Source organism: Vibrio sp. CyArs1, from assembly GCF_022432925.1.
Lineage (GTDB): Bacteria > Pseudomonadota > Gammaproteobacteria > Enterobacterales > Vibrionaceae > Vibrio > Vibrio mediterranei.
The window spans coordinates 1-56,794 of sequence record NZ_JAKRBO010000015.1 but is presented as its reverse complement, the minus strand read 5'-3'; the positions used below and the strand labels follow the sequence as shown (position 1 = coordinate 56,794).

Below are 56,794 nucleotides of genomic sequence, written 5' to 3'. Positions count from 1 at the left end.
TTTATTTGCAAAGAACTGAATATCATCGATAAGCAATGCATCAACGCTACGATAGTAACGTTTAAATTCTTCAATCGCATTGTTTTGTAGTGCTTTTACCATGTCTTGAACAAAACGTTCAGAGTGCATGTACACAACTTTCGCGTTCGGCTTGTTATCAACAATCGCATTGCCTACCGCATGCAACAAGTGGGTTTTACCCAGGCCAGTACCGCCGTACAAAAACAGCGGGTTGTATGCCGCACCAGGGTTATCCGCAACTTGACGTGCAGCAGCTAAGCCAAGTTGGTTCGACTTACCTTCAACGAAATTATTGAATTTATGCTTGATATTAACGTTCGAGCGATGATTGATATCTGAGACTTCTGCTTCATCGTCCCACGTTTTATGCACAGGCTGACGTGCTTGCAGCTGTGCTGGTGCTGAAGATTCTGCCGCTACATCAGCGGCCGTCTTAACAGGCTTAGGCGCTGGTGGCGCAGAAACTGGTTTACTACCCACTTCAAATCGTAAGTTAGGTACGTCATTACCGCAATACTCTTTGAGTAAACGGTTGATGCTGTTTAAGTATCTGTCACGTACCCAATCTAATACAAAGCGATTAGGCGCAAATAGAGTTAGGGTGTTGTCATTAAGTTCAGCTTGTAATGGTCTGACCCACATGCTGAATTCGGTAGCGGGTAGCTCTTCTTGTAGTCGTTGCGAACATTGCAACCAAAGCGAAGATGACACGGTGCTCTCACTCTATTTATTTGAATTGGAAAAGATTGGTAATTTTACCTGTTGATAACCAAGATCGCCAGTAAATGATCAGTGATCCAGTGAATAAGATCTAAGTTATTCACAATTTTTTCGGTTGAATTCGCTTGATCCACACAATTTGCCCTAATTTTACTCACAAATAAATGCACAAAACACAGATCTACCCACAAAAGCAGTATGTTGATCTAACTTGTGCATAGATCAACGTTCAAGCTGTCATTATCTTTTTGTTTGGTATTGATAGAGTGATGAAAAAGCCAGCATTCAACCCCGAGTTTGTTATGGTTAATAACAACTAGTTATTTAACTTATCGACATGTTTACCAGTAACATCCTCCCCATAAATATAAGGAGTAGTAAAATGAAAAACTGGATTAAAGGCCTTCTAACCGCTTTAGCGCTTTCTGCAACCGTATCTCAAGCAGCATATGCTGCGACACAACAAGAAGTGAAAGTCGGCATGTCTGGTCGCTACTTCCCATTTACGTTTGTTAAACAAGACAAGTTACAAGGGTTTGAAGTCGACCTTTGGGACGAAATTGGTCGTCGCAATGACTATAAAGTAGAGTACGTGACGGCAAACTTCTCTGGTTTGTTTGGTTTGCTTGAGACCGGTCGTATCGACACGATTTCTAACCAAATCACTATGACAGATGCTCGTAAAGCGAAGTATCTGTTCGCAGACCCATATGTTGTTGATGGTGCTCAAATTACCGTTCGAAAAGGTAATGACAGCATTCAAGGTATTGATGATTTAGCAGGTAAAACAGTCGCAGTGAACCTTGGTTCAAACTTCGAACAACTGCTACGTAGCTACGATAAAGATGGCAAAATCACCATCAAAACTTACGATACAGGTATTGAACATGACGTCGCACTAGGCCGTGCTGATGCTTTTGTTATGGATCGCCTTTCTGCACTTGAATTAATCAAGAAAACAGGCCTGCCACTGCAACTTGCAGGTCAACCTTTTGAAACCATCGAGAATGCTTGGCCATTCGTAAACAACGAAAAAGGTCAAAAGCTGCAACAAGAAGTAAATAGCGCACTAGCAGACATGCGAGCTGATGGTACGCTAGCAAAAATCTCTGAGAAGTGGTTTGGTGCTGATATCACTAAAAAGTAAGTGATTACTATTGATACGCCCACTACTCTTGGTAGTGGGCGTTTGTTTTTCTAAGAGTTTGGTACTGTTATGGGATTTGATTTTCAATACATGCTTGAGTTGATGCCGATACTGTTGAAGTATCTTGGTACAACCATGGAAATGGCGGTATGGGGACTGCTGTTCTCATTGATTCTATCGGTTATTTTAGCCAACATTCGCGTGTTTAAGATCCCGGTATTGGATCAGCTCAGTCAGCTCTATATAAGCTTTTTCCGTGGTACTCCATTGTTGGTTCAGCTGTTTCTGCTTTATTATGGCTTACCACAAATTTTTCCTTGGATGGTTGGGCTCAACGCCTTCAGTGCCGCAGTAATAGGCCTAACTCTGCACTTTGCCGCTTATATGGCAGAGAGTATTCGTGCCGCCATTATCGGCATTGACCGCAGTCAGATGGAAGCAAGTCTTTCTGTAGGTATGACAACTAGCCAAGCCATGCGTCGTATCATTTTGCCGCAAGCAACTCGCGTAGCCCTACCATCATTGATGAACTACTTCATTGATATGATTAAGTCGACGTCGTTAGCGTTCACACTTGGTGTGGCAGAGATTATGGCGAAAGCCCAAATGGAAGCATCATCCAGCTTCCGATTTTTTGAAGCATTTCTTGCCGTCGCGCTCATATACTGGGGTGTTGTGTTAGTACTTACTCGCGTACAAATTGTCGCAGAGCAAAAACTGAATAAGGCTTATCAACGATGATTACATTAAAAAATATCCACAAGCGATTCGGTGACACCGAAGTGCTCAAAGGCATCGATATTGATATCAAACAAGGCGAAATTATCGTCATTATTGGTTCTAGTGGTACCGGTAAGTCTACCTTATTACGTTGCGTCAATTTCCTGGAACAAGCAGATGAAGGCCAAATCTCTATTGACGATGTCTCGGTCAACTGCCAAAGCCATACTAAAGCAGAAGTATTGGCACTAAGACGCAAGACTGGCTTTGTGTTTCAGAACTACGCTCTATTCGCGCACATGACTGCGCGTCAGAATATTGCGGAAGGTTTGATCACAGTAAAGGGCTGGAAAAAAGAGCAAGCTCTTGAGAAAGCACAACAAATTCTCGATGACATCGGTCTAGGAGACAAAGGGGATCAATACCCAGCTTCCCTTTCCGGTGGTCAACAGCAGCGTGTCGGTATTGGCCGAGCGATGGCATTACAACCTGAGCTACTGTTATTCGATGAACCAACTTCAGCACTCGATCCTGAGTGGGTAGGTGAAGTACTTAACCTTATGAAAAAGCTCGCAACACAGCATCAAACCATGCTTGTTGTGACCCACGAAATGCAGTTTGCCAAAGAAGTCGCCGACAGAGTGATCTTCATGGCTGATGGCCATATAGTGGAACAAGGTACACCAGAGCAAATTTTTAACGATCCACAAGATATCCAACTGAAGAAATTTCTAAATCAAGTTGGGATCGAATAGGATCCTTGCGCTCTGGCTCACAAAAAGTATAATTCGCCAACCGGAATTGAAGTTGAACTGATTATTGACTCTTGACGAGTCAGTGATTACAATTCCGCCTCTTTGTTGAGAGGCGTCGGATTTCCTCTCTATATATAGAGTAGGGAAATATGTCCCACGCCGGGTTCAACGAGAACCTAAAACTACTGATCAGTAAAGGTAATAACCATGTCTAAACGCACTTTTCAACCTTCAGTTCTAAAGCGCAAGCGTACTCACGGTTTCCGTGCTCGCATGGCGACTAAGAACGGTCGTAAAGTAATCAATGCACGTCGTGCTAAAGGCCGTGCACGCCTATCAAAATAATTTTCTATTTTGAATAAGCACGCCTTTATTCGGGAGTTACGTTTGTTAACTCCCGAGCATTATCAAAACGTATTTAAGCAAGCTCATCGAGCTGGCTCCCCTCATTTCACCATCATTGCTCGTAAAAACTCTCTCTCACACCCTCGTCTTGGTCTTGCGGTTCCTAAAAAACAGATAAAAACAGCTGTTGCTAGAAATCACTTCAAGCGTCTGGTACGTGAAAGTTTTCGTAACAAACAACATGAACTTCCAAGCAAAGATTTTGTTGTAATTGCAAAGAAGAGTGCGCAAACTCTAAGCAATGAAGAAATGTTCAAACTTCTAGATAAGTTATGGCATCGCCTGTCTCGCCCTTCGCGTGGTTAGCTATCGGACTCGTCTACCTATATAGGTGGATTATCAGTCCTCTTATCGGACCTCGTTGTCGGTTCACCCCAACCTGTTCTCTTTACGCTATAGAAGCCTTGAAAGCTCACGGTTTTGTAAAAGGATGTTGGTTATCAGGCAAACGTCTATTAAAATGCCATCCTTTGAATGAAGGGGGATTTGACCCCGTTCCACCAGTCCAAAAACAAGACAGAGATAAATAACGATGGATTCTCAACGTAATATTCTGTTAATCGGTTTGGCTTTAGTTTCTTTTTTGCTGTTCCAACAATGGCAATCGTATAAGAATCCAGCGCCAGTTCCGACCCAACAGACGCAAAGCAGTACTCTACCTGCGCCATCTTTCGCTGATGAGCATGATCCTGCACCAGGTCAAAGCCAAACTGCTGCAGAAAAAATCATCACAGTGAAAACTGACGTACTAACGCTAGGTATTAATACCGTTGGCGGTGATGTAGTAACAGCAAAATTAAACGAGTACGCAACTGAGTTAGAATCTAGCGAACCGTTTGAACTTCTAAAAGACGATCAAGGTCACCAGTTTATCGCTCAAAGTGGTCTGGTAGGTCCTCAGGGTATTGACCTAAGCAGCACAAGCCGTCCAGCTTATACCGTGTCAGCAGACAGCTTTACCATTGCTGACGGTCAAGATGAACTGCGTGTTCCAATGACATTCGAAGCGAATGGCATCTCTTACACCAAAACCTTCATTCTAAAACGTGGCAACTACGCAATTGATGTTGAATACGATGTAGACAACAACTCTGGCCAAAATGCAACGTTCGGCATGTACGCTCACCTTCGTCAAAATCTACAAGACAAAGGCGGCAGCATCACAATGCCAACATACAATGGCGGCGCATACTCAACTCAAGACGTCCGCTATAAAAAATACAGCTTCGAAGATATGCAAGATCGCAACCTGTCTCTTAACCTGACAGACGGTCAAGGTTGGGCAGCGATGATCCAACACTACTTCGCAGCAGCATGGATTCCTCGTGAAGCACCAGGTACTAACCTTTACACTCGTGTAATCGGTAACCTAGGTGATATCGGTGTTCGTATGCCAAACGCAACAATTGCAGATGGCCAATCAGCAACACTGAAAGCTACACTTTGGGCTGGTCCTAAACTTCAGAAGCAAATGGCTGAAACTGCGCCAAACCTAGATCTAGTAGTAGACTACGGCTGGTTATGGTTCATTGCAAAACCACTTCACACGCTACTATCGTTCATTCAAGGTATCGTTGTTAACTGGGGTCTAGCTATCATCTGTTTGACCTTCATTGTTCGTGGTGCCATGTACCCACTAACAAAAGCGCAATACACCTCGATGGCGAAAATGCGTATGCTTCAGCCTAAGCTGCAAGCAATGCGTGAGCGTATCGGCGATGACCGCCAACGCATGAGCCAAGAAATGATGGAACTGTACAAGAAAGAGAAAGTAAATCCTCTAGGTGGCTGTCTACCAATCTTGCTACAGATGCCAATCTTCATTGCACTTTACTGGGCACTAATGGAGTCGGTTGAGCTGCGTCATTCACCATTCTTTGGTTGGATTCATGACCTTTCAGCTCAAGACCCATACTACATTCTGCCTCTACTAATGGGTGCAAGTATGTTCTTGATCCAGAAGATGAGCCCGACAACAGTAACCGATCCAATGCAGCAGAAGATCATGACCTTTATGCCGGTTATGTTTACCTTCTTCTTCCTATGGTTCCCATCAGGTCTAGTTCTTTACTGGTTGGTATCGAACATCGTTACTCTGATTCAGCAAACCTTGATTTATCGAGCGCTGGAGAAGAAAGGATTACACTCTAAGTAGTCCTGCTGATTGGTTAACAATACGCGAATAGAATAAAAGGCGGCCTAAATGGTCGCCTTTTTCATTTACCATGATTACAATTTGGCTAAAGTACTGCGATTAGGCAACACAATGACAACAGACACTATTGTGGCACAAGCCACAGCCCCAGGCCGCGGTGGCGTGGGCATTATACGAGTATCAGGCCCTCTCGCTGCTGAGGTTGCCTTACAAGTGACAGGGAAAACGCTTAAACCGCGCTACGCCGATTATCTGCCATTTAAAGCACAAGATGGCAGCGAGCTTGATCAAGGGATCGCTCTATACTTCCCTAACCCACATTCGTTTACTGGTGAGGACGTTCTTGAACTACAAGGACACGGCGGCCCTGTTGTTATGGACATGCTGATTAAGCGCATCCTGCTCATTCCGGGCGTTCGTCCAGCAAGACCTGGCGAATTTAGTGAGCGCGCATTCCTCAACGATAAAATGGACTTAACCCAAGCAGAAGCCATTGCCGATTTAATTGATGCCAGTTCAGAAGAGGCTGCTAAATCGGCATTGCAATCTCTTCAAGGGCAATTCTCTAAACGCATTCAGGTGCTGGTGGAATCGCTAATCCATTTACGTATTTATGTAGAAGCGGCTATCGACTTCCCAGAAGAAGAAATCGATTTTCTAGCGGATGGCAAAGTCGCTGGTGACCTGCAACATATCATTGATAACTTAGAGTCCGTTCGTAAGGAAGCCAACCAAGGTGCCATTATGCGCGAAGGGATGAAAGTGGTTATTGCTGGTCGCCCAAATGCAGGTAAATCTAGCCTACTCAACGCTCTATCAGGGAAAGAGTCGGCTATCGTTACCGATATCGCAGGCACAACTCGAGATGTACTGAGAGAGCACATCCATATAGACGGAATGCCACTGCATATCATTGATACCGCAGGTCTACGTGACGCTTCAGATGAGGTAGAACGTATTGGTATCGAGCGAGCTTGGGAAGAGATTGAGCAGGCCGATCGCGTTCTCTTCATGGTAGATGGCACCACAACAGATGCTACGGATCCAAAAGAAATCTGGCCCGACTTTATCGATCGCCTACCAAGTTCGATCGGCATTACCGTGATCCGCAATAAAGTTGACGAAACAGGCGAAATGCTAGGGATCTGCCATGTTAATGATCCAACCCTAATTCGACTTTCTGCACGCACTGGTGAGGGTGTGCCAGCTTTACGAGAACACCTAAAAGCCATTATGGGCTTCTCTGGTGCCAATGAAGGTGGCTTTATGGCAAGACGTCGACACCTTGATGCGTTAGAGCGAGCTGCTGAGCATCTCGATATCGGACAGCAGCAACTAGAAGGTTATATGGCGGGCGAAATTCTGGCTGAAGAACTTCGTATTGCTCAGCAACATCTGAATGAGATTACTGGAGAGTTTAGCTCCGACGATCTGCTTGGTCGTATCTTCTCTTCATTCTGTATTGGTAAATAAGGAACATTAATGATTCATATCATCACAGGTAGCACACTTGGCGGTGCGGAATATGTCGGTGACCACTTGAGTGACCTACTTATAGAACAAGGGCTAGAAACCACAATCCACAATCAGCCTGAGTTGAGTGACATTGAGGCCGAAGGGATTTGGCTTTTAATCACCTCAACGCATGGAGCTGGAGATTACCCAGATAATATCCAGCCTTTCATCTCAGCTCTGCAAGATACACCACCTCGCATGTCGAACGTGAAATACGCTGTCGTTGGCATAGGTGACTCTAGCTATGATACGTTTTGTGCAGCCGGTAAACACGCTTACGAGTTACTTGAAGACATCGGCGCGACACCACTGACAGACTGCCTGCAAATCGATGTTCTCAATGATCCCGTGCCAGAAGATGCTGCGGAAGTTTGGCTCAATGAACACATGAGCAAGTTTCGCTAGAAGCAAACACTTAATAATAAGCGGCTTCGGCCGCTTTTTTTATACCTGTGAGTAACTCTTCAACTTCAATTCACTCATAACGAGTAATTTCTGACCAATCAATCTGTGGATAAAATATGATCTTTTCGGTGAAAAACCTATATTTATCCAAAGAACAACTTTCAAGCTCTCCTTTCCCTGTGTATAACTAGCCTTTTTGATCCCAGCTAATACAGTGCCAGATCAACACTAGATCACAACAAGCGATCACGAAAAGATCCATGGATTTGTTGATCATTTTCGACTTATCCACAGAGATCGAGGATCCTAATAATAGATCTAATAAAAGATCATATATATAGATCTTATCTTTATATTACTTATTTCTTGGATCCAAAAAATGTGAAAACCGTTTTTCTCACTTCAAGAAAAGCGGTAGAATACTGCTCCTTTTGGTTTGTCTAAATTTCTCGATTGAATACTGAGGTCGGTTCATGCTTTATCACGAAACATTTGATGTCATCGTAGTTGGTGGCGGACATGCAGGAACGGAAGCCGCACTCGCATCTGCTCGTACAGGGCAAAAGACACTACTGCTAACTCATAATATTGATACGTTAGGTCAAATGTCATGTAATCCTGCCATTGGTGGTATTGGTAAAGGACATTTGGTTAAAGAAGTGGATGCTATGGGTGGTTTGATGGCAGAGGCCATTGATCATGCAGGTATTCAATTTCGTACGCTGAATGCGTCAAAGGGTCCAGCAGTTCGTGCCACACGTGCTCAAGCAGATCGTGCATTATACAAGGCTTATGTGCGTAACGCCCTAGAAAACACACCAAACTTAACACTATTCCAACAGTCGGTGGATGACTTGATCGTGGAACAAGATCAAGTACGCGGTGTAGTAACTGAAATGGGATTGAAATTCCATTCGAGATCCGTTGTATTAACGGTTGGTACTTTCTTAGGTGGTAAGATCCATATCGGTATGGAGAGCTCTTCTGGCGGTCGTATGGGCGATCAACCATCCATTGCACTCGCGGCTCGTTTGCGAGAGTTACCATTTCGCGTAGATCGTTTAAAAACAGGTACACCTCCACGTATTGATGCTCGAAGCGTCGACTTTTCTGCACTAGAAGTGCAGCATGGTGATAACCCTACGCCTGTTTTTTCTTTCATGGGTAACCGCAACCAACATCCAACGCAGATTCCGTGTTTCATTACGCACACGAATGAGTCCACGCATGAGGTGATTCGCAATAACCTCGATCGAAGCCCAATGTATGCCGGCGTGATCGAAGGTATTGGACCGCGCTATTGCCCTTCTATTGAAGATAAGGTCATGCGTTTTGCGGACAAAAATAGCCATCAGATCTTTATCGAACCTGAAGGTTTAACCACGCATGAGCTGTATCCAAACGGTATCTCAACCAGTTTACCATTTGATGTACAGGTACAAATCGTTCGTTCAATGAAAGGTTTTGAGAACGCGCATATTGTTCGCCCTGGTTATGCTATCGAATACGATTTCTTTGACCCTCGTGATCTAAAACAGACTTACGAAACCAAGTTTATTTCTGGTTTGTTCTTTGCTGGCCAGATTAATGGCACCACCGGTTACGAAGAAGCGGCGGCACAAGGTCTAATGGCAGGTCTAAACGCTAGCCTCTACTCGCAAGGCAAAGAAGGCTGGAGCCCACGTCGTGATCAGGCTTATATGGGCGTACTGATTGACGATTTATCAACCATGGGTACCAAAGAGCCTTATCGCATGTTTACATCTCGTGCGGAATATCGTCTATTGCTGCGTGAAGACAATGCGGATATTCGTTTGACTGAACATGCGCATAATCTCGGTTTAATTGACGAGAAACGCTGGTCGCGATTCAACGAAAAACTGAATAACATGGCGACTGAGCGTCAGCGCCTAAAAGAAACATGGGTTAATCCAAAATCCGAGGGTATCGAAGCACTTAATGTGCTACTGAAGAGCCCTATTTCTCGCGAAGCAAGCGGTGAAGATCTACTACGTCGTCCTGAATTGAACTATTCACAATTGACGTCATTAGACGCATTCGCACCCGCGATGGAAGATCAACAAGCCAGTGAGCAAGTTGAGATCCAGGTGAAATATGAAGGTTATATTCAGCGCCAACAAGATGAGATAGCTAAGTCGCTTCGTCATGAAAACACCAAGATCCCAGCCGATCTTGATTACAGCGATGTGAAAGGGCTGTCTAACGAGGTCGTTGCCAAGCTGACAGAAGCAAAACCTGAAACGGTTGGAATTGCTTCCCGTATTTCTGGTATTACACCTGCAGCGATTTCCATCCTGTTGGTTTACTTGAAGAAACAAGGAATGCTTAAAAAAGGTGAAGCCGCGTGAGCAACAACTTAACCGTAAAACTTGAACAATTATTATCAGAGACCTCATTAGAGGTCTCTGAACTTCAAAAGCAGCAACTTGTAGGCTATGTCCAATTACTTGATAAATGGAATAAGGCTTACAACTTGACTTCGGTGCGTCGACCTGAAGATATGTTAGTGAAACATATCCTTGATAGCATCATTGTTGGTGAGCACCTCGAAGGTGAGCGTTTTATTGATGTTGGAACGGGACCGGGACTGCCAGGGATTCCTTTGGCGATCATGCATCCAAACCGTTCATTCACTTTGCTTGATAGCTTAGGTAAGCGTATTCGTTTTATCAAACAGGTGGTTCACGAGCTTAAACTGTCTAATGTGACTGCGGTTCAATCTCGAGTCGAAGAGTTTGATCCTGAAGGTGGCTTTGATGGTGTTCTGAGCCGAGCCTTTGCCTCTATGACCGATATGGTGAATTGGTGTGAACATTTACCAAAATCACAGAGTGGTCGCTTCTATGCATTAAAAGGTCAACTTCATGAACAGGAAGTCTCAGAGCTACCGGAGTGGTGTTCTGTGATCGATATCAAACCTTTGCAAGTTCCTGAGTTGGAAGGTGACCGTCATCTTGTAATCTTATCCAAGAAGGGATAGTGGAGAAGTTGTCGTGGGAAAAATTGTCGCTATTGCGAACCAAAAAGGTGGCGTTGGTAAAACTACCACGTGTGTAAATTTAGCGGCATCAATGGCTGCCACTAAACGTAAGGTATTAGTGATAGATCTTGATCCGCAGGGAAATGCGACGATGGCCAGTGGCGTCGATAAGTATCAAGTTGAAACAACTGCTTACGATTTGCTGGTTGATGAGCTTCCTTTTGAACAGGTAGTTTGTCAGGACACTTCTGGTCAGTTTGACCTCATCGCTGCTAATGGAGATGTTACGGCAGCTGAAATTAAACTCATGGAAGTGTTTGCTAGAGAAGTGCGTTTAAAACATGCACTTGCGCCAATCCGCGATAACTATGATTTCATCTTTATCGATTGTCCTCCCTCTTTGAACCTACTTACAATAAACGCAATGGCTGCTGCTGACTCTGTGTTAGTGCCAATGCAATGTGAATACTTTGCCTTAGAGGGACTGACGGCATTGATGGATACCATCAGTAAGTTGGCAGCGGTAGTCAATGAAAACCTGAAGATCGAAGGGCTACTACGTACCATGTACGACCCTCGAAATCGTCTTGCTAACGAAGTGTCTGAACAATTGAAAAAACACTTCGGAGACAAGGTTTATCGAACCGTTATCCCTAGGAATGTACGCCTCGCAGAAGCGCCAAGTCATGGTAAACCAGCGATGTACTACGACAAGTATTCCGCCGGTGCCAAAGCTTATCTTGCCCTTGCTGGTGAGATGCTACGACGCGAAGAAGTATTGGCTTAACGCTCTTAAGGAAAATAGATTCAATGTCTAAACGTGGTTTAGGCAAAGGGCTCGACGCGCTTTTGTCGACGAGTTCTATTGCCAGAGAAAAACAACAAGTCGCAACGCAAAGCCAAAGCCTATCTACCGATGGTGATCTGGCTGAACTTTCAATCAATAGTCTGCGCCCTGGTATTTACCAGCCGCGTAAAGATATGGCTCCTGAAGCACTCGAAGAGCTCGCAGCTTCCATTCAATCGCAAGGTATTATTCAACCTATTGTGGTCAGAAGTGTTGGCCATGAGCAATTTGAAATTATTGCTGGTGAAAGACGCTGGCGAGCGGCAAGACAAGCTGGCCTGAAAATGGTGCCTTGTCTGGTGAAGAACGTTCAGGATCGTGCTGCAGTTGCGATGGCACTGATTGAGAACATTCAACGTGAAGACCTAAACGCCATTGAAGAAGCTCAGGCTCTGGAAAGGCTACAAGACGAATTTGAATTGACCCACCAGCAAGTGGCCGATGTGATTGGTAAATCACGTACTGCGGTTAGTAACTTGCTGCGTTTGAATCAACTAGAGCCATCTGTGAAGAAGCTAGTTGAAGCGAAACAGATAGATATGGGTCACGCTCGCGCACTACTAGCATTGGAAGGTGAAGTTCAATGTGAGGTTGCGGACACTGTTGCTAAGAAACAGCTGACGGTTCGTCAAACCGAAGATTTAGTGAAAAAGTGCTTAAAACCGAACTCTTCAGAGAAAAAACAGTCAGAAGACCGTGATGCTAAAGAAATTTCACATCGTTTAAGTGAAATTCTGGGTGCAAAAGTGTCTCTTGTACGAAATGCAAGCGGAAAAGCAAAAGTAACGATAAGTCTTGATGAACCTCACAAATTGGAGCAACTTATTGCCAAGCTTGAGAGCTAAATGAGATAATTGATGTAGGTCAATTATTTATAAATTGAAATTTTGTGCGAAAGTTATGGTTTTGTGAACGAAATAGCACCTTTTTGGTGCTGTTTGATTGCAATAACTTTGTCGGAAAGTATAATTTTCGCGAATCTCCCAGCACAGTAGTAATTTAGGTGCATTGTGGAAAAAACTATAGGTAAGAATACATGGTAGCTGTGCTAGCTAGACCAGGACGAGAGCTTGCAAAGCGATTGTTACTGATTCAAGCCAGTGCGGTTACATTGGTAGCTGTTGGAATGGCAGTAGCTGTAAATGCTGAGTGGGGAATTTCAGCGCTCATTGGTGGTGGCAGTTTTGTTATCGCTAATGCGGTTTTTGCATTGTGTGCATTTTTGTTTAGTGGGGCTCGAGCAGCGAAAAAGGTTGCCGCGTCTTTCTACGCAGGAGTGACTCTGAAAATCCTCATTACGGTTGCTCTATTCTCGATTGCTTACATGTATATTCAGGTGGAAGTGATTCCCTTGAATCTCACTTTTTTACTGGCCGTCTTAATTAACCTTATGGCACCAGTAATATTCGTCAACAACAAAAAATAGGATGAGTTATGGCTGCGCCAGGTGAAGCGCTAACATCGGCCGGATATATCACTCACCACTTGACCAACCTTTCTTTAGGAAGTCTCGGTCTAGTGGAGGAGACGAGTTTCTGGAACGTACATATCGATAGCCTGTTTTTTTCTGTGTTTACTGGTCTGATATTCCTAGGAGTGTTTCGTTCAGTAGCTAAGAAAGCAACAGCTGGTGTGCCGGGCAAGCTGCAGTGTTTTGTTGAAATGATCGTGGAATTCGTTGACGACAACGTCAAAGAAACGTTTCATGGACGCAACGCGCTAATCGCGCCTTTAGCACTAACTATCTTCTGTTGGGTATTTTTAATGAACGTCATGGACCTTGTTCCAATTGACTTCTTACCTTACCCTGCAGAGCAGATGGGCATCCCTTATCTCAAAGTGGTTCCTTCTGCTGATGTCAATATCACCATGGCTATGGCGCTAGGTGTTTTTGCTCTGATGATTTACTACAGCATCAAAGTAAAAGGTCTAGTTGGCTTTACAAAAGAATTGACGCTACACCCATTTAACAATCCAATCATGATTCCTTTCAACATGCTGATCGAAGTCGTGTCTTTGCTTTCAAAGCCACTGTCTCTCGGTATGCGTCTGTTCGGTAACATGTTTGCGGGTGAGGTGGTCTTCATTCTTTGTGCTGCAATGCTACCATGGTATTTACAATGGATGGGCTCACTACCATGGGCGATATTCCATATTCTGGTTATTACGATTCAAGCCTTCGTGTTTATGATGCTAACGATTGTTTATCTATCAATGGCACACGAAGACAGCGATCACTAACTTTATTAACGCTTTTTATTTGGGCAAATTTAAGCCAACAACTATAAATTGGAGATAGTAATGGAAACTTTACTGAGCTTTTCTGCAATCGCCGTAGGTATCATTATCGGTATGGCAGCATTTGGTACGGCGATCGGTTTTGGTCTTCTAGGTGGTAAATTCCTTGAAGGCGCGGCTCGTCAACCTGAAATGGCTCCGATGCTTCAAGTTAAGATGTTCATCATCGCAGGTCTACTTGATGCGGTTCCTATGATCGGTGTTGTTATCGCACTGCTATTCACATTCGCGAACCCATTCGTTGGTCAGCTAGGTTAATCAGCTTTTTCTCAGACAAGTTTCGGACTTGTCACCTGATTAAACTTTAGCTCGTCAATGAACCATTAGAGGGGTAGCTGTTGTGAATATGAACGCAACTCTGCTAGGTCAAGCAATCTCATTCGCACTATTTGTGTGGTTCTGCATGAAGTATGTATGGCCACCGATCATGAATGCGATTGAAGAACGTCAGAAAAAAATTGCTGACGGTCTAGTAGCCGCTGAGCGCGCTGCTAAAGACTTGGATCTAGCACAAGCCAACGCTTCTGACCAAATGAAGGAAGCGAAGCGCACTGCAACAGAGGTCATTGAACAGGCAAACAAGCGTAAAGCACAAATTGTTGATGAAGCTCGTGAAGAAGCTTTGGCAGAACGCCAAAAGATTCTTGCTCAAGCTGAAGCAGAAATTGAAGCTGAACGTAACCGTGCCCGTGATGAGCTGCGCAAACAAGTTGCAACTCTGGCTGTAGCTGGTGCTGAGAAGATTCTTGAGCGTAGTATCGATAAGGATGCGCAAAAAGATATTCTCGACAATATTACTGCGAAACTTTAAGGCGAGGGGCGCATATGTCTGAATTGACTACAATCGCACGCCCCTATGCTAAAGCAGCATTTGACTTTGCGGTAGAAAAGCAAGCATTAGACCAATGGGTTGAAATGTTAACTTTTGCCGCTGAAATTACCAAGAATGAAGACATTGCAGACCTGTTATCAGGTTCTGTAACGGCGAAAAAAGTCGCTGATATCTTCATTGCCGTTGGTGGTGAACAGTTTGATGAATTCGGTCAAAACTTGATTAAAGTTATGGCTGAAAATGGTCGACTAGCAGCCTTGCCGTATGTGTTAGAAGAGTTTGTAGCTTTCAAAAAAGAGCTAGAAAAACAAATTGATGTTGAAGTGATTTCAGCGTCAGCTCTAAACGACGAGCAACTTGCAGCGATCAGCGACAAACTTGAGAAGCGTCTAGAACGCAAAGTTAAGCTGAATTGCAGTGTAGATGAGACCCTACTTGGTGGGGTTATTATTCGAGCCGGAGATCTTGTAATTGACAACTCAGCACGTGGTCGTTTGAACCGCCTGAGTGAAGCAATGCAGTCTTGATGGGGATTGGAGCATGCAACTTAATTCCACAGAAATTAGCGACCTAATCAAGCAGCGTATCGAATCTTTCGATGTTGTGAGTGAAGCTCGTAATGAAGGTACTATCGTATCGGTAAGCGATGGTATCATTCGCATTCACGGCCTAGCGGACGTGATGCAAGGTGAAATGATTGAATTACCGGGTGGCCGTTATGCACTAGCACTTAACCTTGAGCGTGACTCGGTTGGTGCAGTAGTAATGGGCCCATATGCTGACCTTAAGGAAGGCATGAAAGTAACAGGTACTGGTCGTATTCTTGAAGTACCAGTTGGTCCAGAATTGCTTGGTCGTGTTGTAAACACGCTAGGTGAGCCAATTGATGGTAAAGGTCCAATTGAAGCTAAACTTACGTCACCAGTTGAAGTGATTGCACCGGGTGTAATCGACCGTAAATCGGTTGATCAGCCAGTACAAACTGGTTATAAGTCAGTTGACTCAATGATCCCAATCGGTCGTGGTCAGCGTGAGCTTATCATCGGTGACCGTCAGATCGGTAAAACCGCTATGGCGATCGATGCAATCATCAACCAGAAAGACTCTGGTATCTTCTCTATCTACGTAGCGATTGGCCAGAAGGCATCTACAATTGCAAACGTTGTGCGTAAACTGGAAGAGCACGGTGCACTACAAAACACTATCGTTGTTGTCGCATCTGCATCTGAATCTGCTGCACTGCAATATCTTGCGCCATACTCTGGTTGTGCAATGGGTGAGTACTTCCGTGACCGCGGTGAAGACGCTCTGATTGTTTATGATGATCTATCTAAGCAAGCGGTAGCTTACCGTCAGATCTCTCTACTACTTAAACGTCCACCAGGCCGTGAGGCATTCCCAGGTGACGTATTCTACCTCCACTCACGTCTACTAGAGCGTGCAGCTCGTGTAAATGAAGAGTACGTAGAGCGTTTCACTAACGGTGAAGTGAAAGGTAAGACTGGTTCTTTGACTGCTCTTCCTATCATTGAAACTCAAGCAGGTGACGTTTCGGCATTCGTACCGACAAACGTAATCTCGATTACCGATGGTCAGATCTTCCTACAAACTGAAGCCTTCAACGCGGGTGTTCGCCCAGCGGTTGACCCAGGTATCTCAGTATCTCGTGTAGGTGGTTCAGCACAGACTAAGATTATTAAGAAGCTATCTGGCGGTATCCGTACTGCACTAGCTGCTTATCGTGAACTAGCGGCATTCGCACAGTTCTCATCTGATCTAGATGAAGCAACTAAGCGTCAGCTAAGCCACGGTCAAAAAGTTACAGAACTAATGAAGCAGAAGCAATATGCTCCAATGTCTGTATTTGACCAAGCACTAGTTATCTTTGCTGTTGAGCGCGGCTACCTAGATGATGTTGAAATCAACAAGATTCTAGACTTCGAAGCAGCGCTTCTATCGTATGCTCACAGTCAATATGCTGATCTTGCAAAAGAGATCAACACTACGGGTGCTTACAACGATGATATCGAAGCTCAGCTTAAGAAACTGACTGACGATTTCAAAGCAACTCAGACTTGGTAATTGGTGGGTGACCTTTTGGTCACCACTTATGGAGAGTAACGATGGCCGGCGCAAAAGAGATACGTAATAAAATCGGTAGTGTTAAAAGCACTCAGAAAATTACGAAAGCGATGGAAATGGTAGCAGCTTCAAAAATGCGTCGTTCGCAAGATGCGCGTGAAGCTTCTCGTCCATACGCTGAAACTATGCGTAAAGTGATCGGTCATTTGGCAAACGCAAACCTAGAGTACCAACATCCGTACCTAGAAGAGCGTGAAGCCAAGCGTGTTGGTTATGTCATTATTTCTACTGACCGTGGTCTTTGTGGTGGCTTGAACATTAACTTGTTTAAAAAAGCCATTGTAGAGATGCAAGGTTGGAAAGATAAAGGTGCTGAAATCGAGTTAGCTATTATTGGCTCAAAGGCGACAGCATTCTTTAACAACAGCGGCGCAAAAGTAGCGGCACAGGTATCTGGTCTGGGTGATGAGCCAAGTCTAGAAGACCTAATCGGTACGGTAGGCGTTATGCTGAAGAAGTATGACGAAGGCGAATTGGATCGCCTGTACGTAGTGTATAACCACTTTGTGAACACTATGATTCAGGAACCAACGATCGATCAATTGCTACCTCTGCCTAAATCTGACAGTGAAGAGATGCAGCGCGAACATTCATGGGGCTACATTTATGAGCCTGAGCCAAAACCACTACTAGACGCACTATTGCTTCGTTATATCGAATCTCAAGTGTATCAAGGTGTGGTAGAGAACCTTGCTTGTGAGCAAGCGGCTCGAATGATTGCAATGAAAGCTGCAACGGACAATGCGACCAACTTGATTGATGATCTAGAGCTTGTGTACAACAAGGCGCGTCAAGCGGCTATCACACAAGAACTATCAGAAATCGTTGGCGGCGCAGCTGCGGTTTAAGCTTAGGTAAAACGAAATAGATTAGAGGATTAACGATGGCTACAGGTAAGATCGTACAGATCATCGGTGCGGTAGTCGACGTAGAGTTCCCACAGAGTGACGTACCAAGTGTATACGACGCTCTAAACGTAACGGACTCTAAAGAGCGTCTTGTTCTTGAAGTTCAACAACAGCTAGGCGGTGGCGTAGTTCGTTGTATCGTAATGGGTAGCTCTGATGGTTTACGTCGTGGCGTAACAGTAGAGAACACAGGCGCGCCAATCTCAGTACCAGTAGGTACTAAGACTCTTGGTCGTATCATGAACGTACTTGGTGATGCGATTGACGAGTGTGGTGAGATCGGTGCAGAAGAAAGCTATGCGATTCACCGTGAAGCGCCAAGCTACGAAGAGCAATCTAACGAAGTTGCTCTTCTAGAAACGGGTGTTAAAGTAATCGATTTGGTTTGTCCATTCGCTAAGGGTGGTAAAATCGGTCTATTCGGTGGTGCAGGTGTAGGTAAGACCGTTAACATGATGGAGCTTATCAACAACATCGCACTACAACACTCAGGCCTATCCGTATTTGCGGGTGTAGGTGAGCGTACTCGTGAAGGTAACGACTTCTACTTTGAGATGCAGGAAGCGGGCGTTGTAAACGTTGAGAAGCCTGAAGAATCAAAAGTAGCAATGGTTTACGGTCAGATGAACGAGCCTCCAGGTAACCGTCTACGTGTTGCTCTGACTGGTCTAACAATGGCAGAGAAGTTCCGTGACGAAGGTCGTGACGTACTGCTGTTCGTTGATAACATCTACCGTTACACACTAGCGGGTACAGAGGTATCGGCACTTCTAGGTCGTATGCCATCTGCGGTAGGTTACCAGCCAACTCTTGCAGAAGAGATGGGTGTACTACAGGAGCGTATCACGTCAACAAAAACTGGTTCTATCACGTCTGTACAGGCGGTATACGTACCAGCGGATGACTTGACTGACCCGTCTCCAGCAACGACGTTCGCGCACTTGGATGCAACGGTTGTACTTAACCGTAACATCGCTGCTATGGGTCTATACCCAGCGATTGACCCACTAGATTCAACATCTCGTATGCTTGATCCACTAGTCGTTGGTCAAGAGCACTACGAGGTAGCTCGTGGTGTGCAGCAAACACTGCAGCGTTATAAAGAGCTGAAAGACATCATCGCGATCCTAGGTATGGACGAGCTATCTGAAGAAGATAAGCAAGTTGTATCTCGTGCTCGTAAGATTGAGCGTTTCCTAACTCAGCCTTACCACGTAGCGGAAGTATTTACTGGCGACCCAGGCATCTACGTACCTCTTAAAGAGACTCTACGTGGCTTCAAAGGTCTACTAGCTGGTGACTACGATGACATTCCAGAGCAAGCGTTCATGTACTGCGGTACTATCGACGATGCTATCGAGAATGCTAAGAAGCTATAAGGCTAAATAGGAGGCGATATGGCAGCAATAACCTTTCACCTAGACGTAGTAAGCGCTGAGAAAAAGCTTTTCTCTGGTCGCGTAGAAACGTTCCAGGTGTCCGGTAGCGAAGGTGAACTTGGTATTTTCCATGGTCACACACCGCTGCTGACCGCTATCAAGCCTGGTATGGTGCGTATCGTTAAACAGCACGGCCATGAAGAGTTCATTTATGTCTCTGGTGGTATTGTTGAAGTTCAGCCAGGCACAGCGACTGTGTTGGCTGATACAGCAATTCGTGGTGAAGAACTAGACGCAGCGAAGGCGGAAGAAGCCAAGCGCAAAGCTGAGGAACATATCCAGAATCAGCATGGCGACATGGACTTCGCGCAAGCGGCCAGTGAACTGGCTAAAGCCATTGCTCAGCTTCGAGTAATCGAGTTGACAAAAAAACGTCGTTAATTCAGTTAAACTGAACTAACCGCGATGAAAAAGGCGACCTATGGGTCGCCTTTTTGCTTAATTTTTATTAGAAATTTACCCAATCCATTTAACACTATTGTCATTCATAGCTAGAATGACGTTAGCTTAATTAACGTCAATGGTTTGATAATAATGAAATTCAGTGCAGTTGTTCTTGCTGCGGGGAAAGGAACCCGCATGTATTCCAATAAGCCTAAAGTGTTGCATACACTTGCTGGCAAACCAATGGTAAAACATGTCATCGATACTTGTGAAAGCTTAGGTTCTCAGAATATCCACCTTGTTTATGGTCATGGCGGTGAAATGATGCAATCGGCTTTGCAACAAGAAAAAGTAAACTGGGTTCTACAAGCCGATCAGTTAGGGACAGGTCATGCTGTTGATCAGGCATCTCCTTATTTGGCGGATGATGAAAAAGTGCTGGTCCTCTACGGTGATGTACCTCTTATCTCCGAAGAGACTATTGAAAACCTATTAGATGCTCAGCCTACAGGTGGTATCGCTTTGCTTACTGTCGTTCTTGATAACCCTATGGGTTATGGTCGTATCGTGCGTAAGAATGGTCCTGTTGTTGCGATCGTTGAGCAAAAAGACGCCACAGAAGAACAAAAGCTGATTAAAGAGATCAATACGGGTGTGATGGTGGCAACCGGTGGAGACCTTAAACGTTGGTTGTCCGGCTTAAGCAATGATAACGCGCAAGGTGAGTATTACCTGACAGACGTGATTGCAGCTGCTCATAATGAAGGTCGTGCAGTAGAAGCCGTTCACCCGGTAAACCCTATTGAAGTTGAAGGTGTGAACGACCGTGCTCAGCTTGCTCGTCTAGAGCGTGCATTCCAATCTATGCAGGCGCAGAAATTATTAGAGCAGGGGGTTATGCTACGTGACCCTGCACGTTTTGACCTTCGTGGTCAGTTACAGTGTGGCATGGACGTAGAAATCGATACCAATGTCATCATCGAGGGTAGTGTAACTCTTGGCGATAATGTAGTTATTGGTGCAGGTTGCGTACTGAAAGACTGTGAAATCGATGATAACACACTTGTACGCCCCTATAGCGTAATCGAAGGTGCGACAGTTGGCGAGGAGTGTACTGTTGGCCCATTTACACGTTTACGCCCTGGAGCTGATTTACGTAATGATTCGCACGTTGGCAATTTCGTTGAAGTGAAGAATGCGCGTCTAGGTGAAGGTTCGAAAGCTAATCACTTAACTTACCTGGGTGATGCCGAAATTGGCCAGCGCACTAACGTTGGTGCTGGTGTTATTACTTGCAACTACGACGGTGCAAATAAGTTTAAGACAGTTATCGGCAATGACGTGTTTGTCGGTTCTGACAGTCAACTGATTGCTCCTGTGATTATCGCTGATGGGGCAACGATTGGTGCGGGCACCACATTAACCAAAGATGTAGCTGAAGGTGAGTTAGTGATTACTCGCGCAAAAGAGCGCAAAATTACAGGATGGCAGCGTCCAACCAAACAGAAGTAAACTCTTCCATTAGAAAGGGCCTCATTGAGGCCCTTTTTTGTCTCTTGATACTTATGGTTAGTGGCTTGGAATAGCAATACGCTTTTCCAGCCAGCGTACAGCTTGTGAGACCAATAGTATTAATATTAAGTACTCGAGTACCAAAAACGTATAGATTTCTAAAGGTAAGTACTCATTTACAACCAGCTCATTGGCGCGTCTAGTTAGGTCACTTAGCCCGATAACGCTTACTAATGATGACATTTTGAGGATATAGACAAACTGGTTACCGAGTGGTGGCAGTATCTGACGAAAGGCTTGCGGTAAGATAACCAGTCGCATCTTCTGCCAATAATTGAGGCCGAGTGACTCAGCAGCTTCATGCTGACCACGAGTCACTGCCTGAATACCGCCACGGAACACTTCTGCCATAAAGGCACTTTCCGCGATAGTAAGTGCTATCACTCCTGCCCAAAAATGGTTGAGGGAAATGTCTAATAACGTGGGCATGCCGTAGTACACCCACAGTAACAAAACTAGAACGGGTATGGAGCGAATAACTTCGACATAGACTCGATTAATGGCGCGCAGCCAGGGCTTATCTGACAAGGCTGGAAAGGCAACAAGCAGACCTATAAGCATGGCAAACACCATACTTAGTAAGGAGACATAGATAGTGTCTTTAAAGCCCGCCAATAGAAAGCCGAGGTTAGTTTTTCCTTGTTCAGTTGAGGGATCAAGTACATACCAACCCCACTCATAGTCAGAACAGCCACTTAGAAGTGGTAGGCACAAAACAACAGTAAGTAATCGATAGCTCACAATCGTCCCTAATTATTCCTGAAAAATCCATCTGTTACTGCTATGTTATCAAGGATGTACCACTAATGTTTAATAATTTTAGGGACTATTCAATGAAGAAGTGGATTCTGGGTTTTATTATTACTTTTCTTTCTATCGGTCAGGTAGCGGCTGAAACCAGTCGTCTGCAGAAGATCTTGGATTCAGGTGTATTGCGTGTAGGCACTACGGGTGACTGGAACCCGATGACCATGAAAGATCCTGCGACCAATTCGTATCGTGGTTTCGATATTGACGTGACGACAGAACTTGCCAAAGATCTTGGTGTTAAAGTGGAGTACGTGGCAACGGATTGGAAAACGTTAGTAAACGGTATTACTGCTAACAAATACGATATGACGGGCAGTGCGTCGCTTAATATGTCTCGCGCTAAAGTGGCGGGATATAGCCAGCCCTATTTTTATCTGGCATTTGTCCCCGTGGTTCAAAAGAAAGACCTGGAGAAATTTTCTGATTGGGCCGATTTTAACAAACCTGATGTCAAAGTGGCTGCCACGCTCGGTACCGTGCAAGAGAAAATGGTGAAAGACTTTTTCCCAGATGCTGAGCACATTGTTATTGAAGCACCAGCTCGTGATTTCCAAGAATTACTCGCGCGTCGTGCCGATGTGTCAGTGACGTCAAATGTGGAAGCGGCAACGTTAGTAACCAAGTTCAAGCAACTTGCCATTGTACCTGTTAAGAAGCCTCGCAAGCCGACACCGATTTCGATGCTGTTACCACAAAGTGACCAAGTTTGGATTAACTATGTGAATCATTGGGTAGAGCTGAAAAAAACGCAGGGTTTCTTTGAAGAAACTGCGAAAAAGTGGGGGCTGAAAAGTCTATAATAATAGAAAAATGGGTGACTTGGTCACCCATTTTTGATTACTCGTCGCTCACGACTCGTGAGTTATCCGGTATTGTCAGTTCTTCGGTTAGTGCTGGTGTTGCGATCAGGTAACCGACCCACATTAATGCTAAACAACCAAGAATCACATAGCCTACCGCTGATTGAGCGACAACGGCAAATGCTGCAACTAGCGCACTGGCTAGACTACTAATACCAATCTGTAAGCTATTTTGCAGACCTGCCGCAGTTGCTGAACAATGTGGTGCGCTTGATAGTGCACGGTTAACCACAATTGGATACAGTGCCCCATTAGCGACTGCAAGTAAGCAGAATGGCGCTAGAATTGGCCATACGCTGGTTAGCTCCCACTGACACGCAGCAAATACTAACAGTATAGCGACCGTCTCTAGTCCTAGTAGCTGTTTCAGTACCGCGTCATCACCTAATTTAGCCACCAATTTCTTGCCCATATAGCCACCGAGCATAAATGCGATGGTTTGTGGAATGAAGCTCAAACCAATGTCTTTTGCCGAATAGCCCAGTTGGCTCATAATCTCTGGCATACCAGTTAGGTAGGCGAAGAACGCTGCAGAAGCGACTGAGAACAACATCACGTTGCCCACATACTCACGTGACCCCAATAGACTCTTAAGATCAGCACCAACAGATGATTGTTTATGCTCTGCTTTTTTATGATCTTTCATCGATAAGGTGATCATGGCTAGTAGAGCGCCAGTGATCGCCAGTACGACAAAGATACTATGCCATCCCCATAATTCAGTTAATAACACGCCAAGTTGAGGTGCTAGTGCCGGAGACAGGGCGACGAGAGGCATAATAGTGGCAAATATCTGTTGGCTGGCTCTTTTATCGAACTTGTCGATCACCATAGATTGCCAAATTACAGCCGGTGCACAGACTCCAATAGCTTGCAGCATACGCAGAGCTAGCAGTTGCCATACTTCTTGGCTCCAAGCTAAGCCTACCGAGGCAATCGTAAAGATAACGAGTCCTGCAAATAGGGTTTTACGGTGTCCGAAACGGTCACTGGCTAGTCCCCATAGGAACTGACCCAGCCCCATGCCGACTAAAAAGACCGTCAATGACAGAGCAATCTGCTCTGGTCCAGTCGCAAAATCTTGCTCAATGAGTTTAAACGCAGGCAAATACATGTCGGTAGCTATGAAGCCCAACATGGATAAGGTCGCAAGATAGATGAGTTGTAGTTTAGTTATTTTCATTGTTATTCCTTGAAATATTTTCACAGGAATGAATTGGCGCCAGCCCATACTGCTGATGGTGTGTATTCTATTTTTGGATCTTAGAAAAATAAAACGCTATATTTTGTAGCTATCTATCAAAAAATTTGAAAGCTAAAGTATGTATTCTCGCTCATCATTAGAAATGCTAGACGTGGTTGCTCGATTAGGAAGCTTTAGCGCTGCTGCTGAGGTGTTGCATAAAGTACCCTCAGCGATTAGCTACAGTGTGCGACAAATTGAACAAGAACTCGGGGTAAAACTGTTTACTCGGCTACCAAGAAAGGTTGAGTTAACCTCGGCCGGTGAAGTCTTCATGGTGGAAGCTCGGCAAATGCTGCGCAAAATGGATGAACTTACTCACCAGACACGACGTACAGCTCTGGGGTGGCAAAGTAGCTTAAAGCTGACCTTAGATAATGTGGTTAGAGTAGATAAGCTGTCTGATCTGATTGAAGATTTCTATCAAGAGTTTGAGTTTGCTGAGCTGCAGATCAATATGGAGGTCTATAACGGCTCTTGGGAAGCTATTTCCCAGCAACGAGCGGACATTGTGATTGGCGCGACGAGTGCGATTCCTGTCAGTGGTGAATATGGCGTTAAGAAAATAGGCAGCCTAGACTGGGCTTTGGTTATGTCGCCCTCGCATCCATGTGCTCATCAGGCGCAACTGGATGAAGATTTTGTCAGTCAATTTACCGCCATTTGCATTGATGACACGTCGCGAGTATTACCTAAGCGTCACAATGAGCACTACCCGCAACAGCGGCGCTTATTGCTACCCAATTGGTTTACTGCCATCGAGTGTTTGAAAAAGAACGTAGGCATTGGTTACATGCCTAGGCACATTGCTCAGCCACTTATCGACTACGGCATGCTGGTGGAGCGAACTCTCGAAGATGCTCAAGCACCAAGTGAGTGTTGCTTGGTGTGGAGAAAGCACGATAATCATAATCTATTGGATTGGATGGTAGAGTACTTAGGGGATGAAGCTCAGCTGTATCGCGATTGGTTAAAATAAAAATGGGAAGCAGCCACTTCCCATTTTCTGATTAAGATAAAAAGAACTTATAAGATGGATTATCGGTCTCGTCTTTGCACTGGTAGCCCAGTTCTCTCAGATGAGCCGAGAACTCATTCAAATCACTGTCTTCTAATTCAAAACCACATAAAACTCGACCGTAATCTGCGCCTTGGTTACGATAATTGAATAAGCTGATATTCCAATGTGTCCCTAACGTGCTTAAGAACTTAAGTAGCGCTCCTGGATACTCTGGGAATTCAAAACTATATAGGCGTTCTTTAAGCTGTTTTGACGGTCTGCCACCAATCATATAGCGAATGTGCAGTTTTGCCATTTCATCATCAGAGAGGTCAACCACAGGGTAGCCACTTGCTCTGAGATCACTAATGATGCCATCCAATTCTTCTTGACCACCTACGAGACGCACACCGACGAAAATGTTGGCTAATTTGTCATCGTTGTATCGGTAGTTAAACTCAGTAACCGCTCGGCCACCAATAATATTGCAGAACTCGAAGAAGGCGCCTTGGCGCTCTGGAATGGTCACCGCTAGTATACCTTCACGTTTTTCACCGAGTTCACAACGTTCAGAGACATAACGTAAGCCGTGGAAATTGGTATTAGCACCCGAAAGCACTGTGCCTAGCTGCTTACCTTGCAAGTGATTTTGCTCAGCAAACTTTTTCAGACCAGCAAGTGCCAGTGCACCTGATGGCTCGGCAATAGCGCGAGTATCTTCAAAGATGTCTTTCACTGCGGCACAGATTTCATCGCTAGAAACCGAAATGTGGCCATCAATATATTTCTGGCACAGTCGGAAGGTTTCATTACCAATGATTTTAACCGCAACACCGTCTGCAAACATACTGACCTGATCGAGTACTACAGGCTCTCCAGCATCCATCGCAGCTTTAAGACAGGCAGAATCTTCCGGTTCAACAGCAATGACTTTTATTTCAGGCATCAGTTGTTTGACCAAGACCGCAACACCCGCAGCTAGACCACCACCGCCAACAGGAACGAAAATATAGTCGAGGTGACCATTTTGCTGCAGCATTTCCATACCAATGGTGCCTTGCCCTGCAATCACCAATGGATGATCGAAAGGCGGCACAAAGGTGTAGCCATGTTCTTCTGACAGACGCTGTGCTTCGGCTTTAGCTTCATCAAAATTGCTACCATGCAGAACGACGTTACCACCAAAGCCACGAACCGCTTCAACCTTGATATCAGGGGTGGTTTTAGGCATCACAATGGTGGTATTGATGCCCAGTTTCGTGCCAGATAGTGCCATGCCTTGAGCATGGTTACCCGCTGAGGCGGCAATCACACCTGCACGTTTTTGCTCGTCAGTTAGATTGGCCACCATGTTGTAGGCGCCGCGCAACTTGAACGAGTGTACAGGCTGGCGATCTTCACGCTTGATTTGAACCTGGTTGCCGATGCGTGCTGCCAATCTTGGCATTTCTTGAAGTGGCGTTACGGTCGCCACTTCATAAACCGGTGCTCTGAGTATCTGGCGCAGATAATCTGCGCCAGACTCAGGATGATTATCTGCTGCACTCATTGTTGTTAGCCCTCTAGTTTAGACTTATCGCGCACCGCACCTTTGTCTGCACTGGTTGCAAGGTTAGCGTAAGCTTTAAGTGCTAAAGAGACCGTACGTTCGCGAGTAGCAGGTTTCCAGCCCAACTTGTCTTGCTCTGCGCGTCGAGTAGCAAGCTCAGATTCAGCGACATCCAATGTGATGCTGCGTGACGGGATATCAATGCTAATAGTGTCGCCGTCTTTGACAAGGCCAATAGTACCGCCATTTGCCGCTTCCGGAGAGGCGTGACCGATAGATAGGCCAGAAGTACCGCCAGAGAATCGACCATCAGTAAGAAGTGCACACTCTTTACCTAGGCCCATCGATTTTAGGTATGTGGTTGGGTACAACATTTCTTGCATACCCGGGCCGCCTTTTGGCCCTTCGTAGCGAATAACTACAACGTCGCCTGCTTTTACTTTGCCACCCAAAATGCCATCAACCGCATCTTCTTGGCTTTCAAAAACAACAGCAGGGCCTTGGAATACCAGGCTGCCTTCATCTACACCTGCTGTTTTAACAATACAGCCATCTAGAGCAATATTACCTTTCAGCACTGCGAGACCACCATCTTGGCTATAGGCGTTGTCTTTTGTGCGAATACAGCCATTCTCACGATCATCATCTAAGGTATCCCAGCGACAATCTTGAGAGAATGCTTGAGTGGTGCGAATACCAGCAGGACCTGCGCGGTAGAACGACTTAATTTCCTCGGAATCCGTCAACATGATGTCGTATTGATTGAGTTGTTCTTCCATCGTAAGGCCAAGAACAGTCTTAGTTTGGCTATTAAGCAAGCCTGCACGATTTAGTTCACCCAGAATACCGATAACCCCACCAGCACGGTGTACATCTTCCATGTGATACTTAGGTGTGGAAGGTGCCACTTTACACAGGTTAGGGACGCGGCGAGACATTTGGTCGATATCTTCCATATCGAAATCCACTTCACCTTCTTGAGCGGCTGCTAATAGGTGAAGCACTGTATTGGTTGAGCCCCCCATAGCGATATCAAGCGCCATCGCGTTCTCAAAAGCATCTTTGGTGGCGATGTTGCGTGGAAGGGCTGTCGCGTCATCTTGTTCGTAGTAGCGCTTAGTTAGGTCAACGATACGTTTACCAGCATTTTTGAATAGCACCTCACGGTCTGCGTGAGTCGCAAGTAGTGAACCATTACCTGGTTGAGAAAGACCTAAAGCTTCTGTTAAACAGTTCATCGAGTTAGCAGTGAACATGCCCGAGCAAGAACCACAAGTTGGACATGCTGAACGTTCAACTTGCTCGCTTTGTTCGTCAGAAACCGTAGGATCGGCACCTTGGATCATGGCATCAACCAGATCGAGTTTGATGATCTGATCAGAAAGTTTGGTTTTACCAGCCTCCATTGGGCCACCAGAAACGAAGATCACTGGAATATTTAGGCGCATTGAAGCCATCAGCATTCCCGGAGTGATCTTATCGCAGTTGGAGATACACACCATGGCGTCTGCACAGTGAGCGTTGACCATATACTCTACAGAGTCGGCAATGAGCTCACGTGAAGGCAGTGAGTACAACATACCGCCGTGACCCATTGCGATGCCATCATCAACAGCAATGGTATTGAATTCTTTGGCAATACCGCCCGCTTCTTCAATTTCTTTGGCGACTAGTTGGCCAAGGTCTTTAAGGTGAACGTGTCCCGGTACAAATTGAGTAAACGAGTTTACAACAGCAATAATTGGCTTACCGAAATCTTCTTCTTTGACTCCAGTTGCACGCCAAAGTGCACGAGCACCAGCCATGTTGCGACCATGAGTTGTGGTGGCTGATCTGTATTTAGGCATTGTACTTCTTCCTTATTTTGCTGATGCTGGTTTCTGTTCTGGGTATACGTAATCTAGCCAGCCCCACTTATCTTCAGTGGTGCCATTGAATAGGCCAAAATACGCATCTTGCATAACTTTGGTAATTGGACCGCGTTTACCTGTACCAACATCGATTTTATCAATGCTGCGTACCGGAACGATTTCAGCAGCGGTACCGGTCATAAATACTTCGTCTGCTAGGTAAAGTGCTTCACGAGCAATGTTAGCTTCACGAACGTCGTAGCCCATATCTTTCGCAATCGTCATTATTGAGTCGCGAGTGATACCTGGTAGGATCGCGCTGGTTGCTGGTGGTGTCGTGATGACGCCATCTTTGACTACGAAAATGTTCTCACCAGCGCCTTCTGATAGATAACCATCGACACTGAGAGCAATACCTTCGTCATAACCGTGACGACGTGCTTCACCGCCAACAAGCAATGAAGAAAGATAGTTACCACCAGCTTTTGCTGCAGTTGGAATGGTATTTGGCGCGGCGCGGTTCCAACTTGATATCATTGCGTCTACACCGTTTGCTAGTGCTTCTTCACCTAGGTAAGAACCCCAAGGGAAAGCAGCAATGATGAGCTCCATTTGCGTGCCTTCTGGAGGGCAAACACCTAGACCAACGTTACCGACAAAACCTAATGGACGAATATAAGCGGATTCAAGCTTATTTTGGCGTAGTGTCTCACGGGTTGCTTCCATGATTTCTTCCTCTGTGTAAGGAATTGGGAAGCGATAAATCTTAGCGGAATCTTTAAGGCGCTTGGCGTGCTCAGGGTGACGGAAAACCACAGGGCCGTTAGGTGTGTTATAACAACGAACCCCTTCAAAAACAGAAGTACCATAATGCATTGCGTGAGTTAAGACGTGAACGTTCGCTTCAGCCCATGGAACCATCTCACCATTAAACCAAATAAAATCTGCTGTACTTTTAGCCATTTAGCATTCCTTCCTTATGCACTTTGTTCTTGTAGGTTGTGATTGGTCAGTTCGTTGTGTTTAAGCTCTGTCACCTCGATGGTACGAATATCCCAAAGCTTCTCAATCTGATTGATCAAGGTCGTGATAGGGCGATCGCTATCAACAATGATCTCAACACTGGCAATCTTACTTTCATGGTTTTGTGTTGCAGCCACTTGTTTAATGATAAAGCCACGGTGGCGAATAACGCGTAATACGCGCTCTAGCAAGACAGGTTTGTCATCGGCTTTGATGTCTAATAAGTATCTGTCCATTAGGTATTCTCCAACATGTCACTATTCGAGGCGCCTGGCGGAACCAAAGGCCATACATTTTCTTCTTCATCTATCAACACGTGAAGCATGTACGAGGTCTTGCTCTCTAGCATTTCTTTGAGAGCAGGCTCAACTTCTTCTTTACGAGTAATGGTTTTACCTGGGATATCGAATGCTTTAGCAAGCATGACAAAGTCAGGGTTATCATCCAAAATCGTTTCGCTGTGTCGACCATCAAAAAACAGTGATTGCCACTGTCTAACCATACCAAGACGTTGGTTATTTAACAGCACAATTTTGACGGGTATTTGACGGCGCTTCAGTGTGCCTAGTTCTTGAACATTCATCATGAATGAACCGTCACCAGTAATAAGAATCGATTGGTCGTCAGGGCGACCGACTGCTGCTCCCATTGCTGCTGGTAGACCAAAGCCCATAGTGCCGAGACCAGCCGAAGTAATAAAGTTCTCAGGCAATCTAGGCTGGATATGTTGTGCTGCCCACATTTGGTGTTGACCAACGTCCGTTGAGATAATCGAAGACTCAGGCATCATGTCTGATAGCTGTTTAAGGAGCAGTGGAGCAAAAATTAAATTTCCTGGATGGTCATAGCGCCATTTAAAACCACTGCGTAAGCTTTCGCTGTGATGTACCCAAGGAGCAATATCTTTTGACAGTTCAAGCTGTGGCAAGATGACGTTTATGTCACCACGTAATGCAGCATGAGCTTGTCTGAGCTTGTTAAATTCCGCAGCATCAATATCGATATGAATCACTTTTGCATGAGGAGCAAAGGTATCCAGTTTTCCGGTCACGCGGTCATCAAAACGAGCACCAACCACGATTAAAAGGTCACATTCTTGAACGACTAAGTTTGCGGCCTTGGTACCGTGCATGCCCAACATTCCCAAGTAGTGTGGGTCATGTCTCTCAATAGTACCCAAGCCTTTTAGTGTGCTGACACTTGGCATAGGGTTGAGGCGTAAAAACTCACGTACAGATTCTGTGGCATCGGCAAGTTGCACACCACCACCTACATACAAAACTGGGCGAGAGCTTTGATCAAGCAGTTGCTGTGCTAACTGGACTTGCTCTGACGAAGCAACAGGGATCGCTGGTGGCGTAAACGGGGGAAGGACATCAACCGGAGCATTAGCAAGTTGGACATCTTTAGCAATATCGACAATAACAGGGCCAGGTCTGCCTGTTTTAGCAACTTCAAATGCCTCGGCAAGAATTGGAGCTAACTCTTCAATATCCGTGACCAGATAGCTATGTTTCGTGCATGAGAGAGACATACCAATCACATCCATTTCTTGGAATGCATCAGTACCGATATGGGAGCTGGCAACTTGACCAGTGATAGCTACGAGAGGGATCGAATCGAGAAAAGCGTCGGCGAGGCCGGTTACGAGATTGGTGGCGCCGGGGCCGGAGGTGGCCATACAAACAGCAACGTCTTTGGTGGCTCTTGCCAGTCCGATGGCTGCCATTGCAGCGCCTTGTTCGTGTCGGCAGAGGATATGTTCTACACCACCATCATACAGAGCATCGTAGATTGGCATGATGGCTCCACCAGGATAGCCAAATACTGTTTCAATGCCTTGCTGTCTCAATGCGGCTACAACTAATTCAGCACCTGTCATTATAGCCTCCTTGGGTGTCACGCTTGCTGTCGTGACTGTTTGTCGTTCGATTGCACATTGTGTGCTCCATTTCTTCCTGTCATATCCACCGAGAGGGTTTCTATGAGTGATCACTATCAAATTTATATTTTGAGTTTGTAAAAAAACCCCCGGACTTTTCAGTGCGGGGGTTTTTTGAATCTCGTGGTTATTTTCCGCCCACATGCCCCCGTGCGGTACCAATCAGGACCACAATAATCAGGCTAATCAGAGTGTGAGAGTGAGCGTTAAAAGTCATTATCTTGTTTCTAAATCGTTGTGTTGTTTCTAACGAAAATGTTTGCGTCACTAGTGGTATCACAAATTTCTGTTACCTGACAAGCAAAAAATCATACTTTTTTCACATTTACTCAGCATTAAATATGGCTGTATAACATGGGGTATATATAAAACTCTGACTTTTAACCATCTAAGTGAGAGAAATTGGAAGGAAAAAGGGATTTCATGGGATTATCGATTATTTATAGTCGAGCGAGCGTTGGTGTTGAAGCACCTTTGGTTACGGTTGAAGTCCACATCAGTAATGGTATGCCCGGTTTTACACTGGTAGGACTTCCAGAGACGACAGTTAAGGAATCTAAAGATCGAGTACGTAGTGCCATCATCAATTCACGATTTGAGTTTCCGGCGAAGAGAATCACGGTGAATCTCGCTCCTGCGGATCTGCCTAAAGAGGGGGGGCGATTTGATCTTCCTATTGCGTTAGGTATTTTGGCGGCGTCTGATCAGTTACCTCACGATAAGCTACTCTCACATGAATTTGTTGGCGAGCTAGCGCTTTCTGGAGAGCTAAGAGTCGTCAAAGGTGTTTTACCTGCTGCACTCGCCGCTAACAAAAGCCGTCGATGCTTAGTGGTGCCAGAAGGCAATGGTAATCAGGCGGCGTTGGTTGGCCGAGAGCACCATAAATCAGCATCAGGTCTACTCGATGTCTGTGCGTATTTGATGGGCCAACAAGCTTTATCCCTATATACCGACACTAAACAGATAAAGATGGTGCCGAAAACACGCGATTTACAGGATATCATCGGCCAACAACAGGGAAAGCGAGCTTTAGAGATTGCCGCAGCCGGAAATCACAACCTACTCTTTCTCGGTCCTCCTGGAACCGGAAAAACCATGTTGGCCTCACGGCTTTGCGACCTATTACCTGAAATGAGCGAACAAGAAGCGATGGAAACTGCCTCGGTCGCGTCGTTGACGCAGCAAGAAATCAATGAAGACAATTGGAAAACGCGGCCTTTTCGTGCCCCTCATCATTCGAGTTCTATGGCTGCATTAGTTGGCGGAGGTTCGATACCAAGACCAGGAGAAATTTCTCTGGCACATAATGGATTACTATTCCTCGACGAAATGCCCGAATTTGAAAGAAAAGTCTTGGACTCACTTCGAGAGCCGCTTGAGTCAGGCGAAATTATTATCTCCCGAGCTCAGGGGAAAACCCGCTTTCCAGCTCGATTCCAACTCGTCGGCGCATTGAACCCGAGTCCTACTGGGTACTATGAAGGCAATCAGTCACGTACCAATCCTCAGCTAATTCTACGCTACCTTAGTCGATTGTCAGGGCCTTTGCTCGACCGATTTGATATGTCGATTGAAATACCTTCATTGCCCAAAGGCACATTGTCTGAAGGGGGAGAGCGAGGGGAGTCAACTCAAGTCGTGCGTCAGCGTGTTCATCGAGCGCGTGATGTGATGTTAAGTCGCAATGGTAAGGTGAATGCACTCCTTCACTGCGGTGAAATCGAGGACCATTGTCGCTTAAAGAAAACAGATGCAGAGTTTCTTGAGAATGCTCTACACCGTTTAGGGCTCTCTGTTCGCGCCTATCATCGAATTATCAAAGTAGCACGTACTATAGCTGATCTTGGAGGTGAGAATGATATTCAAAGAGAACATTTAGCTGAAGCGTTAGGATATCGCGCTATGGATAGGCTGCTAAAACAATTGACCGCGCAAGCGGTTTAGAAGGCGAAGTTCATACCGACGGAGGTTATCCAATCGGCGGACTCATAAAAGGCGATGGAAGAATCTGTCGCGTTGTATCCTGATAGGGATATTAAAGATAATGCATCAACATTCCATAAAGAGAGGTATTCATAAGCCAGAAATGCACTGTATTTTTCATCGATACGATGATTCTGATCGAAAATGACATTCTCGCCACGATATTCATGATTCATATAACTCATGGTCGCGGCAATGCTGTGTTGCTGGTAGGTGAATAGGGCAGTAAGTTCACTGCCAGCCCCTTGGTTTCTGACGGCTTGACCTTTAGCATCATCAACCACATAAATCACCGATGGAAACAACAGCCAGTGATTATTAACCGCTAACGTGTAGGAGCCTTTCGCATAGTAGAGATGGCTATTCCTATCATAATCTGAGTCAAGATTAAGGTTTTTTGCCGAAAGCTCTTCATCAACAACTCGGGCACCGTATGCCAAATCTAGGGTAAACAGTGAGCCTGCGATGTTCTCCATTTGAAAACGATAAGCATCGCCTGTTGCTTCCGCTGCTTGCAGTTGTTCGGCGCCGACGTATGGATTGTTCCAAATCGGTTCTCCGAGGACGGTCGGTAAGTAAGAAATACTCCATATAGAACCATCGTTTTGTTGTTGTCTATAACCGCCTTCTAATACAAAGGTTCCGACGGCAATATCGTTACGGGAAGTTCCAATGAACCATTGTTTATTGCGTTGCGATCCAAAAGTGTAATTGACTACACCTAATGGCATCCAAAACTCATCGTATGCTTCTTGAGAGGCACTGATTTTAGGATCGGTACTGGCCACCAAATTGGATTTTTCTCCTACCAGTGTATTGCTGATTGATATTTCACCACTAAAGCCTTTACTCTGAGCTAGTGAAGCGAGAGATAGAGAGCTGTAGGTCGCAGTAAATGCTATAAGCGAAAGCAAGAAGTATCGAATAGCCATGACATATCCATAAATCAGTAGGTTGTGTGTAAAGAGGTTATTTCCTTATAAACTTGGCGGGTACTGTAGCGATAAAAAATGGCTTAGCAAAATGCTTCGCTAAGCCACCTATAACGGAAGGTAATGGGTGTGCCTATGACCTATTAGAATTTCCAGTTTAGGCCAACTGCGGTGATCCAGTCTTTTTCATCGTAGAAGTCGATGTTGGAATCGCTATTAGTCGCACCGGCAAAGGCAACAAGCGATAAGTTATCGGAGTAGAAAATTCCCGGATACTCATACGCTAGGAAAGCCTTCCATTCATCATCGCCACGAGTTTTGTCATAGATTGGATTTGCTGCATCATAATCACGTTTTAAATAGCCTAACGTCAGTGCTAATTTGTGATTTCCAAACGACATGAAAGAGGATAACTCTGCACCATAAGTATTGTGTTTCATCGCATTGCCATCCGCATCCTGCTGGGTGTAAATCAGAGCGGGATAGAGTAATACTTGTTGGCTCACAGGTAGCATCATTTTGAACTTACCATAGAGGATATCAGCGTTACGACTTAGGAGTTGTGCTTCCTGTGGAGATAAGGCAGGTACTCCTGTACCAGAGCGCTCCTCATCCAGTTCACGTTTGCCATAGGCAAGGTCCAAGCTGAATAACGATCCGGCAATATTGTCTAGTTGTAGACGATACGCGTTGCCTTTTTCTTTGGTAGTATTGCGAGTATCTGTCGTATAGGGATCTTGCCAGACTTCACCCTCTAGAATGGTTGGCAAGAAAGAAACACTCACTTTGGTTTTATCGCGAAATAGGTATTTGTAACCCGCCTCAAGTGCTACCGTACCAACGGCAATATCGGCTCGTGATGTACCTAAAAACAATTGATGGTTTGATTGCGCTCCAAAGGTATATTGAAGACTACCGAGGGGAAGTAATAATGCGCCGCTGTCTTCTTGTTGACTACCAGTGTAGTTGCGAAATTCATCGTCGGTATTAGTAAGATTCGATGTTTTGCTTGCGTAAGCCGCGTTTAATGCAATTTCACCGCTAAAACCATTGCTTTCTCCCAACTTAGCCACTGCTACCTGCGAGACAAGACCAAGGGACACTGCCAAGACACTCCATGCCTGTTTCATAACTGATCCTTATCATGTTCTGATTATTTTGGTAACGATTGTAATTATATGTTTATGCTATGTTATTAGTTCAGAATAAGCTCGTTTTTTTTGAGTTACAACACAAATCAGACCAATGATAAAATCATTGCACAAGGCAGTACGCCTTGTACAATTAACCGCCATAAAATTGTCACAAACGAATCATAGATAGTTGGTTATGCTTGGATACCTACTTTTTATTATTAGTGCCTCTCTGGTCATCATTAATACGGCATTTTGTTCGATTCCTATACTTGGGTTTGGATTGATCAAATTTCTAATTCCGATCAAGTCTCTACAGCGATTGTGTACGTCTTTAGCTAATCGCTTTATGTGGTTATGGGCGACGGTGAATCACGGTATTCTTCATTTGGTCAATCCCAAGGTGGTATGGGACATTGAAGGGCTAGAATCACTGCGAAAAGATGGTTGGTATTTGATGATCAGTAACCACCTAAGCTGGACTGACATTGTTGTGCTCTGCAGCGTGTTTAAAGATCGCATTCCAATGCCTAAGTTTTTTCTGAAACAACAGCTTTTGTATGTCCCTTTTGTCGGCATGGCTTGTTGGGCGCTAGATATGCCGTTTATGAAGCGTTATTCACGTGAGTATTTGCTTCGTCACCCAGAAAAGCGAGGACAAGATCTCGCGACGACTCGCCGTTCATGTGCAAAGTTTAAAGATACCCCAACGACAGTGGTGAATTATGTAGAAGGAACGCGCTTTACTGCCGATAAGCAGAAGAAAAGTAGCGCGGGTTACAACTATCTATTACAACCTAAATCCGGTGGCATTGCTTATACATTGGCTGCGATGGGTGACCAGTTTGAGAATATTATTGATGTCACTCTGGCGTATCCGGAAAATACGGATGAGCCTTTTAAAGCTGTATTAAAGGGTGATATGAAAAAAATCGTTGTAAAGGTTCGTATTTTGCCTGTAGATGAGAAAATTCTGGGTGATTACTTCAACGATAAGCCTTACAAGCGAGAGTTCCAAAAGTGGTTAGGTGAGGTTTGGAAGGACAAGGACCAAGTACTCGATGATATCCACACCAAATAAAAAAACCGAGCTCATATGGGCTCGGTTTTTACATTTTAGAGCGGCTTATTTCTTCAATAGGAAGTTTACCAGCTCAAAGTACTCATCCAATGACTGAATGCCACCAGCTTCGACTAGGTACTTGTTATTGACGATGACAGCAGGGACACCAGAAAGTCCGCTGTCTTTAAACTGCTTATCAAAACGACGCACCATAGAGTCAACAGCAAAGCCGTTAAATGCGGCATCAAATTTCTTCGCGTCCACACCTTCATCTAAGAAGATTTGACGTAGTTCTTCGTCATTGCGAGGCGGTTTGTTCATGTTATGGATACGGTTAAACATCACAGGAACCATCTTGTCTTCAATCTTTAACGCCACCATAGTCGCGTAGGCTTTGCTCATTGAAAGGCCCATGTTGCCACCCATAAAAGAAACGTGGTTCTTCTGGAACTTAGCGTCTGCTGGAATCTTTTTCTTAAGCTGCGCAATGATAGGCTCGAAACTGTTGCAGTGTGGGCAGTAGAACGAGAAGAACTCTGTTACTACAGGCTTAGAAGATTTTTCTAAGTCTAGAACTTTATAGTGAGTACCTTCTTGAAATTGTGCTGCACTTACTCCCAGGCTGACTAGAAGCGTCGCAAATAATGCGATGATTTTTTTCATTATTTTCTCCATGTGTAAAACCAAATCCTTATCAGGAATGGGGATAGTTTGTCACCACTGCGGTTGTAATGAAAGTGGCTTTTCATTCAGCGCGGCAATCTGTTCTTTAAAACCGAGCACTTGTCCTTCCCAGTATTTGGCATCATTGAACCAAGGAAAGGCTTGTGGGAATGCAGGATCATGCCAGCGTTTTGCCAACCAGGCCATGTAGTGCACCATACGTAGACCACGTAAAGGCTCAATTAGTTTCAATTGATCGTTAGGCAAGTCACTAAATTCTTGATATCCCTCCAACAGAACATCAAGTTGCATCATCTTGTCTTGTCGATCGCCATTGAGCAGCATCCATAAATCCTGAATAGCAGGCCCATTACGAGCGTCGTCTAGGTCCACAAACATCGGACCGTCACGCCAAAGAATGTTGCCCGGGTGGCAGTCGCCATGCAGACGAATGGTTTCACTCGGTTGCCAATGCGCTTCAATTTGCGAGATCAGTAAATCTAAGTCACTAAAAAACGCATTCTCTAAATGTGCAGGGATGAATGTAGACGATTGAAGCAGCTTTCTTGGCTGATATACGTACTCTTCCAGACCAATTGTCGGACGATGGATGAAGTTCTTTTGAGCTCCTACCTGATGGATACGGCCCATAAATCGACCGACCCATTCTAGTTGCTCTAGATTATCAACCTCGAACTGGCGACCACCTTCACTATTAAACAGAGTGAACAGATAACCTTGATACTCATGAATAGTCTCTCCGTTAATCGATAGAGGCGCTGCAATAGGTACTTCGTTTTCCACCAATTCACTGGAAAAGTCGTGCTCTTCTTGGATTTGCTCACGGCTCCAACGTTGCGGTCTATAGAACTTGACCACAAAGCGTTTTCTATCTTCATCAGTAAATTGATAGACGCGGTTTTCGTAACTGTTAAGAGCAAGCAAGCCGGATTCTGCTCGAACACCGATGCTTTCTAAGGCATACCACATGAAATCAGGAGTGAGGGCATCAAAGTTAAAGGCTTTATCTGTCATGTATAAAATAAAAGGGCTCATTGCTGAGCCCTTTTCCTATAATAGGTAGCTAACACGTCGGTTAGAGCTTCTTAATAAATCGACTTTCTACTTCTGTTGAGAAGTCATTACTGTCGCTCAGTATAAACTGAATTGTCGATACAGGTGAACTGAGTTGCTCTGGATCAGCACCTAAACTGATCGGCAAGTTATAGACTTCACCTGGTTCAACGGAAATGGTTTGTCGTCCATACCAAGTTGCATTTTCTAGTCCAGAAACACTGAGCGTATATTGTTGCTCTTGTTGTGTTTTATTGATGACCTTCAAGGTGTAGGTATTCTCCACCAGACCATCACTGTTAACTCGGAACAGTTGGTTACGATCCCTAAGAACACTCAGCCCCGCGGGGTCGACGGCCGAAATCTGCACAAAGAACAGGGCAATCATCACTAGTAATACCGAGCCATAACCTAGCAGCTTTGGTCGCATGACTTTGGTGTGTTTACCTGAGAGGCGGTGCTCCGTGGTGTAGCTGATGAGACCTTTCTCATAGCCCATTCTGTCCATAGTCTTGTCACACGCATCAATACAAGCGCCGCAGTTGATGCATTCGTACTGCAAGCCATCTCGGATATCAATGCCTGTCGGGCATACTTGTACACAAAGGTCACAGTCAATGCAGTCACCTAAGCCCAGTTTTTTCGGGTCTGCTTTACGAGAGCGAGGGCCGCGAGTTTCACCTCGTTGACTGTTGTAACCAACAATAAAGGTGTCCTTATCAAACATGGCTGACTGGAAGCGAGCGTAAGGGCACATATGGATACACATGATGGAGCGCATCCACCCTGCATTTGCGTATGTACAACCGGCAAAAAACAACACCCAGAATACGGGCCAGAAACTGGCATTAAAGGTGAAAAAATCACTAACGAGCGCGCCAATTGGCACAAAATAACCGGTAAAGGTAAAGCCAGTCGCTAACGCGATAGCTAACCAAGCGACATGTTTGAGACCTTTACGCATAATGAGGTTTGGACTGAGTTTTCCACTGTCTTGCTTGCGTCGTTTGTTGGCGCTGCCTTCTAGTTTTTCTTCAAACCAAATGTACATAAAGGTCCAGACGGTTTGTGGGCATAAGTAGCCACACCATACTCGACCTAAAAACGTGGTGATAAAAAACAGGCCAAATGCGGCCACCATAAATAGTAACGCGAGTAGGGTGAGATCTTGCGGATAAAGTGTGGTGCCAAAAAAGTTAAATTGCTGATTACCAATATCAAGCAATACCGCTTGTCTCTCGCCATAAGGTATCCAAGGTACCAGTGCGAACAATAGGAGTAAAAACCAGCCGCCGTAGCGTCTAAGCTTTTGAAAGGTTCCTTTACTTTCACGAACGTAGATGCGATTGCTTGGGTTAAATCGATCTCCGTTGCCTTTGTGGGTTTTGGGGTTGAACGTTTTGGGTGTTACATCCTTTACGTCAATTTTATCCTGACTCATGCTGAGGCTGTCCTTCTTGGGCTGACGGTGCGTTTTGACGCACTCTATCTATTCCGACATTGCTGCGACTGGTAAGTCACTTACTAATCAGTACGCAGTATTAAAACCCAGCGATTATAACCTTGATAACAATTTCATTTCTTTAAGGCTATCAACCTTTAACAACAAAATTAGCGTCGGCTCATATAAAAAACGACCCTTAGAGGGTCGTTTTTATAACATTTGGTTATTTGATGATGCCGCGAGCCTTTAAGAGTGCGGTTTTGAAGTCATCCTCTTGGTCTTTCGCCAATCCTGGAATCATTTCGTCTTTCTGGCTATTACGCATTTTTAGATGGTAGATAAGAACATCATCAGTGAGATCTTCAAGCTTACCTTCGTATCCAGCTTCATTGGACAGTTTTATAATAAATTCCAGTAAGTTAAGGTCAGGTTCTTTCTGCCATTCTGGATGTATCAACTCAATGAGTTCGTTAACGCGGTGACACTTCATAACTTTCTCCACAATTTTTATAAGTATTTTTGAGTAAAAGTACCAAAAATCGAGGCTAATACCAATAAGTGAAGGAATTGGACACAAAAAAAAGCGCAGGATAACTGCGCTTTTTATTATGCCGCTTTAACAACTCTGGTTGGAGCTGGTGCCATACGAACACTTTGTTCAACGAGCGTCATTGAAGGAGCGACTTTTTTTGCGACAGGCGCAGAAACGAAACCACTGCGACGACGCGACGCACCACGATTTGAGTACGAAAACCTGACGGGTGTTGGGCGCATTGTTTTACCTAACAAGTCAGGCAATTCCATTGCCAATCTAATGGCCTGATTACTTATGAGAACACCGAAATAACTCTCAATGTCACTCTTTTTTGACTTATGCCACTCCAAATAAGTAATCAGGAATAATGATATGCATGCATATCACGCATAGAATACCACCAAGTTTGTGTGGATACGATAGTTTGCAGTGAATTGTTGGTTATTTTTTCCACAATGAATTTGTGTGTTGGATATTTGTTTTCTCTATCATTTTGCGATAAAACGGTAACACTATCTTGGGATATAAATGGATGTGCGTATGTCTTTTTTTAAGAAAACCTTAGCAAGTTTTGGTATCGGCGCCGCGCGAGTGGATTCTGTTCTTCACCAAGAATATCTCTATCCTGGCGAGACAGCGAAAGTTACGATTCACGTCTACGGTGGTAACACTGCCCAGACGGTGGATAACATCAATATGAGGCTTTGTTGTCGCTATATTGATGAGGTAGCACGTAGTAACCACGACAATAGCAATCAACCGGGTGCACCGAAAAAAAGAGTATCGAAAACCTTTGAGCTGCAAACATGGAAGCTGCCTTACGCATTTACCATTGAGCCAGGAGAAACACGAGACTTTGAGGTTGAGCTTGACGTGCCTTGGAATACTCCAGTGACAATTGGTGATTCTAAAGTATGGTTGGAAACTGGATTGGATATCGCGCTAGCAGCTGATCCAACAGATAAAGATATGCTGACAGTGAGGCCAGACCCATTAGTGGACGGCATATTCTCTGCTTTGGAAGAGCAAGGGTTACGTATTCGTCAGGTTGAGTGCGAAGCGGCAAAGGGCTTTGTTATGCCGTTTGTTCAAGAGTTTGAGTTTGTTCCAACCACAGGGCCTTACCATGGTCGCTGGCGTGAGCTTGAGATCATTGCTTACCGTAGTGAAGATGAACTCAAGTTATGGTTTGAAATCGATAGAAATAAAGAGGGTGTAAAAGGCATGCTCTCAAGTCTCATTGGTTTAGGGCAACTGAAACGAGAAATGCAGATCCCAAGTTCACTGTCTGGTGAAGAAGCGGGTCAGCAAGTTCTGGCTTACTTAGAGCAAATAACCTAATTTCAGCTAACGCATGTTAGCTGAATATGGCATACTCTTTAATCACTATCCTTTTAGAGTATGCCTTAATGTCCTCAGCAACTACTTCCAATTACAGCGCTCGTGAAGAGTGGGCGAACAGCATCTCTCATGGTATTGGAGTGCTGCTGTCCATTGTAGGCTTGATACTACTGCTGCAAAAAGCGCTTGGTGCGAATGCCGATGTTCTCACGATTACTAGTATGAGTCTTTATGGCGCTAGCATGATCACGCTATTTCTGGCCTCAACCTTGTATCACTCTATTGCTAACCCTAACAGTAAACGCTGGCTGAAAACTTTCGACCATTGCGCTATTTTCTTGTTAATAGCGGGTAGCTATACACCGTTTATGCTGGTGAGTCTGAGAACACCACTAGCAATTGGCTTAATGGTTGTTATTTGGGCGCTGGCTGTTATTGGCATCATTATGAAGTTGTTCTTCGTTTATCGCTTTAAACGTGCTTCATTGATTACCTATCTTGTCATGGGGTGGTTATCGGTGATAGTCATCTATCAATTGGCTAAGCATTTAGAGCCTTCAGGCTTAATACTATTGGCATTGGGTGGTGCGATTTACACCTTGGGTGTTGTGTTCTATGCCAATAAGCGGATACCCTATAACCATGCTATTTGGCATCTTTTTGTGCTTGCAGGAGCAGCTTGTCACTTTTTTGCCGTGTACTGGTATGTAGCGCCGGTTTAGCGGCGCCAAAATGCAGGGAAGAAGAGTACTAACAGGGTCAGGATTTCCAAACGGCCCATTAACATACCAAAGCTAAGCAGCCACTTAGCGGCGTCGGGAAGTGGCGCAAAGTTACCTGTTGGGCCAATGATATCGCCCATCCCAGGCCCTACGTTCGCGACAGCGGTGATAGAGCCGGAGATACTGGTAACGGGGTCCAACCCCATAGCACTCAATCCTGCGGCGATAACGATAATAGTCACGAAGAACATCAATACAAATGCGACAACTGAGCGCACGATATCGTCATTGACTGGACGGTTATTGTAGCGTTGAACAAAAACGCCTGACGGATGAATAAGCTTCATCATTTGCTTATTAAGCAAGGTAACAGCTATCTGAAAGCGGAATATTTTGATGCCGCCCGAGGTTGAACCTGAACACGCTCCTACCATCATCATAAACGCAAAAATAACCGAAGGTAGCGGCCCCCAAGCCGTAAAGTCTTCCAGTCCAAAGCCCGTTGTTGTTACAACAGATACGATGTTGAACATGGATACTCGGAATGCATCATTTAGTGCATAGCCATCTTCCCAAAATAGCCACAACGCCACAACGGTGCTCGATACTAAAAACAGATACCCAAAGCCTCGAACCTGAGCATCCCTAAGCAATATTCTCGGATCGCGTTTTGTTAACGCAGCAACAAACAATAGGAAAGGTAGCCCGCCTAAGAACATAAAGATGGTACCGACCCAGTGTGCGCCTTCCGAGAAATGGTTCATAGAGCCATCGGAAGTGGAATAGCCGCCCGTTGAAAGTGTAGTGAATGAGTGATTAATTGCATCGAACAGATCCATTCCTGTCACTGTATAGCCCAGTAGACAAAGCCCAGTTAATACTAGATAAACCAGTACAATGTTTTTGGCGACCGTTTTGGCTCTCGGGCTGCTTTTATCTGACCAATCTGAAGATTCAGTCTGGAATAGACGCATACCACCGACATTAAGCATTGGCAGAACGGCAACCGCCATAACAATAAATCCGATACCACCTAACCATTGCAAAATAGAACGCCACAGTAAAATACTGGGAGCCATGTTGTCTAATCCGCTAAGTACCGTCGACCCTGTTGTCGTAATGCCAGACATGGTCTCGAAGTAAGCATCGGTGAAGCTGATATGGTTGATAAAAACAAAAGGGAGCGCGGCAAAGGCACTGGCAATAGTCCAAACCAAGCTAGTGATTAGGAACATATCACGCACACTGAGTTTGAAGTTTTTTGTGCGTCCAAGTGAGAGGCAAACAAAGGCGGCAAAATGGGTAATGACAACCGCTAAGCCAAAATCAAGGAAACCATCGGTACCAGTAAAGAAAGCAACCAATGTTGGGACGTACATAAATAGGGCTAGTTTAGAGAGCACTAACCCTATAACAAAAGAAACAGGACGGGCGTTAACCATTGGAGTGCCTTACAGGAAGAATGCACTTGGTTGGAACAATGCCTCAACGTCAGGCACGTATTTTTTGTCCACGAGGAACATCACTACGTGATCATCTTGCTCAATAACGGTGCGATCATGGGCAATAAGTACTTCTTCACCACGTACAATAGCGCCAATTGTGGTACCTGGTGGTAGTTTTATGTCACCAATGGCTTTGCCAACCACTTTAGATGTGGTTTCGTCACCATGAGCAACTGCTTCGATCGCCTCTGCGGCTCCGCGGCGCAGTGATGAGACGTTTACAATATCGGCACGACGAACGTGGGTAAGTAGAGCGGAAATAGTCGCTTGCTGAGGTGAAATCGCCACGTCTATGGTGCCACCCTGCACAAGATCAACATAAGCCCCACGCTGAATCAGTACCATGACCTTTTTTGCGCCCATTTTCTTCGCCAGCATCGCTGACATGATGTTGGTTTCATCTTCATTGGTGAGTGCAATAAATACGTCTACTTGGTCGATGTTCTCTTCGGTTAACAGCTCTTGATCCGCAGCATCACCACAAAAGACGATGGTGTTCTCTAGCTCTTCCGACAGCTTTTCGGCGCGCTTATAACTGCGCTCGATAAGCTTCACGCTGTAAGTTTGCTCTAGACGCTTAGCAAGACTAGCACCGATGTTACCACCACCAACAATCATGATGCGGCGGTATGGTTTTTCGAGTCGTTGCAATTCACTCATTACAGAGCGAATGTGATTACTTGCTGCTACGAAGAAGACTTCGTCGTCCGCTTCGATAATAGTGGTACCTTGTGGTCGAATCGGACGCCCTTGACGGAAAATAGCCGCTACTCGAGTATCAATGTGAGGCATATGCTCACGCAGAGTCGACAGTGCATTCCCTACGAGCGGACCACCATAATAGGCTTTGACCGCGACTAAACTTACGCGTTCATCCGCAAAGCTGACGACTTGCAATGCCCCAGGGTATTGGATCAATCGTTCGATATAACTGGTCACCAACTCTTCTGGAGCGATCAGGTGGTCAACAGGGATGGCACCTGAGTTGAACAGACTTTCTTTTTCAATCAGGTATTCACGAGAACGAATTCGAGCGACACGGTTTGGTGTGTTGAATAAAGAGAACGCAACTTGGCATGCAGCCATGTTGGTTTCGTCCATATTGGTCACCGCCACTAGCATGTCTGCATCTTGTGCGCCAGCTTCGCGCAATACATCGGGATGGCTAGCGTAGCCATTGACGACTCGCAAATCGTATTTATCTTGCAGCTCCCTTAGACGGTCACCGTTGCGATCGACGATGGTGATATCGTTGTTTTCACCCACAAGGTTCTCTGCGAGTGTGCCACCAACTTGACCTGCTCCAAGAATGATGATTTTCATAACATTGCGCTCTTTTGATAAATTCGACTTAACGAGTCACTAGCATAGCTATCAATAAGTTAGCATTCTACGCCTTTTTTAGCACAGCGTAATAGAAACCATCCATATCTTCTTCTCCAGGAAGAATCTGACGTCCTGGGTTATCGATATCTGAATCAATAAGCTGTGCGTTATCTGTGCGAGCAAGGAATGCTTTTACCTGCTCTTTGTTTTCTTGTGGTGTGATTGAACAAGTGGCGTACACCAGTGTTCCACCTACTTTTAATTGCTGCCACATAGCGTCGAAGATCTCACGTTGTAGCTCTGCGAGTGCTTCAATGTCATCGGCGCGGCGCAACCATTTGATATCAGGGTGTCTACGAATCACCCCGGTTGCAGAACATGGCGCATCTAATAGAATGCGGTCAAATTGTTCACCTTGCCACCACTCACTTGGTGTTCTTGCATCGCCACATACTACTTTAGCCTGTAGCTTTAGGCGCTTAAGGTTGTCATGAACACGCTTCAATCTGGTTTCATCACAATCAATAGCTACCACTTGGCTGTCTTTAGTACGCTCCAGGATATGTGCAGTCTTGCCTCCGGGAGCGGCGCAACAATCCAAAATCAACTCACCATCTTTAGGCTCTAAGTAGTTGATAGAAAGTTGTGCTGCGGCATCTTGTACCGATACCCAACCTTTATCGAAACCGGGAAGGTTGTTGACATCGCAAGGGGCGGCCAATTTTAGAGCATCCAAGGCTTCAGAGTGAGCGGTGGAATCTATGCCTTCATTTTTGAGTAGTGCTTGATAATCGTCACGATTGAGGTGCTGGTGGTTCACGCGCAGCCACATAGGTGCTTTGGTGTTATTAGCCTCTACAATCATTTCCCATTGTTGTGGGTAGCTTTCTTGCAGTAGCTTCAGTAACCAACTAGGGTGGCCGTATTTTCCAGCATTGTGGCTGACGGAAATCTCATCTAGCTGCTCTTGGTTGCGTTGGTAGTTGCGTAGTACTGCATTGATAAGGCCGCGTAGTCTCGGGCCTTTCAGCGTTTTAGTTGCTTCTACGGTCTCGCCCACCGCCGCATGAGCAGGAATTCGCATGTGGCCAATTTGATAGATGCCGACCAAAATCAGGTGATGAAATACACGTTGTTTGCCTTTTAATGGCTTATCCATTAGCTCGGATGCAACGGACTCCAAACGAGGCAATATGCGCAGCGCACCAAAGCAAATCTCTTGTAATAAGGCTTGATCTCTAGGTTTTACTTGTTGCTGGCCTAATGGAAGGGCGCTCGATAGAGATTGACCTTTATCAACCACTTGGAAAAGGATATTGGCCGCAGCAGCGCGAACATTCATGTTGGTTACCTAAATTTTTATCGACATTAAAAATAAAATAAGGCCCGCACTCAACGTGCTGGCCCTAACTATCATTGAGCATTTGCGTCTTTAGCTCAGAACGCTACTCACTTCAAACCAGCTGGCTTTAGAATTCAATACATCGCTCACTGGCATGGCTTTTTTGCCCGGTATTTGAATTTGTTCTAACACCAAAGTACCTTGACCGGTTGCGACGTAAATTCCTGTTTTATCAGCCTTAAGAATAGTCCCAGCTACTGATTCTGTCGCATTGTCTTCTACCCGCGATTGCCAAACTTTGATGTTGTTCTCTTCTACAGAGAAGAAGCTCATAGGCCATGGGTTGAAAGCACGCACGCAGCGTTCAATGAATTCTGCTGGCTGATTCCAATCGATCTTCGCTTCATCTTTGCTTAGCTTGCTGGCGTAGTTTGCTTCATCGTCATTTTGCTTTTCTGGCGCAGCATTGCCTGAGGCAATATCAGCAAGACATTCGACTAAAGCTTGTGGGCCAAGCTCTGCCAGCTTATCGTACATGGTCGCACTGGTATCTGTTGCTTCAATAGGTAGTGTGGCAATTTTCAGCATATCACCGGTATCTAGGCCAATATCCATCTGCATAATTGTCACACCGGTTTGTGCATCCCCAGCCCAAATAGAGCGTTGAATAGGTGCAGCACCACGCCAGCGAGGCAGGATTGAACCATGAACATTGATACAACCTAGCTTTGGTGTATCAAGAACGGCTTGTGGCAACAACAGGCCATAAGCGACAACCACCATGATATCGGCATTGAGGTCTTTGAGCTCTTGCTTAGCTTCGTCAGACTTGAAATTGACGGGTTGATAAACCGGAATATCATGCTCAAGGGCAATATTTTTGACCGGACTAGCCGTTAGCTTTTTGCCTCGGCCTGCTGGTCTGTCAGGCTGGGTGTAAACAGCGATAACCTCGTGCTCCGAAGACAATAACGCCGCCAAGTGACGGGCGGCGAAGTCTGGAGTACCGGCAAACACAATACGTAATGATTGGCTCACGGAAACCTCACTTAATATTATTGTTTAGCGTTGAAGCGCTTAATTTTCTCGAGTTTGTCTTTGATGCGTTTACGCTTTAGAGGAGAAAGATAATCAACAAACAGTTTACCCTCTAAGTGGTCAAGCTCATGCTGTACACAGATAGCCAATAGGTCATCTGCATCAAACGTAAACTCTTCACCATCGCGGTTCAGCGCTTTGACACTCACTTCAGCGGCGCGTGGCACTAGTGCGCGAGCACCAGGGACCGAAAGGCAGCCTTCTTCAATACCATCTTCACCGCGCTTTTCGGTAATTTCTGGGTTGATAAGTACCATCGGTTGGTCGCGAGTATCTGAAATATCAATCACAACAATTCGCTGATGAAAGTCAACTTGCGTTGCTGCAAGGCCAATTCCTTCTTCGTCGTACATGGTTTCAATCATGTCATCGACGACTTTTTGGATTTCCGGCGTTACGGCTTCAACGGGCTTAGCTACCGTTCTTAGGCGATCATCCGGGAAAGTTAATACTTGTAATACAGACATATACACTCAAAATGTTGAACTGTGCCGAATAGGCATGGACTTCGTTGGTTCAATTCTAGACATTTTCGCACCTAAATGACAGCATCCCTTGAAACAAAGCGAAGGATTGCGGTGTATGAAACAGGGAATATGTCTGTTATTGACTCTTTCATCTCTTTTTTCTATCACCTTATGGGCGTTTCAATCTCACGCTAGCGTAAGCGACTTCCTCAAACCAGATGCGCCTCGACATTATGTTGTTAAGTCTGGTGATACTTTATGGGCAGTTTCAGGGCGATACTTATCCTCTCCTTGGCGCTGGCCAGAGCTTTGGCGACATAACTCTCATATAGCTAATCCTCATAAAATTTACCCGGGAGATACGCTGTTATTAGTCTGGGTAGCAGGGCAACCGCAATTGATAAAGAAAGCGCTAAGGCGCCTTTCTCCAGTGATGGACGTTACGCTAAAACAGCCGTCAAGTTGGTTAAATCCTCGTGCCATTGCTCGTTATAGAGAACAAGAGAGATTGATACTTGCAAGTGAGTTAGCCACTTATCCTAAGATAGTAGGCTCTAGTCGTGGCTTGGATTACATTTCCAATCAAGATGAGGTTTACATTGATTATCAAGGCCATGAGCAAAACTGGGTCATTTATCGAGTGGGGAAGCTTTATCGCAACGATGATGAGCACTTTACTATGAGAGAAATTAAACGACTGGCGACAGCCCGTTTGATGAAACAGGTAAATGATATTGCCGTTTTGCAGTTGACGGATTTTAATCATGAGCTCAAGCGAGGAGACATTGCTATTCCTATCTCCGAGCTAGCTCGGGATGAATCATCAACGCTTATTGAGCCCAAAGCAGGGCCTAATGTAGAAGATCTTCGTATCGTAGGAATGCTCAATTCTCTGCATTTTGCGGTTCAAGGACATACGGTAGTGTTGAATGCAGGGCAAGACGCTTCTGTTGTTGAAGGCAGCAGCTACATACTAAAAAGGCCCAGTGAAACATTTGTTTATTCCGATGGTCAGCATGGCTTAAGTGGTCGTGACGAGTCTCATGTAGCTATGTCTCAGTTTCCATTAATAGACATAGGGCGCTTGATGGTGATTCACAGTTATCAACGTTTCAGTGTCGCACTGGTTACTGAGTCTCCAGAGCCCATCACCAAGCAAACCATTATTGTGCCACCAAGCAGCGATAGGGCGTATCGTGAGTGACGCTCGCACTCTAGCTTGGTTGCGGCTTTCTCTGTGCCCCGGCATCGGTGCTGTCACGTTCGAAAAGTTACGAGCAATAGATAGTCCGCTCAACATTGTTAGCTATACACCACAGGAACTGGCCTCTATTGGTTTGAAGCCGCATCAAGTGGCGTTTATCCATCATCAATCGATAGCGCTTGCTGAACAGGCCCTCGCTTGGGCGTCGGGAGAGCGTCGCTACATTGTGATTAGTGGCGATAAGGCGTATCCGCCGCTATTGAGCGAAACCAAGGGAGCGCCGCCGGTTTTATTTGTTGAGGGGCAGTTATCCTTACTTACGGCACCTCAAATTGCCATGGTGGGAAGTCGCAATGCTACTTTGGAAGGGCTAGAGATTGCTCGTAGCTATGCCTGTGAATTTGCAAAGCATGATTACTGCGTGACGAGTGGCTTAGCTTTGGGCATTGACGGTCATGCTCATCAAGGAGCGCTGGATGCAAAAGGCCCTACTATTGCCGTATTGGGTTCTGGTTTATCGCAAATCTATCCGGCACGTCATAAGTCCTTGGCCTCTCGAATTGCAGAGCATGGTGCGTTAGTCAGTGAACATTTACCTTCGGTAAAACCTAGGGCTGAGCACTTCCCGCGTCGTAACCGAATCGTAAGTGGACTGTCTTTAGCTGTGTTGGTGGTTGAAGCGACAGAGAAAAGTGGTTCGTTGATTACTGCTAAATACGCGGCTGAGCAAGGGCGAGATGTTTTTGCCATTCCTGGTTCAATTCGCCACCCTTTCCATAGTGGTTGTCACTCGCTGATCAAATTGGGAGCTTGTTTGGTGCAGTCTCCTAATGATCTTCTTAGTGAAATAGAATCTCTCACCAACTGGTCTAAAAAAGTACAACCGACACTTTTTGACCAAGTTATTGATAAAGAAGAATTGCCATTTCCCGATCTGTTGGCTAACGTAGGAATAGAGGCAACACCAGTTGATATTTTAGCGCAAAAGACCCATATTCCTGTGCAAGAGGTCATGCAACAGCTACTAGAGCTCGAGTTATTAGGGCATGTTGTTGCAGTTAACGGTGGTTATATTCTTAAGGGGAGAGGCTAGCTATGATGATGGACATACTGATGTACCTGTTCGAAACCTACGTGCATAGTGATGCAGATCTGCAGGTAGACCAAGACGAACTTGAGGATGAACTGCTGCGAGCAGGCTTTAAGCAAAAAGATATTTATAAAGCGTTAGAATGGCTAGAGGATTTAGCCGAACTGCAAAATGCGGATAATCAATCGGCTATTGCTACCAGCGCCGCGACATCGACACGTATTTATACGGCGCAAGAAATGTCACGCATGGATGTGAAAAGCCGTGGCTTGCTGTTGTTCTTGGAGCAGATTGGTGTTTTGACAGCTGAAACTCGTGAAATGGTCATTGATCGTGTTATGGGACTGGAAACCAATGATTTTGAATTGGACGACCTAAAATGGATCATTTTGATGGTTTTGTTCAATGTTCCTGGCAACGAAAACGCGTACACTCTCATGGAAGAACTGATCTACACCGCAGAGAGGGGTGTAGTCCACTAAGCTAAGCCAAATTTGGCGATAAGTTAAGAGACACCCATGAGTGGTAAAATCGATAACCAACTTTTCTCGGCTCATGAACATGCGTTGGATCATGAGCCCTGTCCACAGTGTCATTCAGGCAAGTTGCTACTTAAGAATGGCAAACACGGTCCGTTTCTAGGCTGCGACCAATATCCAAGCTGCGATTATATTAAACCTCTGCATCAAAATGATGGGCATATTATCAAAGAGCTTGGTGTTGCTTGTCCCGATTGCGGTTCAGAATTGCTGTTACGTCAAGGACGCTTCGGTATGTTTATTGGGTGTAGCAATTACCCAGACTGCCATTTCATTCAGTCGCCAAATAAACAAGATGAGCCAGAGCAAGAAGCAAAAGACTCCGTTAGCTGTCCAGAGTGCAGCAAAGGGGCGCTAAAAGAGCGTAAATCACGTTTTGGAAAAGTGTTTTTTGCGTGCGATAGTTATCCTAAGTGCAAGTTTGCCGTGAATCATGTTCCGGTTCCCGGAGTGTGTCAGTATTGTGGCTACACGTTGCTGGTTGAGAAAAAACGCGCAGCAGGAACGGTGTTGGAATGTGCATCGAGACGATGCCAGAAAGTACAAGAATAAAAAACGGCTCCTAATTGGAGCCGTTTTTTTGTATTTAGGCTAGCTAATACTTACAGCGCAAGCGCTGCGGGTTTGAGAGCAGGGTAGGCTGACTCATCCAGTAAGTCTGCAAGCTGAACGAGTGTTGCTTTTAGCTCGCGTTGACTCGTTGCTGACACATTAATATGCCCCATTTTGCGTCCAGCACGTTTTTCTTTGCCATACCAATGAACATGACATCCAGCTAGAGCGTAAACAGCATCTGGAACGGAGTCTTCACCAAGGATATTAACCATAGAGGTGGCTCTAACGGCTTCCGTGGAACCAAGAGGCATGTCGCAAACTGCACGTAGGTGGTTTTCGAACTGACACGTATCGGCACCTTGCTGAGTCCAGTGTCCTGAGTTGTGTACGCGCGGCGCAATTTCATTGACGAGAAGTTGGCCGTTTACATCGAAAAACTCCAGTGCCAATACACCGACATATTCGAGAGACTCGGCGACAGCGGTAAACATTTGCACAGCTTGTGCCTGTAGCTCAGGCTCATTGATAGCAGTAGACAGAGTAAGTACTCCGTCAGTGTGTACATTTTCTGCCAGTGGATAAATCGCAATATCACCGTGTTGGTTGCGAGCACCCACAAGCGATACTTCACGTTGGAACGGCACAAATTCTTCAGCCACGATGGCTTGATTATCTGAATCCGCAATGCACTGAGCCATTTCAGTCCAGATTTGCTCTATATTTTCTAATGTTTTGAGTCGCCATTGTCCTTTGCCGTCATAGCCGCCTAGTGCACTCTTAAGTACCATAGGCAAACCTACGGTGGCGATAGCGGTATCAAGATCGCTACGTTCGGTAATAACCGCATAGGTCGCGTTCTTAACCCCAGCATTATCAAGCAGCGCTTTTTCAATTCGTCTATCACCACCGGCTTTAATCGCTTCTGTCGATGGCAAAAACTTCCCACTTGCTTCACAGGTAGCTAGGACATCGAGGGGAATATGTTCAAATTCTGCAGTAATAACGTCAGCTTGCGATATGGCTTGCTGTAGACCTTGCCCAAGCACTTCCAGAGTTAAGGGGTGCACAATGTTTTCGCTGCGCACATCAAAGGCAGAGATCTTGATATTGAGAGGGGCGCCAGCCAGCGACATCATTCGTGCTAACTGACCTGCACCAAGTACCAATACGTGTTTCATTATTAGTCCTCAGACGGATCTGGGTTAGCAAGAACGGTTTCGGTCTGTTGGCTGCGGAATGCTTCGACTTTCTCCATCACGGCATCATTATGAACACCAATGATTTGCGCTGCTAAGATTCCCGCATTTGCTGCGCCGGCTTCACCAATAGCGAGTGTGCCAACAGCAATGCCTTTTGGCATTTGCACAATAGACAGCAAAGAATCCATGCCTTTTAGTGCTCGGCTCTGTACAGGAACTCCGAGGACAGGAACACTGGTAAATGCTGCCGCCATGCCCGGAAGGTGCGCCGCACCGCCTGCTCCCGCAATAATAACTTTGATGCCACGCTCTTTTGCAGTCGTTGCATAGTCTGCTAATAGTTGAGGCGTGCGGTGCGCAGAAACAACCTTGGTTTCATAATCTACACCAAACTGATCAAGCATCTCTGCTGCTAGTTTCATGGTTGGCCAATCTGATTTTGAACCCATAATAATGCCGACTTTCATCCGAAGCTCCTTCAAGGCGTGTGCAAATGGACTAATTTGCGCGCATTATACGAGGATTTTTTTCTAAGGAAAACGTTTGCGTGAGTGATTTTTGTGTTTTTTTCTGGATTCTCATGTCGCTTTTCCGCATAGTGCCGTTGAAATGTAAATTAATTGTTTAGGTTTTAATAAAAGGAAGGCTCGGTGGATAATTTTCAAAGTACAGTTGCCGCACTTAAATCTGGTGAAGTGATTGCTTATCCGACTGAAGGAGTATTTGGTGTCGGTTGTGATCCTGATGATGTCAGTGCCATTGAAAAACTACTGGCAGTGAAACAACGTCCAGTAGAGAAAGGACTGATCCTAATCGCTGCCAACTATGAACAGCTTCGACCTTATGTTGACGAGACTAAGTTGACAGCGACGCAGCTCGAAAGTGTACAAAATACTTGGCCAGGACCTTATACCTGGATTATGCCAGCGAGTGACAGAGTCTCATCATGGCTTAGTGGTGCATTCGATACGATTGCGGTTCGAGTTACCGATCACGAGTTAGTGCAGCAACTTTGCCTTTCTTATGGTAAGCCGATTACCTCGACCAGTGCCAACTTGTCAGGAATGCCTTCCTGCATGACAACCGAAGAAGTCAAATCGCAGCTAGGTGATCGATTGGCGGAAATTCTTGATGGTGAAACTGGTGGTCGTAATAAACCGAGTGAAATTCGAGATGCAAGAACGTTAAAAGTATTGAGACAAGGCTGAGGGTAACTAGATGCAACAAGTGGATAAACATCAGGTCAAAGCTTTTTTATTACAGCTCCAGGATGATATTTGCCAAAAGCTTGAACATGAAGATGGTGGTGCAACATTTCAGCAGGATGAATGGCTGCGTGAGCAAGGTGGCGGTGGTCGTAGTCGAGTATTAAAAGATGGTGTGGTCTTCGAGCAAGGTGGTGTTAACTTTTCTCATGTCTTTGGAGACAAAATGCCAGCTTCCGCGACAGCTCACCGACCTGAATTAGCGGGTCGAAAATTTGAAGCAATGGGCGTGTCTTTAGTTATTCATCCTAAAAACCCTTACATTCCAACATCCCATGCCAACGTACGTTTCTTTATTGCTGAAAAAGAGGGCGAAGCACCTATCTGGTGGTTTGGTGGTGGCTTTGACCTTACGCCGTTTTATCCATTTGAAGAAGATTGTCAACACTGGCACCAAGTGGCCAAGGATATTTGTGCGCCATTTGGAGAGCAGGTCTATAACGAACATAAGAAATGGTGTGACGAGTACTTCTTCCTTCCTCATCGTAACGAAACTCGTGGTGTGGGTGGTTTGTTTTTTGACGACCTCAACCAATGGGGTTTCGAGCGCAGCTTTGCCTATATGAAAGCCGTTGGTTCTAGTTATACCGATGCGTATTTACCGATAGTACAGAAACGAAAGCATACAGAATTCGGAGAGAGAGAGCGTCAGTTCCAACTTTATCGACGTGGTCGCTATGTCGAATTTAACTTGGTCTTTGACCGAGGTACATTGTTTGGTTTGCAAAGTGGTGGTCGCACGGAGTCTATTTTAATGTCGATGCCACCACTAGCTCGCTGGGAATATAGTTATCAACCAGAAGAAGGCTCACCAGAAAACGAGCTTTACGCGCACTACCTTCAGCCGCGAGACTGGTAAAGCGACAGGCATAGCTTGGCGAATGAGTGTCGAAGTGATAGTGTCGAACTATTCACTTTGGCACGCAGCAGGCAAGGACATGAGCAAGCCCGATCAGTACGTCGTTTTTGGAAACCCCATTTCACAAAGCAAGTCTCCTTACATACATACACTCTTCGCACGTCAAACTTCTCAACATATTGAATATGGGCGCTTGCAGCCAGAGGAGGGAGAGTTCACTCAAGCTGCTAGTCAGTTTTTTGCTGATGGTGGTCGAGGCTGCAATATTACAGCGCCATTTAAAGAAGATGCCTTCCAGTTCGCTAGTCGATTAACCGAGCGTGCTGAACTAGCCGGAGCGGTCAACACACTCAAGAAGCTGGATGATGGTGAAATCATTGGTGATAACACTGACGGAGAAGGGTTGGTTCAAGACTTGTTGCAGCATCAAGTGCAATTAGCGGGCGCTTCAATTTTAGTTATAGGGGCTGGCGGCGCAGCTCGAGGTGTACTTAAGCCGTTACTCGATCAACAGCCAAGCTCTATAACCATTACTAATCGTACCTATGAAAAAGCTCAACAACTGGCCGAATTGTTCTCGCCTTTTGGAACTATACAAGCAGCGGAAATAAACAATGTTGGCTGTGCCTATGATGTGGTAATCAATTCGACATCTGCTAGTTTATATAAGCAAGTACCAGATATTAGTGATTCGATCTTCGGTGCCAATACTGTCAGCTATGATATGGCTTATGGTCAGGGACTGACGACATTTAACCAGTGGGCCAAAACGTCCGGTGCTCGATGTGTTTATGATGGATTAGGTATGTTGGTGGGACAGGCTGCAGAAAGCTTTTTGTTGTGGCGTGGACTAAGACCTGGGACGAAACAAATTCTTAGAGAGCTAAGAAAGAACCTCGAGGCTTAAGTAATGAATCAATCTATTCTATTCTCCGACCAAGTGACGTGGGATGAAGCAACTGGAATGGTTGAGTTTCATGCACACCGGTCGGGTATGCTTATTGTTTGTTTGGTGAGTTTAGAAAAGCTAGCTCAACTCGCCTACCAGAAAGAGGTCTCTAAACAAGAGGCTATACCAATGTTTGACTCTGTTCGCTTTGATATAGAAGAAATAGCAGAAGCTCTCATAGAAGATGAGAGCTTTGATGAGCAAGGTAAGATAGTCATTCGTTAACGAATGGAATGCACCTTGTGCATATAGTCGTTCTTATTCTTAACATAGTTATCAGCTGATTTCTGTAAAAAAGCACGTTCCTTATCCGTAAGAGGTCGTGCTTGTTTTACCGGGCTCCCTACATATAGATAACCACTTTCGAGTCTCTTATTTGGTGGTACCAAACTTCCGGCACCAATCATTACCTCAGACTCAACGATTGCACCATCGAGAATAATGGACCCCATACCGACCAAAACTCGATCTTCAATAATACAGCCATGAAGCATTACTTTATGACCAATGGTTACATCATTACCTATAAGTAACGGATAACCCTCTGGGTTATCGCTGTTCTTGTGAGTAACATGAAGAACACTGTTATCTTGGATATTGGTGCGCTCGCCAATAACGATATGATTCACATCACCCCTAGCAGAAACTAAAGGCCAGATACTGGCGTCTTTTCCTAAGCGTACATCTCCAACAATCACGCTCGTCTTATCTATATAGACCGAGTCATCAAGTTGAGGAGAGATGCCTTTATAGCTGCGTATTGAAGTCATAGTGTTCCCTAAGTCGATATTTGTTAGTTAGTTTGGCGCTAATTTAAGGCTATTTATAGGGCTAAAGAGCAAAATATAATCATCCAAACAAAAAAACAGAAAAAAATGCATTTTGGGTATTGCCAAGAAGATTTCGATCTCTATAATGCCCCCTCGCTGACACGGGAACGCAGACGAAAGTTCGCATCCA

General features: G+C 45.2%; 60 protein-coding genes (1 of these 60 cut by a window edge). 37 read left to right on the top strand and 23 right to left on the bottom strand.

Annotated elements, in window-relative coordinates:
• A protein-coding gene (gene dnaA, locus MMA19_RS24965) for a chromosomal replication initiator protein DnaA (protein WP_038224178.1) crosses the window boundary here: on the bottom strand, nucleotides 1-732 show its 5' portion. Its footprint begins 675 nt before the window's first position; only the first 732 of its 1,407 coding nucleotides appear in the window; its start codon is at nucleotides 730-732; its stop codon lies off the left edge, out of view.
• 391 nt (nucleotides 733-1,123) lie between these two features.
• Between dnaA and MMA19_RS24960 the strand changes: the two genes are divergently transcribed.
• The 23 genes from MMA19_RS24960 to glmU all read left to right on the top strand — a co-directional run bounded on the left by MMA19_RS24960 (nucleotide 1,124) and on the right by glmU (nucleotide 21,206).
• On the top strand, nucleotides 1,124-1,888 hold the full coding sequence (locus tag MMA19_RS24960; protein WP_031493906.1) for an amino acid ABC transporter substrate-binding protein: 765 nt from the start codon (nucleotides 1,124-1,126) through the stop codon (nucleotides 1,886-1,888).
• 69 nt (nucleotides 1,889-1,957) lie between these two features.
• Nucleotides 1,958-2,629 carry an amino acid ABC transporter permease gene (locus tag MMA19_RS24955; protein ID WP_038224176.1) on the top strand — a complete coding sequence of 224 codons (672 nt, stop codon included), beginning with the start codon at nucleotides 1,958-1,960 and terminating at the stop codon, nucleotides 2,627-2,629.
• Entirely contained in the window at nucleotides 2,626-3,363 is a 738-nt protein-coding gene (locus tag MMA19_RS24950; protein ID WP_062463369.1) for an amino acid ABC transporter ATP-binding protein, read from the top strand. Before MMA19_RS24955 ends, MMA19_RS24950 begins: the two co-directional genes overlap by 4 nt.
• 207 nt (nucleotides 3,364-3,570) lie before the next feature.
• Nucleotides 3,571-3,708 (top strand): 50S ribosomal protein L34, encoded by a 138-nt coding sequence (gene rpmH / locus MMA19_RS24945; RefSeq protein WP_004400210.1) that lies wholly within the window; start codon nucleotides 3,571-3,573, stop codon nucleotides 3,706-3,708.
• Between the two features lie 9 nt (nucleotides 3,709-3,717).
• Entirely contained in the window at nucleotides 3,718-4,074 is a 357-nt protein-coding gene (rnpA, locus tag MMA19_RS24940; RefSeq protein WP_081836356.1) for a ribonuclease P protein component, read from the top strand.
• Entirely contained in the window at nucleotides 4,041-4,298 is a 258-nt protein-coding gene (gene yidD, locus MMA19_RS24935; protein WP_081836355.1) for a membrane protein insertion efficiency factor YidD, read from the top strand. Before rnpA ends, yidD begins: the two co-directional genes overlap by 34 nt.
• A 2-nt stretch (nucleotides 4,299-4,300) precedes the next feature.
• The gene (gene yidC, locus MMA19_RS24930; RefSeq protein WP_006073083.1) at nucleotides 4,301-5,923 is read left to right on the top strand and encodes a membrane protein insertase YidC; all 1,623 of its coding nucleotides are present in this window, start codon (nucleotides 4,301-4,303) and stop codon (nucleotides 5,921-5,923) included.
• A gap of 111 nt (nucleotides 5,924-6,034) precedes the next feature.
• Nucleotides 6,035-7,396, top strand: coding sequence for a tRNA uridine-5-carboxymethylaminomethyl(34) synthesis GTPase MnmE (gene mnmE / locus MMA19_RS24925; protein WP_124941204.1), 1,362 nt, complete (start codon nucleotides 6,035-6,037; stop codon nucleotides 7,394-7,396).
• 9 nt (nucleotides 7,397-7,405) lie between these two features.
• Nucleotides 7,406-7,843 carry an FMN-binding protein MioC gene (mioC, locus tag MMA19_RS24920; RefSeq protein WP_006073079.1) on the top strand — a complete coding sequence of 146 codons (438 nt, stop codon included), beginning with the start codon at nucleotides 7,406-7,408 and terminating at the stop codon, nucleotides 7,841-7,843.
• Between the two features lie 473 nt (nucleotides 7,844-8,316).
• A complete protein-coding gene (mnmG, locus tag MMA19_RS24915) occupies nucleotides 8,317-10,212 on the top strand; it encodes a tRNA uridine-5-carboxymethylaminomethyl(34) synthesis enzyme MnmG (protein WP_006073077.1) in 1,896 nt (631 codons plus the stop codon).
• Nucleotides 10,209-10,844 carry a 16S rRNA (guanine(527)-N(7))-methyltransferase RsmG gene (gene rsmG / locus MMA19_RS24910; RefSeq protein ID WP_006073075.1) on the top strand — a complete coding sequence of 212 codons (636 nt, stop codon included), beginning with the start codon at nucleotides 10,209-10,211 and terminating at the stop codon, nucleotides 10,842-10,844. Before mnmG ends, rsmG begins: the two co-directional genes overlap by 4 nt.
• A 13-nt stretch (nucleotides 10,845-10,857) precedes the next feature.
• Nucleotides 10,858-11,631: a ParA family protein gene (locus MMA19_RS24905; protein ID WP_038224165.1), complete on the top strand. Its 774-nt coding sequence runs from the start codon at nucleotides 10,858-10,860 to the stop codon at nucleotides 11,629-11,631.
• 23 nt (nucleotides 11,632-11,654) lie between these two features.
• A complete protein-coding gene (locus MMA19_RS24900; RefSeq protein WP_006073071.1) occupies nucleotides 11,655-12,536 on the top strand; it encodes a ParB/RepB/Spo0J family partition protein in 882 nt (293 codons plus the stop codon).
• Between the two features lie 191 nt (nucleotides 12,537-12,727).
• Nucleotides 12,728-13,117, top strand: coding sequence for a F0F1 ATP synthase subunit I (locus MMA19_RS24895; protein ID WP_006073069.1), 390 nt, complete (start codon nucleotides 12,728-12,730; stop codon nucleotides 13,115-13,117).
• Nucleotides 13,118-13,125: 8 nt separating this feature from the next.
• On the top strand, nucleotides 13,126-13,932 hold the full coding sequence (atpB, locus tag MMA19_RS24890) for a F0F1 ATP synthase subunit A (RefSeq protein ID WP_006073067.1): 807 nt from the start codon (nucleotides 13,126-13,128) through the stop codon (nucleotides 13,930-13,932).
• A gap of 60 nt (nucleotides 13,933-13,992) precedes the next feature.
• Entirely contained in the window at nucleotides 13,993-14,247 is a 255-nt protein-coding gene (atpE, locus tag MMA19_RS24885) for a F0F1 ATP synthase subunit C (RefSeq protein WP_006073065.1), read from the top strand.
• An 82-nt stretch (nucleotides 14,248-14,329) separates the two neighbouring features.
• Nucleotides 14,330-14,800, top strand: a complete 471-nt coding sequence (gene atpF, locus MMA19_RS24880) for a F0F1 ATP synthase subunit B (protein WP_006073063.1) — start codon at nucleotides 14,330-14,332, stop codon at nucleotides 14,798-14,800.
• Nucleotides 14,801-14,814: 14 nt separating this feature from the next.
• Nucleotides 14,815-15,348 carry a F0F1 ATP synthase subunit delta gene (gene atpH, locus MMA19_RS24875; protein WP_031493873.1) on the top strand — a complete coding sequence of 178 codons (534 nt, stop codon included), beginning with the start codon at nucleotides 14,815-14,817 and terminating at the stop codon, nucleotides 15,346-15,348.
• Between the two features lie 13 nt (nucleotides 15,349-15,361).
• Entirely contained in the window at nucleotides 15,362-16,903 is a 1,542-nt protein-coding gene (gene atpA, locus MMA19_RS24870) for a F0F1 ATP synthase subunit alpha (RefSeq protein ID WP_006073059.1), read from the top strand.
• Nucleotides 16,904-16,944: 41 nt separating this feature from the next.
• Nucleotides 16,945-17,811 carry a F0F1 ATP synthase subunit gamma gene (atpG, locus tag MMA19_RS24865; protein WP_006073057.1) on the top strand — a complete coding sequence of 289 codons (867 nt, stop codon included), beginning with the start codon at nucleotides 16,945-16,947 and terminating at the stop codon, nucleotides 17,809-17,811.
• A gap of 35 nt (nucleotides 17,812-17,846) precedes the next feature.
• Entirely contained in the window at nucleotides 17,847-19,250 is a 1,404-nt protein-coding gene (gene atpD / locus MMA19_RS24860) for a F0F1 ATP synthase subunit beta (RefSeq protein WP_006073055.1), read from the top strand.
• A gap of 18 nt (nucleotides 19,251-19,268) precedes the next feature.
• On the top strand, nucleotides 19,269-19,691 hold the full coding sequence (locus tag MMA19_RS24855; protein ID WP_006073053.1) for a F0F1 ATP synthase subunit epsilon: 423 nt from the start codon (nucleotides 19,269-19,271) through the stop codon (nucleotides 19,689-19,691).
• A gap of 153 nt (nucleotides 19,692-19,844) precedes the next feature.
• Nucleotides 19,845-21,206 carry a bifunctional UDP-N-acetylglucosamine diphosphorylase/glucosamine-1-phosphate N-acetyltransferase GlmU gene (gene glmU / locus MMA19_RS24850; protein WP_038222699.1) on the top strand — a complete coding sequence of 454 codons (1,362 nt, stop codon included), beginning with the start codon at nucleotides 19,845-19,847 and terminating at the stop codon, nucleotides 21,204-21,206.
• Nucleotides 21,207-21,263: 57 nt separating this feature from the next.
• Here the strand turns inward: glmU and MMA19_RS24845 are convergent, their stop codons facing one another.
• Entirely contained in the window at nucleotides 21,264-22,007 is a 744-nt protein-coding gene (locus tag MMA19_RS24845) for an amino acid ABC transporter permease (protein WP_240207562.1), read from the bottom strand.
• 92 nt (nucleotides 22,008-22,099) lie between these two features.
• Here MMA19_RS24845 and MMA19_RS24840 point away from each other — a divergent pair, with 92 nt between their 5' ends.
• Nucleotides 22,100-22,876 (top strand): transporter substrate-binding domain-containing protein, encoded by a 777-nt coding sequence (locus tag MMA19_RS24840; RefSeq protein ID WP_124940465.1) that lies wholly within the window; start codon nucleotides 22,100-22,102, stop codon nucleotides 22,874-22,876.
• Between the two features lie 37 nt (nucleotides 22,877-22,913).
• Here the strand turns inward: MMA19_RS24840 and punC are convergent, their stop codons facing one another.
• Nucleotides 22,914-24,119: a purine nucleoside transporter PunC gene (gene punC, locus MMA19_RS24835; protein ID WP_240207560.1), complete on the bottom strand. Its 1,206-nt coding sequence runs from the start codon at nucleotides 24,117-24,119 to the stop codon at nucleotides 22,914-22,916.
• Nucleotides 24,120-24,258: 139 nt separating this feature from the next.
• On the opposite strand from punC, the gene punR reads away from it, so the two are divergent.
• Nucleotides 24,259-25,158: a DNA-binding transcriptional activator PunR gene (gene punR / locus MMA19_RS24830; RefSeq protein WP_088876462.1), complete on the top strand. Its 900-nt coding sequence runs from the start codon at nucleotides 24,259-24,261 to the stop codon at nucleotides 25,156-25,158.
• Between the two features lie 31 nt (nucleotides 25,159-25,189).
• On the opposite strand, the gene ilvA is transcribed toward punR, so the two are convergent.
• The 5 genes from ilvA to ilvG are packed head-to-tail and all read right to left on the bottom strand — an operon-like array spanning nucleotide 25,190 to nucleotide 31,483.
• Nucleotides 25,190-26,728: a threonine ammonia-lyase, biosynthetic gene (gene ilvA, locus MMA19_RS24825; protein WP_240207559.1), complete on the bottom strand. Its 1,539-nt coding sequence runs from the start codon at nucleotides 26,726-26,728 to the stop codon at nucleotides 25,190-25,192.
• A 5-nt stretch (nucleotides 26,729-26,733) separates the two neighbouring features.
• On the bottom strand, nucleotides 26,734-28,575 hold the full coding sequence (gene ilvD / locus MMA19_RS24820; RefSeq protein WP_240207558.1) for a dihydroxy-acid dehydratase: 1,842 nt from the start codon (nucleotides 28,573-28,575) through the stop codon (nucleotides 26,734-26,736).
• 12 nt (nucleotides 28,576-28,587) lie between these two features.
• Nucleotides 28,588-29,541, bottom strand: a complete 954-nt coding sequence (locus MMA19_RS24815; protein ID WP_006073040.1) for a branched-chain amino acid transaminase — start codon at nucleotides 29,539-29,541, stop codon at nucleotides 28,588-28,590.
• Between the two features lie 14 nt (nucleotides 29,542-29,555).
• Entirely contained in the window at nucleotides 29,556-29,837 is a 282-nt protein-coding gene (ilvM, locus tag MMA19_RS24810) for an acetolactate synthase 2 small subunit (protein WP_006073039.1), read from the bottom strand.
• Nucleotides 29,837-31,483 (bottom strand): acetolactate synthase 2 catalytic subunit, encoded by a 1,647-nt coding sequence (gene ilvG / locus MMA19_RS24805; RefSeq protein ID WP_240207556.1) that lies wholly within the window; start codon nucleotides 31,481-31,483, stop codon nucleotides 29,837-29,839. Before ilvG ends, ilvM begins: the two co-directional genes overlap by 1 nt.
• Before the next feature lie 483 nt (nucleotides 31,484-31,966).
• Here ilvG and MMA19_RS24800 point away from each other — a divergent pair, with 483 nt between their 5' ends.
• On the top strand, nucleotides 31,967-33,490 hold the full coding sequence (locus MMA19_RS24800) for a YifB family Mg chelatase-like AAA ATPase (protein WP_240207554.1): 1,524 nt from the start codon (nucleotides 31,967-31,969) through the stop codon (nucleotides 33,488-33,490).
• Here the strand turns inward: MMA19_RS24800 and MMA19_RS24795 are convergent.
• A complete protein-coding gene (locus MMA19_RS24795) occupies nucleotides 33,487-34,461 on the bottom strand; it encodes a DUF2860 family protein (RefSeq protein ID WP_240207552.1) in 975 nt (324 codons plus the stop codon). The genes MMA19_RS24800 and MMA19_RS24795 overlap by 4 nt on opposite strands.
• A gap of 143 nt (nucleotides 34,462-34,604) precedes the next feature.
• A complete protein-coding gene (locus MMA19_RS24790; RefSeq protein WP_006073015.1) occupies nucleotides 34,605-35,591 on the bottom strand; it encodes a DUF2860 domain-containing protein in 987 nt (328 codons plus the stop codon).
• 199 nt (nucleotides 35,592-35,790) lie between these two features.
• Here MMA19_RS24790 and MMA19_RS24785 point away from each other — a divergent pair, with 199 nt between their 5' ends.
• A complete protein-coding gene (locus MMA19_RS24785; RefSeq protein ID WP_006073014.1) occupies nucleotides 35,791-36,675 on the top strand; it encodes an acyltransferase in 885 nt (294 codons plus the stop codon).
• Between the two features lie 45 nt (nucleotides 36,676-36,720).
• Here MMA19_RS24785 and MMA19_RS24780 read toward each other — a convergent pair whose 3' ends face one another.
• From MMA19_RS24780 to MMA19_RS24760, 5 genes are all read right to left on the bottom strand, one after another.
• A complete protein-coding gene (locus tag MMA19_RS24780; protein WP_031493306.1) occupies nucleotides 36,721-37,320 on the bottom strand; it encodes a thiol:disulfide interchange protein DsbA/DsbL in 600 nt (199 codons plus the stop codon).
• Nucleotides 37,321-37,371: 51 nt separating this feature from the next.
• A complete protein-coding gene (locus MMA19_RS24775) occupies nucleotides 37,372-38,355 on the bottom strand; it encodes a serine/threonine protein kinase (RefSeq protein WP_240207570.1) in 984 nt (327 codons plus the stop codon).
• Nucleotides 38,356-38,416: 61 nt separating this feature from the next.
• Nucleotides 38,417-39,835: a cytochrome c oxidase accessory protein CcoG gene (ccoG, locus tag MMA19_RS24770; protein WP_006073011.1), complete on the bottom strand. Its 1,419-nt coding sequence runs from the start codon at nucleotides 39,833-39,835 to the stop codon at nucleotides 38,417-38,419.
• Nucleotides 39,836-40,061: 226 nt separating this feature from the next.
• Nucleotides 40,062-40,328, bottom strand: coding sequence for a YihD family protein (locus MMA19_RS24765; protein WP_006073010.1), 267 nt, complete (start codon nucleotides 40,326-40,328; stop codon nucleotides 40,062-40,064).
• 116 nt (nucleotides 40,329-40,444) lie between these two features.
• On the bottom strand, nucleotides 40,445-40,642 hold the full coding sequence (locus MMA19_RS24760) for a hypothetical protein (RefSeq protein WP_006073009.1): 198 nt from the start codon (nucleotides 40,640-40,642) through the stop codon (nucleotides 40,445-40,447).
• A gap of 271 nt (nucleotides 40,643-40,913) precedes the next feature.
• Between MMA19_RS24760 and MMA19_RS24755 the strand changes: the two genes are divergently transcribed.
• A complete protein-coding gene (locus MMA19_RS24755; RefSeq protein WP_006073008.1) occupies nucleotides 40,914-41,714 on the top strand; it encodes a sporulation protein in 801 nt (266 codons plus the stop codon).
• A 68-nt stretch (nucleotides 41,715-41,782) separates the two neighbouring features.
• A complete protein-coding gene (locus MMA19_RS24750; protein ID WP_124940459.1) occupies nucleotides 41,783-42,436 on the top strand; it encodes a hemolysin III family protein in 654 nt (217 codons plus the stop codon).
• Here the strand turns inward: MMA19_RS24750 and MMA19_RS24745 are convergent.
• From MMA19_RS24745 to def, 5 genes are all read right to left on the bottom strand, one after another.
• Entirely contained in the window at nucleotides 42,433-43,878 is a 1,446-nt protein-coding gene (locus tag MMA19_RS24745) for a TrkH family potassium uptake protein (RefSeq protein ID WP_006073006.1), read from the bottom strand. The two genes, MMA19_RS24750 and MMA19_RS24745, sit on opposite strands and share 4 nt — an antisense overlap.
• A 9-nt stretch (nucleotides 43,879-43,887) precedes the next feature.
• Nucleotides 43,888-45,264 carry a Trk system potassium transporter TrkA gene (trkA, locus tag MMA19_RS24740; RefSeq protein WP_006073005.1) on the bottom strand — a complete coding sequence of 459 codons (1,377 nt, stop codon included), beginning with the start codon at nucleotides 45,262-45,264 and terminating at the stop codon, nucleotides 43,888-43,890.
• Between the two features lie 67 nt (nucleotides 45,265-45,331).
• Nucleotides 45,332-46,609 (bottom strand): 16S rRNA (cytosine(967)-C(5))-methyltransferase RsmB, encoded by a 1,278-nt coding sequence (rsmB, locus tag MMA19_RS24735; RefSeq protein ID WP_006073004.1) that lies wholly within the window; start codon nucleotides 46,607-46,609, stop codon nucleotides 45,332-45,334.
• Between the two features lie 90 nt (nucleotides 46,610-46,699).
• Nucleotides 46,700-47,647: a methionyl-tRNA formyltransferase gene (fmt, locus tag MMA19_RS24730; protein ID WP_006073003.1), complete on the bottom strand. Its 948-nt coding sequence runs from the start codon at nucleotides 47,645-47,647 to the stop codon at nucleotides 46,700-46,702.
• A 17-nt stretch (nucleotides 47,648-47,664) separates the two neighbouring features.
• Nucleotides 47,665-48,174: a peptide deformylase gene (gene def / locus MMA19_RS24725; protein ID WP_006073002.1), complete on the bottom strand. Its 510-nt coding sequence runs from the start codon at nucleotides 48,172-48,174 to the stop codon at nucleotides 47,665-47,667.
• A gap of 115 nt (nucleotides 48,175-48,289) precedes the next feature.
• Between def and MMA19_RS24720 the strand changes: the two genes are divergently transcribed.
• From MMA19_RS24720 to MMA19_RS24705, 4 genes are read left to right on the top strand one after another with little or no spacing between them, the layout of a single operon-like run.
• Nucleotides 48,290-49,378, top strand: coding sequence for a LysM domain-containing protein (locus MMA19_RS24720; RefSeq protein WP_240207550.1), 1,089 nt, complete (start codon nucleotides 48,290-48,292; stop codon nucleotides 49,376-49,378).
• Entirely contained in the window at nucleotides 49,371-50,471 is a 1,101-nt protein-coding gene (gene dprA / locus MMA19_RS24715) for a DNA-processing protein DprA (protein WP_240207549.1), read from the top strand. Before MMA19_RS24720 ends, dprA begins: the two co-directional genes overlap by 8 nt.
• Nucleotides 50,472-50,473: 2 nt before the next feature.
• Nucleotides 50,474-50,950, top strand: a complete 477-nt coding sequence (locus tag MMA19_RS24710) for a DUF494 family protein (RefSeq protein ID WP_006072999.1) — start codon at nucleotides 50,474-50,476, stop codon at nucleotides 50,948-50,950.
• 36 nt (nucleotides 50,951-50,986) lie between these two features.
• Nucleotides 50,987-51,559, top strand: coding sequence for a topoisomerase DNA-binding C4 zinc finger domain-containing protein (locus MMA19_RS24705; RefSeq protein ID WP_063604586.1), 573 nt, complete (start codon nucleotides 50,987-50,989; stop codon nucleotides 51,557-51,559).
• A gap of 50 nt (nucleotides 51,560-51,609) precedes the next feature.
• Here MMA19_RS24705 and MMA19_RS24700 read toward each other — a convergent pair whose 3' ends face one another.
• Complete coding sequence (locus MMA19_RS24700; protein WP_198558473.1) at nucleotides 51,610-52,740, bottom strand: 5-(carboxyamino)imidazole ribonucleotide synthase; 1,131 nt, start codon at nucleotides 52,738-52,740, stop codon at nucleotides 51,610-51,612.
• A gap of 2 nt (nucleotides 52,741-52,742) precedes the next feature.
• Entirely contained in the window at nucleotides 52,743-53,228 is a 486-nt protein-coding gene (purE, locus tag MMA19_RS24695; RefSeq protein ID WP_006072996.1) for a 5-(carboxyamino)imidazole ribonucleotide mutase, read from the bottom strand.
• A 183-nt stretch (nucleotides 53,229-53,411) separates the two neighbouring features.
• Here purE and MMA19_RS24690 point away from each other — a divergent pair, with 183 nt between their 5' ends.
• The 4 genes from MMA19_RS24690 to MMA19_RS24675 all read left to right on the top strand — a co-directional run bounded on the left by MMA19_RS24690 (nucleotide 53,412) and on the right by MMA19_RS24675 (nucleotide 56,059).
• Complete coding sequence (locus tag MMA19_RS24690; protein ID WP_006072995.1) at nucleotides 53,412-53,969, top strand: L-threonylcarbamoyladenylate synthase; 558 nt, start codon at nucleotides 53,412-53,414, stop codon at nucleotides 53,967-53,969.
• A 10-nt stretch (nucleotides 53,970-53,979) separates the two neighbouring features.
• Nucleotides 53,980-54,885 carry an oxygen-dependent coproporphyrinogen oxidase gene (gene hemF, locus MMA19_RS24685; RefSeq protein WP_006072994.1) on the top strand — a complete coding sequence of 302 codons (906 nt, stop codon included), beginning with the start codon at nucleotides 53,980-53,982 and terminating at the stop codon, nucleotides 54,883-54,885.
• Between the two features lie 79 nt (nucleotides 54,886-54,964).
• Nucleotides 54,965-55,792: a shikimate dehydrogenase gene (gene aroE, locus MMA19_RS24680; protein WP_240207547.1), complete on the top strand. Its 828-nt coding sequence runs from the start codon at nucleotides 54,965-54,967 to the stop codon at nucleotides 55,790-55,792.
• Nucleotides 55,793-55,795: 3 nt separating this feature from the next.
• Nucleotides 55,796-56,059, top strand: coding sequence for a DUF1488 domain-containing protein (locus MMA19_RS24675; RefSeq protein ID WP_240207545.1), 264 nt, complete (start codon nucleotides 55,796-55,798; stop codon nucleotides 56,057-56,059).
• Here MMA19_RS24675 and MMA19_RS24670 read toward each other — a convergent pair.
• Nucleotides 56,056-56,604: a gamma carbonic anhydrase family protein gene (locus tag MMA19_RS24670; RefSeq protein WP_240207543.1), complete on the bottom strand. Its 549-nt coding sequence runs from the start codon at nucleotides 56,602-56,604 to the stop codon at nucleotides 56,056-56,058. The genes MMA19_RS24675 and MMA19_RS24670 overlap by 4 nt on opposite strands.
• Between the last annotated feature and the right edge of the window lie 190 nt (nucleotides 56,605-56,794).

What these genes read in the sequence shown, in the direction of transcription:
- MMA19_RS24960 (WP_031493906.1), top strand. Translation starts at nt 1,124, where the DNA reads ATGAAAAACTGGATTAAAGGCCTTCTAACCGCTTTAGCGCTTTCTGCA.
- MMA19_RS24955 (WP_038224176.1), top strand. Translation starts at nt 1,958, where the DNA reads ATGGGATTTGATTTTCAATACATGCTTGAGTTGATGCCGATACTGTTG.
- MMA19_RS24950 (WP_062463369.1), top strand. Translation starts at nt 2,626, where the DNA reads ATGATTACATTAAAAAATATCCACAAGCGATTCGGTGACACCGAAGTG.
- rpmH (WP_004400210.1), top strand. Translation starts at nt 3,571, where the DNA reads ATGTCTAAACGCACTTTTCAACCTTCAGTTCTAAAGCGCAAGCGTACT.
- yidD (WP_081836355.1), top strand. Translation starts at nt 4,041, where the DNA reads ATGGCATCGCCTGTCTCGCCCTTCGCGTGGTTAGCTATCGGACTCGTC.
- yidC (WP_006073083.1), top strand. Translation starts at nt 4,301, where the DNA reads ATGGATTCTCAACGTAATATTCTGTTAATCGGTTTGGCTTTAGTTTCT.
- mnmE (WP_124941204.1), top strand. Translation starts at nt 6,035, where the DNA reads ATGACAACAGACACTATTGTGGCACAAGCCACAGCCCCAGGCCGCGGT.
- mioC (WP_006073079.1), top strand. Translation starts at nt 7,406, where the DNA reads ATGATTCATATCATCACAGGTAGCACACTTGGCGGTGCGGAATATGTC.
- mnmG (WP_006073077.1), top strand. Translation starts at nt 8,317, where the DNA reads ATGCTTTATCACGAAACATTTGATGTCATCGTAGTTGGTGGCGGACAT.
- MMA19_RS24900 (WP_006073071.1), top strand. Translation starts at nt 11,655, where the DNA reads ATGTCTAAACGTGGTTTAGGCAAAGGGCTCGACGCGCTTTTGTCGACG.
- MMA19_RS24895 (WP_006073069.1), top strand. Translation starts at nt 12,728, where the DNA reads ATGGTAGCTGTGCTAGCTAGACCAGGACGAGAGCTTGCAAAGCGATTG.
- atpB (WP_006073067.1), top strand. Translation starts at nt 13,126, where the DNA reads ATGGCTGCGCCAGGTGAAGCGCTAACATCGGCCGGATATATCACTCAC.
- atpE (WP_006073065.1), top strand. Translation starts at nt 13,993, where the DNA reads ATGGAAACTTTACTGAGCTTTTCTGCAATCGCCGTAGGTATCATTATC.
- atpH (WP_031493873.1), top strand. Translation starts at nt 14,815, where the DNA reads ATGTCTGAATTGACTACAATCGCACGCCCCTATGCTAAAGCAGCATTT.
- atpA (WP_006073059.1), top strand. Translation starts at nt 15,362, where the DNA reads ATGCAACTTAATTCCACAGAAATTAGCGACCTAATCAAGCAGCGTATC.
- atpG (WP_006073057.1), top strand. Translation starts at nt 16,945, where the DNA reads ATGGCCGGCGCAAAAGAGATACGTAATAAAATCGGTAGTGTTAAAAGC.
- atpD (WP_006073055.1), top strand. Translation starts at nt 17,847, where the DNA reads ATGGCTACAGGTAAGATCGTACAGATCATCGGTGCGGTAGTCGACGTA.
- MMA19_RS24855 (WP_006073053.1), top strand. Translation starts at nt 19,269, where the DNA reads ATGGCAGCAATAACCTTTCACCTAGACGTAGTAAGCGCTGAGAAAAAG.
- glmU (WP_038222699.1), top strand. Translation starts at nt 19,845, where the DNA reads ATGAAATTCAGTGCAGTTGTTCTTGCTGCGGGGAAAGGAACCCGCATG.
- MMA19_RS24840 (WP_124940465.1), top strand. Translation starts at nt 22,100, where the DNA reads ATGAAGAAGTGGATTCTGGGTTTTATTATTACTTTTCTTTCTATCGGT.
- punC (WP_240207560.1), bottom strand. Translation starts at nt 24,119, where the DNA reads ATGAAAATAACTAAACTACAACTCATCTATCTTGCGACCTTATCCATG.
- punR (WP_088876462.1), top strand. Translation starts at nt 24,259, where the DNA reads ATGTATTCTCGCTCATCATTAGAAATGCTAGACGTGGTTGCTCGATTA.
- ilvA (WP_240207559.1), bottom strand. Translation starts at nt 26,728, where the DNA reads ATGAGTGCAGCAGATAATCATCCTGAGTCTGGCGCAGATTATCTGCGC.
- ilvD (WP_240207558.1), bottom strand. Translation starts at nt 28,575, where the DNA reads ATGCCTAAATACAGATCAGCCACCACAACTCATGGTCGCAACATGGCT.
- MMA19_RS24815 (WP_006073040.1), bottom strand. Translation starts at nt 29,541, where the DNA reads ATGGCTAAAAGTACAGCAGATTTTATTTGGTTTAATGGTGAGATGGTT.
- ilvM (WP_006073039.1), bottom strand. Translation starts at nt 29,837, where the DNA reads ATGGACAGATACTTATTAGACATCAAAGCCGATGACAAACCTGTCTTG.
- ilvG (WP_240207556.1), bottom strand. Translation starts at nt 31,483, where the DNA reads ATGACAGGTGCTGAATTAGTTGTAGCCGCATTGAGACAGCAAGGCATT.
- MMA19_RS24800 (WP_240207554.1), top strand. Translation starts at nt 31,967, where the DNA reads ATGGGATTATCGATTATTTATAGTCGAGCGAGCGTTGGTGTTGAAGCA.
- MMA19_RS24795 (WP_240207552.1), bottom strand. Translation starts at nt 34,461, where the DNA reads ATGGCTATTCGATACTTCTTGCTTTCGCTTATAGCATTTACTGCGACC.
- MMA19_RS24790 (WP_006073015.1), bottom strand. Translation starts at nt 35,591, where the DNA reads ATGAAACAGGCATGGAGTGTCTTGGCAGTGTCCCTTGGTCTTGTCTCG.
- MMA19_RS24785 (WP_006073014.1), top strand. Translation starts at nt 35,791, where the DNA reads ATGCTTGGATACCTACTTTTTATTATTAGTGCCTCTCTGGTCATCATT.
- MMA19_RS24780 (WP_031493306.1), bottom strand. Translation starts at nt 37,320, where the DNA reads ATGAAAAAAATCATCGCATTATTTGCGACGCTTCTAGTCAGCCTGGGA.
- MMA19_RS24775 (WP_240207570.1), bottom strand. Translation starts at nt 38,355, where the DNA reads ATGACAGATAAAGCCTTTAACTTTGATGCCCTCACTCCTGATTTCATG.
- ccoG (WP_006073011.1), bottom strand. Translation starts at nt 39,835, where the DNA reads ATGAGTCAGGATAAAATTGACGTAAAGGATGTAACACCCAAAACGTTC.
- MMA19_RS24765 (WP_006073010.1), bottom strand. Translation starts at nt 40,328, where the DNA reads ATGAAGTGTCACCGCGTTAACGAACTCATTGAGTTGATACATCCAGAA.
- MMA19_RS24760 (WP_006073009.1), bottom strand. Translation starts at nt 40,642, where the DNA reads ATGGAATTGCCTGACTTGTTAGGTAAAACAATGCGCCCAACACCCGTC.
- MMA19_RS24755 (WP_006073008.1), top strand. Translation starts at nt 40,914, where the DNA reads ATGTCTTTTTTTAAGAAAACCTTAGCAAGTTTTGGTATCGGCGCCGCG.
- MMA19_RS24750 (WP_124940459.1), top strand. Translation starts at nt 41,783, where the DNA reads ATGTCCTCAGCAACTACTTCCAATTACAGCGCTCGTGAAGAGTGGGCG.
- MMA19_RS24745 (WP_006073006.1), bottom strand. Translation starts at nt 43,878, where the DNA reads ATGGTTAACGCCCGTCCTGTTTCTTTTGTTATAGGGTTAGTGCTCTCT.
- trkA (WP_006073005.1), bottom strand. Translation starts at nt 45,264, where the DNA reads ATGAAAATCATCATTCTTGGAGCAGGTCAAGTTGGTGGCACACTCGCA.
- rsmB (WP_006073004.1), bottom strand. Translation starts at nt 46,609, where the DNA reads ATGAATGTTCGCGCTGCTGCGGCCAATATCCTTTTCCAAGTGGTTGAT.
- def (WP_006073002.1), bottom strand. Translation starts at nt 48,174, where the DNA reads ATGTCTGTATTACAAGTATTAACTTTCCCGGATGATCGCCTAAGAACG.
- MMA19_RS24720 (WP_240207550.1), top strand. Translation starts at nt 48,290, where the DNA reads ATGAAACAGGGAATATGTCTGTTATTGACTCTTTCATCTCTTTTTTCT.
- MMA19_RS24710 (WP_006072999.1), top strand. Translation starts at nt 50,474, where the DNA reads ATGATGATGGACATACTGATGTACCTGTTCGAAACCTACGTGCATAGT.
- MMA19_RS24705 (WP_063604586.1), top strand. Translation starts at nt 50,987, where the DNA reads ATGAGTGGTAAAATCGATAACCAACTTTTCTCGGCTCATGAACATGCG.
- MMA19_RS24700 (WP_198558473.1), bottom strand. Translation starts at nt 52,740, where the DNA reads ATGAAACACGTATTGGTACTTGGTGCAGGTCAGTTAGCACGAATGATG.
- purE (WP_006072996.1), bottom strand. Translation starts at nt 53,228, where the DNA reads ATGAAAGTCGGCATTATTATGGGTTCAAAATCAGATTGGCCAACCATG.
- hemF (WP_006072994.1), top strand. Translation starts at nt 53,980, where the DNA reads ATGCAACAAGTGGATAAACATCAGGTCAAAGCTTTTTTATTACAGCTC.
- aroE (WP_240207547.1), top strand. Translation starts at nt 54,965, where the DNA reads ATGAGCAAGCCCGATCAGTACGTCGTTTTTGGAAACCCCATTTCACAA.
- MMA19_RS24675 (WP_240207545.1), top strand. Translation starts at nt 55,796, where the DNA reads ATGAATCAATCTATTCTATTCTCCGACCAAGTGACGTGGGATGAAGCA.
- MMA19_RS24670 (WP_240207543.1), bottom strand. Translation starts at nt 56,604, where the DNA reads ATGACTTCAATACGCAGCTATAAAGGCATCTCTCCTCAACTTGATGAC.